The organism is Bifidobacterium sp. B4079, from assembly GCF_026537385.1.
Taxonomy (GTDB): Bacteria; Actinomycetota; Actinomycetes; order Actinomycetales; family Bifidobacteriaceae; genus Bombiscardovia; species Bombiscardovia asteroides_I.
Genome location: NZ_JAFNMH010000002.1, coordinates 400,756 through 458,426, shown reverse-complemented (window position 1 = coordinate 458,426; position 57,671 = coordinate 400,756). Strand labels below are relative to the sequence as shown.

At 59.8% G+C, this 57,671-nt stretch carries 49 protein-coding genes, 2 tRNA genes and 1 pseudogene (2 of these 52 only partly in view); 16 read left to right on the top strand and 36 right to left on the bottom strand.

What is annotated here, in order from left to right; all coding sequences use genetic code 11:
- Positions 1–1,236: the 5' portion of a PTS transporter subunit IIC gene (locus J3T95_RS06685; protein ID WP_267450860.1), read on the bottom strand. It extends 339 nt beyond the left edge of the window; only the first 1,236 of its 1,575 coding nucleotides appear in the window; its start codon is at positions 1,234–1,236; its stop codon lies beyond the left edge, outside the window.
- A 398-nt stretch (positions 1,237–1,634) separates the two neighbouring features.
- On the opposite strand from J3T95_RS06685, the gene J3T95_RS06680 reads away from it, so the two are divergent.
- Genes J3T95_RS06680 through J3T95_RS06670 form a run of 3 tightly spaced genes read left to right on the top strand, consistent with a single transcriptional unit; the run spans position 1,635 to position 5,917 of the window.
- Entirely contained in the window at positions 1,635–3,647 is a 2,013-nt protein-coding gene (locus J3T95_RS06680) for a DUF4037 domain-containing protein (RefSeq protein ID WP_416378746.1), read from the top strand.
- Positions 3,648–3,659: 12 nt separating this feature from the next.
- Complete coding sequence (locus J3T95_RS06675; protein WP_267450859.1) at positions 3,660–4,316, top strand: DUF4125 family protein; 657 nt, start codon at positions 3,660–3,662, stop codon at positions 4,314–4,316.
- Between the two features lie 44 nt (positions 4,317–4,360).
- Positions 4,361–5,917 (top strand): alpha/beta hydrolase family protein, encoded by a 1,557-nt coding sequence (locus tag J3T95_RS06670; protein ID WP_220236218.1) that lies wholly within the window; start codon positions 4,361–4,363, stop codon positions 5,915–5,917.
- On the opposite strand, the gene J3T95_RS06665 is transcribed toward J3T95_RS06670, so the two are convergent.
- Positions 5,867–6,301: a hypothetical protein gene (locus J3T95_RS06665; RefSeq protein WP_267430170.1), complete on the bottom strand. Its 435-nt coding sequence runs from the start codon at positions 6,299–6,301 to the stop codon at positions 5,867–5,869. The two genes, J3T95_RS06670 and J3T95_RS06665, sit on opposite strands and share 51 nt — an antisense overlap.
- Positions 6,294–8,198 (bottom strand): PspC domain-containing protein, encoded by a 1,905-nt coding sequence (locus tag J3T95_RS06660; RefSeq protein ID WP_267450858.1) that lies wholly within the window; start codon positions 8,196–8,198, stop codon positions 6,294–6,296. The genes J3T95_RS06665 and J3T95_RS06660 overlap by 8 nt, the downstream gene beginning before the upstream one ends.
- A gap of 113 nt (positions 8,199–8,311) precedes the next feature.
- On the opposite strand from J3T95_RS06660, the gene J3T95_RS06655 reads away from it, so the two are divergent.
- Both J3T95_RS06655 and J3T95_RS06650 read left to right on the top strand, forming a co-directional pair.
- Positions 8,312–9,625 carry an ATP-binding protein gene (locus J3T95_RS06655; RefSeq protein WP_267450857.1) on the top strand — a complete coding sequence of 438 codons (1,314 nt, stop codon included), beginning with the start codon at positions 8,312–8,314 and terminating at the stop codon, positions 9,623–9,625.
- Between the two features lie 98 nt (positions 9,626–9,723).
- A complete protein-coding gene (locus J3T95_RS06650; protein ID WP_220236221.1) occupies positions 9,724–10,425 on the top strand; it encodes a LuxR C-terminal-related transcriptional regulator in 702 nt (233 codons plus the stop codon).
- A gap of 8 nt (positions 10,426–10,433) precedes the next feature.
- On the opposite strand, the gene J3T95_RS06645 is transcribed toward J3T95_RS06650, so the two are convergent.
- Complete coding sequence (locus tag J3T95_RS06645; RefSeq protein WP_267450856.1) at positions 10,434–11,153, bottom strand: hypothetical protein; 720 nt, start codon at positions 11,151–11,153, stop codon at positions 10,434–10,436.
- 172 nt (positions 11,154–11,325) lie between these two features.
- On the opposite strand from J3T95_RS06645, the gene J3T95_RS06640 reads away from it, so the two are divergent.
- A complete protein-coding gene (locus J3T95_RS06640) occupies positions 11,326–11,937 on the top strand; it encodes a Type 1 glutamine amidotransferase-like domain-containing protein (protein WP_267450855.1) in 612 nt (203 codons plus the stop codon).
- 12 nt (positions 11,938–11,949) lie between these two features.
- Here J3T95_RS06640 and J3T95_RS06635 read toward each other — a convergent pair whose 3' ends face one another.
- From J3T95_RS06635 to J3T95_RS06600, 8 genes are all read right to left on the bottom strand, one after another.
- Complete coding sequence (locus tag J3T95_RS06635) at positions 11,950–13,482, bottom strand: ClC family H(+)/Cl(-) exchange transporter (RefSeq protein WP_416378753.1); 1,533 nt, start codon at positions 13,480–13,482, stop codon at positions 11,950–11,952.
- Positions 13,483–13,623: 141 nt separating this feature from the next.
- Complete coding sequence (locus J3T95_RS06630; protein ID WP_267450853.1) at positions 13,624–14,136, bottom strand: YbaK/EbsC family protein; 513 nt, start codon at positions 14,134–14,136, stop codon at positions 13,624–13,626.
- 79 nt (positions 14,137–14,215) lie between these two features.
- A complete protein-coding gene (locus J3T95_RS06625; RefSeq protein WP_267450852.1) occupies positions 14,216–14,638 on the bottom strand; it encodes a hypothetical protein in 423 nt (140 codons plus the stop codon).
- Between the two features lie 267 nt (positions 14,639–14,905).
- A tRNA-Ser gene (locus tag J3T95_RS06620) sits at positions 14,906–14,990 on the bottom strand.
- A gap of 92 nt (positions 14,991–15,082) precedes the next feature.
- Entirely contained in the window at positions 15,083–16,369 is a 1,287-nt protein-coding gene (serS, locus tag J3T95_RS06615; RefSeq protein ID WP_220236227.1) for a serine--tRNA ligase, read from the bottom strand.
- Positions 16,370–16,475: 106 nt separating this feature from the next.
- The gene (locus tag J3T95_RS06610; protein WP_267450851.1) at positions 16,476–17,798 is read right to left on the bottom strand and encodes an aromatic amino acid transport family protein; all 1,323 of its coding nucleotides are present in this window, start codon (positions 17,796–17,798) and stop codon (positions 16,476–16,478) included.
- Between the two features lie 37 nt (positions 17,799–17,835).
- On the bottom strand, positions 17,836–18,711 hold the full coding sequence (gene sdaAA, locus J3T95_RS06605; protein ID WP_220237452.1) for an L-serine ammonia-lyase, iron-sulfur-dependent, subunit alpha: 876 nt from the start codon (positions 18,709–18,711) through the stop codon (positions 17,836–17,838).
- Between the two features lie 11 nt (positions 18,712–18,722).
- Positions 18,723–19,400, bottom strand: a complete 678-nt coding sequence (locus J3T95_RS06600; RefSeq protein WP_267444106.1) for a serine dehydratase beta chain — start codon at positions 19,398–19,400, stop codon at positions 18,723–18,725.
- 259 nt (positions 19,401–19,659) lie between these two features.
- On the opposite strand from J3T95_RS06600, the gene J3T95_RS06595 reads away from it, so the two are divergent.
- The 4 genes from J3T95_RS06595 to rpiA all read left to right on the top strand — a co-directional run bounded on the left by J3T95_RS06595 (position 19,660) and on the right by rpiA (position 24,397).
- Positions 19,660–20,754, top strand: a complete 1,095-nt coding sequence (locus tag J3T95_RS06595) for a diacylglycerol/lipid kinase family protein (protein ID WP_267450850.1) — start codon at positions 19,660–19,662, stop codon at positions 20,752–20,754.
- Between the two features lie 62 nt (positions 20,755–20,816).
- On the top strand, positions 20,817–22,490 hold the full coding sequence (gene pgm / locus J3T95_RS06590; protein ID WP_267450849.1) for a phosphoglucomutase (alpha-D-glucose-1,6-bisphosphate-dependent): 1,674 nt from the start codon (positions 20,817–20,819) through the stop codon (positions 22,488–22,490).
- Positions 22,491–22,572: 82 nt separating this feature from the next.
- Entirely contained in the window at positions 22,573–23,592 is a 1,020-nt protein-coding gene (locus J3T95_RS06585) for a ribonuclease H family protein (RefSeq protein WP_267444104.1), read from the top strand.
- A 106-nt stretch (positions 23,593–23,698) separates the two neighbouring features.
- Entirely contained in the window at positions 23,699–24,397 is a 699-nt protein-coding gene (gene rpiA, locus J3T95_RS06580) for a ribose-5-phosphate isomerase RpiA (protein WP_267399416.1), read from the top strand.
- Between the two features lie 133 nt (positions 24,398–24,530).
- Here rpiA and J3T95_RS06575 read toward each other — a convergent pair whose 3' ends face one another.
- Positions 24,531–24,620, bottom strand: coding sequence for a 30S ribosomal protein bS22 (locus tag J3T95_RS06575; protein ID WP_004268639.1), 90 nt, complete (start codon positions 24,618–24,620; stop codon positions 24,531–24,533).
- Positions 24,621–24,687: 67 nt separating this feature from the next.
- A complete protein-coding gene (locus J3T95_RS06570) occupies positions 24,688–25,341 on the bottom strand; it encodes a hypothetical protein (protein WP_220236234.1) in 654 nt (217 codons plus the stop codon).
- Between the two features lie 90 nt (positions 25,342–25,431).
- Here J3T95_RS06570 and radA point away from each other — a divergent pair, with 90 nt between their 5' ends.
- The 4 genes from radA (at position 25,432) to J3T95_RS06550 (ending at position 29,472) form a co-directional block, all read left to right on the top strand.
- Positions 25,432–26,841 (top strand): DNA repair protein RadA, encoded by a 1,410-nt coding sequence (gene radA, locus J3T95_RS06565; RefSeq protein ID WP_267450848.1) that lies wholly within the window; start codon positions 25,432–25,434, stop codon positions 26,839–26,841.
- A gap of 120 nt (positions 26,842–26,961) precedes the next feature.
- Complete coding sequence (locus J3T95_RS06560; protein ID WP_416378745.1) at positions 26,962–27,825, top strand: ABC transporter substrate-binding protein; 864 nt, start codon at positions 26,962–26,964, stop codon at positions 27,823–27,825.
- A 25-nt stretch (positions 27,826–27,850) separates the two neighbouring features.
- The gene (locus tag J3T95_RS06555; protein WP_220236237.1) at positions 27,851–28,708 is read left to right on the top strand and encodes an amino acid ABC transporter permease; all 858 of its coding nucleotides are present in this window, start codon (positions 27,851–27,853) and stop codon (positions 28,706–28,708) included.
- The gene (locus J3T95_RS06550) at positions 28,705–29,472 is read left to right on the top strand and encodes an amino acid ABC transporter ATP-binding protein (protein ID WP_220236238.1); all 768 of its coding nucleotides are present in this window, start codon (positions 28,705–28,707) and stop codon (positions 29,470–29,472) included. Before J3T95_RS06555 ends, J3T95_RS06550 begins: the two co-directional genes overlap by 4 nt.
- A gap of 21 nt (positions 29,473–29,493) precedes the next feature.
- On the opposite strand, the gene ribF is transcribed toward J3T95_RS06550, so the two are convergent.
- The 5 genes from ribF to nusA form a co-directional block, all read right to left on the bottom strand.
- Positions 29,494–30,627, bottom strand: a complete 1,134-nt coding sequence (gene ribF, locus J3T95_RS06545) for a bifunctional riboflavin kinase/FMN adenylyltransferase (RefSeq protein WP_267450847.1) — start codon at positions 30,625–30,627, stop codon at positions 29,494–29,496.
- Positions 30,628–30,746: 119 nt separating this feature from the next.
- Positions 30,747–31,775 (bottom strand): tRNA pseudouridine(55) synthase TruB, encoded by a 1,029-nt coding sequence (truB, locus tag J3T95_RS06540; RefSeq protein WP_416378752.1) that lies wholly within the window; start codon positions 31,773–31,775, stop codon positions 30,747–30,749.
- 13 nt (positions 31,776–31,788) lie between these two features.
- Positions 31,789–32,292, bottom strand: a complete 504-nt coding sequence (rbfA, locus tag J3T95_RS06535) for a 30S ribosome-binding factor RbfA (RefSeq protein ID WP_220237454.1) — start codon at positions 32,290–32,292, stop codon at positions 31,789–31,791.
- Between the two features lie 129 nt (positions 32,293–32,421).
- On the bottom strand, positions 32,422–35,193 hold the full coding sequence (gene infB / locus J3T95_RS06530; RefSeq protein ID WP_267450845.1) for a translation initiation factor IF-2: 2,772 nt from the start codon (positions 35,191–35,193) through the stop codon (positions 32,422–32,424).
- 183 nt (positions 35,194–35,376) lie between these two features.
- Positions 35,377–36,435: a transcription termination factor NusA gene (gene nusA / locus J3T95_RS06525; protein WP_220236241.1), complete on the bottom strand. Its 1,059-nt coding sequence runs from the start codon at positions 36,433–36,435 to the stop codon at positions 35,377–35,379.
- Positions 36,436–36,575: 140 nt separating this feature from the next.
- Here nusA and J3T95_RS06520 point away from each other — a divergent pair, with 140 nt between their 5' ends.
- Positions 36,576–37,388 (top strand): hypothetical protein, encoded by an 813-nt coding sequence (locus J3T95_RS06520; RefSeq protein WP_267450844.1) that lies wholly within the window; start codon positions 36,576–36,578, stop codon positions 37,386–37,388.
- A 497-nt stretch (positions 37,389–37,885) separates the two neighbouring features.
- On the opposite strand, the gene yicI is transcribed toward J3T95_RS06520, so the two are convergent.
- The 14 genes and pseudogenes from yicI to J3T95_RS06450 all read right to left on the bottom strand — a co-directional run bounded on the left by yicI (position 37,886) and on the right by J3T95_RS06450 (position 49,973).
- Complete coding sequence (gene yicI, locus J3T95_RS06515) at positions 37,886–40,306, bottom strand: alpha-xylosidase (protein WP_267450843.1); 2,421 nt, start codon at positions 40,304–40,306, stop codon at positions 37,886–37,888.
- A 1-nt stretch (position 40,307) separates the two neighbouring features.
- Positions 40,308–41,165, bottom strand: coding sequence for a carbohydrate ABC transporter permease (locus J3T95_RS06510; RefSeq protein WP_267450842.1), 858 nt, complete (start codon positions 41,163–41,165; stop codon positions 40,308–40,310).
- 4 nt (positions 41,166–41,169) lie between these two features.
- Positions 41,170–42,078, bottom strand: coding sequence for a carbohydrate ABC transporter permease (locus J3T95_RS06505; protein WP_267450841.1), 909 nt, complete (start codon positions 42,076–42,078; stop codon positions 41,170–41,172).
- A gap of 173 nt (positions 42,079–42,251) precedes the next feature.
- Complete coding sequence (locus J3T95_RS06500; RefSeq protein WP_267450840.1) at positions 42,252–43,565, bottom strand: ABC transporter substrate-binding protein; 1,314 nt, start codon at positions 43,563–43,565, stop codon at positions 42,252–42,254.
- Between the two features lie 178 nt (positions 43,566–43,743).
- Positions 43,744–44,772: a LacI family DNA-binding transcriptional regulator gene (locus J3T95_RS06495; RefSeq protein ID WP_267450839.1), complete on the bottom strand. Its 1,029-nt coding sequence runs from the start codon at positions 44,770–44,772 to the stop codon at positions 43,744–43,746.
- 132 nt (positions 44,773–44,904) lie between these two features.
- Positions 44,905–44,990, bottom strand: a tRNA-Ser gene (locus J3T95_RS06490).
- A gap of 107 nt (positions 44,991–45,097) precedes the next feature.
- Positions 45,098–46,060, bottom strand: coding sequence for a tRNA pseudouridine synthase A (locus J3T95_RS06485; RefSeq protein WP_267450838.1), 963 nt, complete (start codon positions 46,058–46,060; stop codon positions 45,098–45,100).
- A 180-nt stretch (positions 46,061–46,240) separates the two neighbouring features.
- A pseudogene (rplQ, locus tag J3T95_RS06480) lies at positions 46,241–46,783 on the bottom strand (50S ribosomal protein L17); the annotation flags it as partial.
- Positions 46,784–46,908: 125 nt separating this feature from the next.
- Entirely contained in the window at positions 46,909–47,904 is a 996-nt protein-coding gene (locus J3T95_RS06475) for a DNA-directed RNA polymerase subunit alpha (protein ID WP_015022327.1), read from the bottom strand.
- Between the two features lie 75 nt (positions 47,905–47,979).
- A complete protein-coding gene (gene rpsK / locus J3T95_RS06470) occupies positions 47,980–48,378 on the bottom strand; it encodes a 30S ribosomal protein S11 (RefSeq protein WP_015022328.1) in 399 nt (132 codons plus the stop codon).
- 80 nt (positions 48,379–48,458) lie between these two features.
- Positions 48,459–48,836, bottom strand: coding sequence for a 30S ribosomal protein S13 (rpsM, locus tag J3T95_RS06465; protein WP_015022329.1), 378 nt, complete (start codon positions 48,834–48,836; stop codon positions 48,459–48,461).
- A 133-nt stretch (positions 48,837–48,969) separates the two neighbouring features.
- Positions 48,970–49,083: a 50S ribosomal protein L36 gene (rpmJ, locus tag J3T95_RS06460; protein WP_015022330.1), complete on the bottom strand. Its 114-nt coding sequence runs from the start codon at positions 49,081–49,083 to the stop codon at positions 48,970–48,972.
- Positions 49,084–49,108: 25 nt separating this feature from the next.
- Complete coding sequence (gene infA / locus J3T95_RS06455) at positions 49,109–49,327, bottom strand: translation initiation factor IF-1 (protein ID WP_015022331.1); 219 nt, start codon at positions 49,325–49,327, stop codon at positions 49,109–49,111.
- A 184-nt stretch (positions 49,328–49,511) separates the two neighbouring features.
- A complete protein-coding gene (locus tag J3T95_RS06450) occupies positions 49,512–49,973 on the bottom strand; it encodes an Hsp20/alpha crystallin family protein (RefSeq protein WP_220236249.1) in 462 nt (153 codons plus the stop codon).
- Between the two features lie 379 nt (positions 49,974–50,352).
- On the opposite strand from J3T95_RS06450, the gene gdhA reads away from it, so the two are divergent.
- Positions 50,353–51,699: an NADP-specific glutamate dehydrogenase gene (gene gdhA, locus J3T95_RS06445; RefSeq protein ID WP_267450837.1), complete on the top strand. Its 1,347-nt coding sequence runs from the start codon at positions 50,353–50,355 to the stop codon at positions 51,697–51,699.
- An 88-nt stretch (positions 51,700–51,787) separates the two neighbouring features.
- Here the strand turns inward: gdhA and J3T95_RS06440 are convergent, their stop codons facing one another.
- The 3 genes from J3T95_RS06440 to J3T95_RS06430 form a co-directional block, all read right to left on the bottom strand.
- Positions 51,788–54,466 carry a glycoside hydrolase family 2 TIM barrel-domain containing protein gene (locus tag J3T95_RS06440; protein WP_267450836.1) on the bottom strand — a complete coding sequence of 893 codons (2,679 nt, stop codon included), beginning with the start codon at positions 54,464–54,466 and terminating at the stop codon, positions 51,788–51,790.
- Positions 54,463–55,656, bottom strand: coding sequence for a DUF5107 domain-containing protein (locus tag J3T95_RS06435; RefSeq protein ID WP_267450835.1), 1,194 nt, complete (start codon positions 55,654–55,656; stop codon positions 54,463–54,465). The genes J3T95_RS06440 and J3T95_RS06435 overlap by 4 nt, the downstream gene beginning before the upstream one ends.
- Before the next feature lie 300 nt (positions 55,657–55,956).
- Positions 55,957–57,671, bottom strand: the 3' portion of a protein-coding gene (locus J3T95_RS06430) for an ABC transporter ATP-binding protein (protein ID WP_220236253.1). The gene runs 298 nt beyond the window's last position; only the last 1,715 of its 2,013 coding nucleotides appear in the window; the start codon falls outside the window, past its right edge — the gene reads right to left on this strand; it ends in the stop codon at positions 55,957–55,959.

Sequence of the window (57,671 nt, the reverse complement as noted above, 5' to 3'; positions counted from 1 at the left end):
CACGGCCGAGAACATCTCGTTCTTGCCCAGCCCGGCCGGGAAGACTCCCATAGCCTTCGAAGTCTGGGTCAGGAAGGGCGAGATCAAACTTGCTGCCCAAAGGAAGAGGGGAATCATGATGGTTCCTATCAGGGTCATTCTCACCACCTTGCCCCTGGCCCCTATGAGGAGCGACGGCGCCAGTACGGTGAGGATGATCCCTCCGAGAGGCAGCACTGAGTTGCCTGGGAGAATCATGGCGATCAAGAGCAGAATGGGTGCCAGAATGTTGGCCACAGCCCAGAGCTCGGCCCGGGAGGCCAGGATGGGCCAATCGATGGCGATATACAGCTTGCGTCCCTTCATGCGACGCTCCATGAAAGAGGTGACCCCCTGAGATAGAGGACCAATGGCGGGAGCAAACCAGTCGCCTACGACTCCGAAAAGCTCCAAGCAGACACCAGAGGAGAATGCCAGCGTGCAGATATGGGCGGCATCCTGGCGACCCAGAAGACCCACGAATACGCCCAAATATGCGCCTATGGCCCCCTTGCTTCCCAGGAATCCGATCTTCTTGTTCAGAGTATCGGCATCGAAGTCGAATCTATCAATGAAAGGCAGGACCTTGCTGATCAGGCGATCGAGGAGGACAACCACTGGAGTGACAAGCAGCGCTGGGTGTGCCGTAGTGGTGATGTTGCCCTGATCGTAGCCAAGCAGATCATCAATGGTGGGCTTCATGGCATCAGCATTGAACAACATCAAGGCATAGATGAACACCACGAAAACGGACATGAGGAAAAAGTTCCCGCCGGCGCTCCAGTTGATGAGAAGACCGAGTATGGATACATTCCAAATGTTGAACAGATCGACGTTCAGGGTGTTGGTGAGCTTCAAGGCCAGCATGACCAGATTGGTCACAATGCAGATAAGAGCGAAATAGAGCGTGTACAGGGAGCTCCAGGTAATGACGGCGATAGGCGCCCATCCCAAATCCGTTACCGACAGATGAAGGCCGGTATAACGCACAAAGGACTTGAGAGCTGGACTGAAGGTGTTGGTCAACAGTCCAATGACCGCACTCATGCCGGTCAGGGCCATGGCCATTCTCAACCCACCCTCAAACGCCTTGGACAGCTTGACACGGAAAGCCAGTGACAACAGGGTGATGATGACAAACATCATGGCCGCGCCGCCCAGGCCTATGAACCAATTGAAACCGTGGTCCAGCGCCTGCACAACTGAATCGAAATTCATGGTGCTGCGATACCTCCTTGTATGACAACGATAAGTAACCGGTTACTTAAAGTCTTATACCATTTGTCACGATCGCGCAAGCGATTGCTAAGCAAAAACATCAATCAAAACAGGCTTATAGGTTGTTTTTCGTTGTTATAACAACGTTTTCAGATAAAGAGAAAATTGCAGCACCATTTGGGCAAACAGTCGATTCCGCCTTTGACTTCCTGGCTTATTCCACTAGATCACGAAACCGATTACTCTTCGTTGGTAAATAACTGCTGTCACTGACTGTGAGCAAACCGACCCAAACCCGCAGGTCCACGCAGAAGTTCAAGCCGTAGAATATATAAGAATTGACGCATCGTATGATCGCGTGCATCATGATTCCATCATTGATGACGAGCGGAGGCCACATGGACGAGGTCAGTCGGCAGGACAGCAAGCAGAAAGAGCCCCAACCGTCCTACATGCAACCGGACGGCAGCTTCGACACCCAGGCCTTCCTGGACGGACTGGATGTCATCTTCAACGCCGGCAAGGCCCGCGATCAGGCCGGACCCTACCTGCAGCAGGCGCTGGTGGATGCGGAGAATGCGGGCGATGACACCGGACTGCTGACCGTGCTGAACGAAACCATGGGCTTCTACCGGTCCCAGGGTCGCCACCAGGAGAATATGTGGATAATCCAGCGCACCATCGAGCTGGCCACACGCATGCGCATCGAAGGGTCCGAGGCCTGGACGACCACCCTGATCAATGCAGCCACAGGTCTGCGGGCAGCCAAGAAGTACGACCAAGCTGAAGACCTCTACCGGCAGGCGCTTGCCTCCGCAGCCAAAACTCTTGGGCCCAGGGACCGACGGCTGGCCGCCCTGCACAACAACCTGTCCATGCTCTACAGCGAAACCAAGCGGCCCGACAAGGCCGAGCAGGAGCTGCGCCGGGCCATGGACATCCTGGAGAATTCCAGTACTGATCCTTCCCGGGATCTGGATCTGGCCTCCACCCACACCAATCTTGCCCTCCTGCTCATGCAGAGCAAGGACAATCCGCAGGCTCTGCAAGAGGCTTGGAACCAGGCCCGCACCGCCCTTAGCATCTATCGAACCGGCCACCTGGAGAACAGCGCACACTATGCCTCGGCCCTGGCAGGCTTCGCCCAGGTCTGCTACATGACCGGTCGTTTCAGCCAGTCGGCAGACACCTACCGCAAGGCCCTGGCCATCATTGAGGACCGGTACGGCAAGGGCAGCGATTACTACCAGGTCACAAAGGCCAATCTGGACCAGGCCCAGTACGCAGCCGAAGAGGCCGGGGACAAAGATCTATCCGATCAGACTGGCGAAGCAGCATCCAGCCAGCCGGAGACCAGGTACCAGAACGATGACAACGATCGGCATGACTCCCGCCCGGATATTCAAGGGCTGGATCTGGCCAAGGCCTACTGGGAGCAGGTGGGTCGCCCCATGCTGGAGGAACGCTACCCTCAATATCGCGGCAGGATTGCCGTGGGCTTGATGGGCCATGGCTCGGACTGCTATGGGTTTGACGATGCCATCTCCCGAGACCATGATTTCGGCCCGGGCTTCTGTCTGTGGCTGACCAGCGAGGATTACCAAGCCATTGGCGGCCAGCTGCAGAAGGACTATGAGACCCTGCCCACTGAGTTCATGGGGTTCGGTGCGCGGACCGACAGCGTCAGAGCAAAAGGAAGCAACCGGCGCGTAGGCGTCTTCGAGATCGGCGCCTTCTTCGAATCCCTGACCGGCTACCGGCAGGCGCCCCCGGAGGATCACTCCCACGAGTGGCTGCTCCTGGACGAGGCGACGCTGGCGGCGGCCACCAACGGCAGGATTTTCGCAGATCCTCTGGGACAGATGCTGGCCACCCGGCAGGGGTTCAAGGCGATGCCCGACGATGTGCGATTCTGCCTAATCTCCCGTCGGCTGGGCATGATCGCCCAGGCAGGCCAGTACAACCTGCCGCGGAGTCTGCAACGGGGCGACGGGGCTGCAGTCATGCTGTCAATCAACGAATTCGTGCAGGCCTGTGCCTCCCTGATCTTCCTGATCAACAATCCGTTGACAGTCGGGTATCTGCCCTACTACAAGTGGACCTTCGCGGCCCTGCGGCGACTGAGCGGACGAATGGCCACCAGACTGTCCGATCTGACCGAGCAACTGGAAGACATCCTGCGCCTGGCTTCGGCTGCCTGCTACGGGGGGCAAGGCTTTGGCGAAGGCGGCAAGGGATCCCGACCGGCCGCCGAACGCGTCACCAAACTTGTGGAGTCCATCTGCGCAAGAATCGTAGAAGAGTTGCAAGCCGAAGGCTTGACCAACAGCCCGGAAACCTTCCTGGAATGGCAGCGCCCCTATGTCGAAGCCCACATCTCTAGCGAGGATCCGATTCTGCACAGCATCTGAAAGGAGCCGAGGATGGCAAACGACGAGCAATGCCAGGATGAGAGATCTCTGCGCGAGCGGATCGTCCACCACGAATGGGAACAGTTCCAGCAGGTCAACAATGAGGGAGGTCCGGCCAACTGTCAGGGCAACTGGCCCATGTTCCACCAGATGCGCCTGAGCCAGTTTCTGACCTGGCCGCATCCCCTGCTGTCCAGCTATGCGGACGACCTGGACCAGGCCGACAAAGAGGGGCGCAACCTGTTGACCGAGAAGTACGGTCGGATGATGGAATCCACAGCCCCGGACCAGTACCACGACACCATCGCCCCCTACCTGCCCAGGCTGGGCCTGGATCGCCAGGAGCAGCAGGAGCGCATCATCAACAAGCAGGTGGCCTGGGCCAAAAGCTTCAGCGAGCGTTACCCCCGCCTAGGTCAGGAGATGCGGGTCCTGCGCACCAGCGAAGACACGCCGGAGACCACCTCCTTCGAAACATACCTGCGTGGCGAACTCGGCACCTACTCGGCCCGAACACTGGACCTCTACCAGTCCATGGTGGCCCAGATCGAGGCCCGGGGCGGCAATCTCACCGAGGAAACCATTTTGGCCACGGTGCAGATGAACGGCTTTGAGACCCTGGACGAGGCCGAACAGGCCCAGGACCGACTACCTGAACCACGATCATAAGGTCCATCTCTGCAACCAGTCGAGCAGTCGGGTAGAGTTGACGGGTGCAAAAGCTGAAAAGGGCGGGCTTAACTGCCGCCTCCTTTGTGGTCATCCTGCTGGTCGTGCTTCTTTTGGGCCAAGCCATGACGCCGGACTGGCAGGTGGAACCCTACCGCGACCATCTGCATGTCTCGACCCGCTCCACTGCCGTCGCCTCGAGTTTGGGCCCCACTACCCCTGAGGGCACCCACCCAGTCAGGGAACGGAAGATCAGGATCACTTTGGATGGAGGAGTTCGTGTCCAAGCCATCGTCAGAGAGCCAAGCGACCGAAAGGGCACCGGACCAGCCTGTCTGTTCATCCATGGTGCCGGAACAGGCAAATCCTCCGAGGTGTATGGCGACCTGGCTTCAGCCATGGCCTCAGCCGGCATCACCACCCTGGTGCCCGACAAGCGCTTGGACACCTATACCGCTTTCCACCGTGATTATCAGGCCATGGCCGCAGACTACGGGCGTTCCCTTAGCCATCTGCGCTCTTGGCCAGGCGTAGATCCGACCAAAGTGGGCCTGTACGCCGAGTCCGAGGGCACTTGGATATCGACCATCATGACCGCCAAGGATCCCAGCATCGCCTTTTCCATCCTGACCTCGCCTCCCGTCTACCCGGGGCGGCGGCAGATGGCCATGGCGGCCACCAGCTACTTGGACCTGATTGACGCACCCAAGGGGATCCGCAACGTGATACCTAGGCTCATGGGCATGGACCTGTCCCTTCTGGGCCTGGAATACGCCGACTTCCCCTCCCTGCCCTATCTGGATAAGCTGCATATGCCGGTCATGATCAACTTCGGCACTATGGATGTCTCCATGCCGGTCGAGCAGGGGGCGCGCGAGATCATCCGCAGAACCCATGCAAGCGGCAACGACAACGTAACCCTGCGCTACTACCCCACCAACCATCAGATCCGCACCGGCAGCAGGCTGGCCAAGGCCGGGTTGCCCCTGGAACCTCGATATACCCATAATCTGGAAGACTGGATCAATGCTGTAGCACAGGGCACCCAGGCCGACCAGTGGTCCACTCCCATGATTGCCGGCAGCCAACCCCGCCAGCTCAATCGGGTACCTGATCGCACCGACGCCGGGCTCCTTTCCTCATTGACTGCCCTGTTGATGTTGATGGCCAGCGGCCCCTGTCTGCTGGCTGCCGCCCTGGTGTCTGCTCTAATCGGAGCTTTGAACTCACATCTGCGAGCGCGGCAGAATGACCGAGAACGGCCCGGTTTCAGCAAAGGCCTGACGGGACGGCTCTGGTCACTGGCCCTGCTCGCCGCAGGACTGATGACGGCCCTGCTGGCCTATGCCCTTACTACGGTCCGTCAGGCACTCGGCCTGGTCCATCTGTCCTCAGTAATGACATCCTGCTGGCCCTTCTTGTCGGTCCTCTGCCTGGTGCTCACCATGCTCTTGGCGAGCACCATGACTTCTATCGTCAGCCGATCCGACAAAGAGCCAGCTGTGGCCGGGGCTGGCCACTGGCTGACACTGGCTCTGACCCTGCTGGGGTCACTGGCCATCCTTGGCAGCTTGATCTTCTGGAACGTCCTGGCGGTTTGAATCCTGGCGGGTACGCTTTGATGATGCCAACCAGCACAATATGGCCACGCCAATCAGAACCACGCCCAGTCCGATCAGAATGAAAGGCAGAATCCGCTGCCAGGGTATGGTCATAGTCAGGTACGGACCGTAACGCAGAAAGACTAATCCCAAGGCCAGCATAGCCAGAGCCAGAAGTCCGACCAGGACACCCAAAATGATAGTGGGAACGCTGGGGCCGCTCGGACGGACCGGTTCCGGCGGCTGCATCCGGACTTGGTATATCGGCGGGGGCGTCTGCGTGTCATGCGCCTGTCCCGACTGGGAAGCGGTCGGCATGGCCGCGGTGTTCCGACCCTGAGGATCCAGCGGCTGGCTTTCTCCTAATTGTTGCTTGTCAGTCATCTTCCTGATCCTCCTCCTGCCACCAGGCGTGGTAGCCGTAATCCCAATATTCGCTGATTGGTCCGTTGTCGGCCTGCGCCCGCTCCGGCTGGGTGACGCTCCCGCGGGCTTGTACAGTTACCCGGCCACCCGTCAATAGACTGGCGTCGACGATCAACTCAGGCTGGTCAGGCATATGCTGCTGATCCTCCTGGGTGGCTCGCAGGTCTTCCTCCCAATCGCGTCGTTCAGCTGATGGCAACGAATCGCCCCACCACATCCAGCTTCCCCGATCAGTCTGGGTTATCCAGTCGCCCACGCCTGACCCAAAGACCCTGTAGAGGTCGGAATGCTCCCGGTAGAACAGGCTGCATCCTTTAGGAATGAGTAGACGGACATCAGCATAGACCACCGCCAGTCGGACTGTGCCGGTCGGGCAGCCTGAGACCGTACTCGCCGCATCAGCCATCACCTGGACCCGGTGGGTGCCGTGTTCGTGCTCGTAGCCAGTAAGGTCGATGACGGCGCTTCCCTGATCGTGCGGGTCGCCGACCAGCTTGATGCCACGGTGGTAACGCCTCATGTCGCTGCTACTTGCTCCCAGCGTGCGCCCATGATTGCCTCCGTTGACTCGAATAGCGGCATAGTCGGCCATGACCCTGCGGTTCTGTCTCTGCTCAATGCCTGCCACGGCCGAACCGATGCCCAGACTGATGACGACCAGGCATGCCACCAGAGCAATTGGTGTCAGCCCTCCCGCCCTGCGACCCATCAAGCCCAGGATCAGGATGACCACTCCCAGGATCAGCGTGACGCCTCCAGCCCATATCAGGGCATAGATCAAGGCCGCATTCACCCCGCGATAGGGATTCGTGGCCATCAACCAGACTGCCGCTCCAGAGACCAGGATCAGCCCCGACAACAGACTGACCAGCACAGGTCCGGCAGGGCGGCGCCGCACCCTGGGCGGAACTGACGGACCATTACCGACCATTCCTGGCCCAGCCGAGAATGATCCAGCTGCGCCATAGCCCGGCCAGGCGCCGAATCCGTCCGGCTGAATCATGTCCCCGGCGCGTTCTGCAGAACCGTCTGTCTCCATACAGCCTCCGGAAGGTGCACCGGCAATGGGATTCTCCCCACCCTGCGCATTATTCGAATCGCTGCCAGTGTTTGCCGAATCCTCTGTTCCGAAAAAAGGTCCAGAAGAGGTCACATCCCCTTGTTGTCCCCAAGTTCCATACGAATCGGAATGCTCTGGCTGGTCCTTGTATCCTTCCGAACCCGGATTGCTCGCTGACTGTGTATTGCTTTGTGTGCCTGTGTAATCCTGGTATCCCTCATACCCCGAAAAGCTCGGATACTCAGGCTGACTCGAATGCCATCGCGGATCCGCACCGCGCTGGCGTTGCGAATACTGCGGTCCCATCATCCAAGGATCACCCGAAACCGGTCTGTCTGCATTCGGCCCACTCCCGTAATCTCTTTGATGCTGCAGAGCCTTATTGCGGCTCCACCGGATAAGAAGAAACAGGATCAGCGCGCCCAAAGCCAAGGAAAAAAGTCCGACTCCAGGAATCAGAATGGCCAGCAGCCAATAAATGATGATACCCACCATGGAAGCGTGCCAAATCCCGTGAATCAACTCTTGGGCGATGATGACCCCACGCCGGTCCGGCAAGACGAACCAGGCAAAACCGTAAAAGGCGGCACCGGCGCCGAAGAGAAAGACCGCCAGAATCATCAGCGCTCTGACCAGGGTCACGCTCCAGCCCAGCCGACGGGCCAAGGCTACGCAGACACCGCCGATCCATCCTTGGTCGCGGATCAGATAGGACTCTCTACAGGCGCGGAAGAACCTGTCGGACTTCCACTGCCAACCATTATCGGGGCCATTGCCGTTCATCTCGCTACTCATATCTTCATTACAGCACCCAGCGAGCGCAAATCTTATGGGGGAACACCCTGATTGGACCCTGATTCCTTCCGCTTATTGCCCTATCGGTACCCTCGGGAAACAATAATGGAGGCATGAACGCACCCATGCAGGAAGAACAAACGTTGAGGGAACCACCTCCTCTGCACCCTGCACGCATGCCCCTGATGAGGCCGCATAAGGGCAGGATTCTATGCGGAGTCTGCAAGGGCATCAGCCTGCACCTGGGTATTCCCGTCTTCTGGGTCCGCCTGCTCATGGTGCTCCTGGCTCCCAAAATGATCACCTGCGTGGTTTACTGCTTTCTTTGGCTGACGCTGCCCCAGGGCGATCCCACCCAGGCAATCCAGTCGAATGACCCGCGGTCGGCCCCGCTGGCGCCCAGCATCCTGACTGAACAGTCAGGTCAAAAGGAGAATCGCAGCATCACCCCCGGGCGGATAACCAGATTGTTGGCAGGCCTGGGCATCATCCTCCTCCTGTCTGCGGTCATTCTGCTCAAGAGCGGCATGCGTCCCGCCTTGGTCGTCCCCTGCTTGCTTTTCTGTGCCGGACTGGTCCTGGCCTGGCTGAGGCCGGAAAACCAAGGAGCCGGCTACCACTTGTCGGCCCTGATCGGCAGCCTGGCTCTGATCCTGTCGGCAGCAGTGATCTTCCTGCTATCCACACAGGAATTGTCTTGGGCTCTGACTCTGATAGTCCTGGCCGGCCTGCTTCTTGTGGGCGTGACCGCAGTGGTCGTGCCCTGGATCGGCTCAATCCTCAGTCAGCTGGGCGACGAACGCGCCATGAAGGAGCGCGAGGAGGAGCGGGCCGATATGGCAGCCCACCTGCACGATGGCGTTCTGCAGACCCTGGCCCTGATTCAGCTGCATGCCGACGACCCGCATACCGTCTTCACCCTGGCTCGATCCCAGGAGCGCGATCTGCGCAACTGGCTCTATCAGGAACGCACTCCCTCGGATCGGTCAGTCAGCACAGGGCTGAGCCAGATAGCCGCGCAGGTGGAGGACGAATCCGGCAAGCCGATCGAGGTGGTCACCGTGGGCGATGCCATGCCCTGCGCCCAGACCGATGCCCTGCTTAACGCGGCCCGGCAGGCCCTGGTCAATGCCGTCACCCACGGTGGTGAACCCATCTCCGTGTATTGCGAGGCGCGCAGGAATCAGGTCGAAGTCTACGTGCGCGACCACGGTTCGGGCTTTGATATGGATGCGATTCCAGCTGATCGCCTGGGAATCCGAGAGTCCATCATCGGCCGGATTCGTCGGCGGGGCGGCAGGGTCGAGATCGTCTCCCGTCCTGGTTGGGGCACCGAGGTCAGGATGCACATGCCGCTGTCCGAAGCCAGCCAGCACCAGGAGGGCAAGGTTGGTCGAGCTGAAAAAGGGACTGATGCCGAGCAATGATAGGATGCATGGTGAACCATTCATTCACAGACGCATGCCGGTCCGATCCCACCCGTACTTGAGGACCCGCGTCGGGAAAGGCGGGCTGAACCACGCCCATGACCACGACTGCAGCAGAGCCCCATCAAGCCGAGGATGGGTCCGCAAACATTCGCGTAGCCGTCGTTGACGACCATGAGATGTTCCGTACCGGCGTCATCACCACCCTGCAGCCGCATTTTCACATCGTGGGTCAGGCGGCAGACGTGGAATCCTCCATCCTTATGGTCAGGCAGACCCGCCCCGATGTGGTTCTGCTGGATGTGCATGTGCCCGGTGGCCAGGGCGGCGGAGGCGCCGAAATCTTAAGCCGCTCCCACCCCCTCTCCCCGCAGTCGGTCTTTCTGGCACTTTCCGTATCCGACTCACCCAGGGACGTCGGCTCGGTCATCCGCGCCGGAGCCCGTGGTTACGTGACCAAGACAATCTCCGCCAAGGATCTGGTTTCTTCAATCCGCCAGGTGCACGAAGGATACGCCGTCTTCTCGCCCAAGCTGGCTGGATTCGTGCTCTCCGCCTTCCAGGAGGACGAGGCCGCAGATACCGGCCTGGCAGAAGACGACGAACTGGACCGGCTCTCCGCGCGCGAGCAGGAGGTCATGCGTCTTATCGCCCGGGGCTACACCTACCGCGAGGTGGCTTCAGAGCTTTTCATCTCCATCAAGACGGTTGAGACCCACGTCTCCAACGTCCTGCGCAAACTCCAGCTATCCAACCGAACCGAACTGACCCGCTGGGCTGCAGACCGCCGTATCGTCTGAAAGTCCGCTCAACAGGCCACGCCGTGCTGGCGAAGAAGCTGACGCAGACTGCTGATGTCACGGGCAACAATCCCTTCCATGCCCAGCCGGTCAGCCACAGCAACATGCACAGGGTCTGCATCAACGAAGATCGTATGCCCCGGGCTGATGGCGAAACGGCGCAGAGCTAGACGATAGAGGAGCGAATCGGAGAGGTCCAGATGCTCCTGGGATGAGATCAGGACACCTTTCAAGGCAGAGAGCGGTGAAAGCAGCTCGGATACCGACTCGATCAGCTGACCAGTGGATGCCGCCAGGCCCCAAAGGGCCAGGCCAGCTCGCCGCAGATCCTCCAGCAGCTCCGACGCTCCGGGAAGCAGGCCCTTCACTGCCAGGGCGTAGTTTTCCAGACAGACGCGAACCACCCAGGCGACTGCAGGCCCGTGAGTGGTTTCATAGTCGGCCAGTGCTTGCTGCGGGTCTACGCCCAGATTGATCTGTCTGCTGACACAGGCGAAGCCCCAAGGGTCCTTCGGGTCCAGCACCATATCGATCACACTGTCAGGGTACTGCCCGACCAGGGCCCGACGCGGATCCCAATCCACTAAGGTCCCGGGCAATGCGAAGAGGATGCTCCCACCTGGGGCCGCTGGATCGAAGCGGTCATCGCTGGATGTATCCTCACCTGGCAGGTCGTCCGATACGCCTTGACCAGATCCCTGCTGGAATTCCTGATGCTGCCTTGCCATGTCCCCAGAGTAGACATCTGGACCTACAGGGCCTAGGGCAGATTCCAGTCGACATGTTGTCAATCACTCAGCGGAGGTCGTTGCATGGATATATTGGGTTCAGCAACAATCGGATTTCATGCTTTGCCACCTGTCCAAGGCGGAAGTCCCGCCTGCTACGAAAGGAGCCGTCATGCGTCGGCTGCTGCTCACATCCTCGTTCCCCGCTACCGCTGACAGGTTGCCCACCTTCCTCGAGAGCTCCCCCAAGAACCATACGGTGGCCTTCATCCCAACGGCCAACCTTCCACAGCGTTCGGATGGTTATGTCCAGGAAGCTCGCAAGGCATTCACCGATATGGGATGCCGGATCGACGATCTGGAAGTCTCGACCGCCGATCCTGAGGCCATACGCCGGAGCCTGGAGGAGGATGATCTCATCTACCTGTCGGGCGGCAACACCTTCTTTCTGCTGCAGGAGCTGCGTCGCTCGGGAGCTGCTGACCTGATCAGGCAACAGGTGGATCAGGGCAAGCCCTACATCGGCGAATCGGCCGGCGCGGTCGTGGCCGGTCCCGATATCGGCTATCTGGATGCCATGGATCCACGCTCGGCCGCCCCGGATCTGGACTCCACGGCCGGCTTGGGGCTGGTGGACTTCCGCCTCCTCCCCCACCTGGATTCCGAGCCTTTCGCCGACGTGACCGGTCGCATTCTGAATCGCTACTGCGACGATCAACCTATGGTGGCCATCAGCAACACCCAGGCCGTGGCAATCCGCAGGCGATGCCTGACCATTCTTTAGGGAGAAGACCGCTCAGCGACAGAGGCCTTCCATGACCTGGCGGGCCTGATCCAGTCGATCGCCCGGACAGAGCAGGATGACGTCATCCCCAGCAAGCAGCCGCAGATCACCTGCAGGAATCAGCCTATGCTCGCCCCTGCGCAGACCGACGACGGCGCATCCGTTCGGCCAGGGGACCTGCCCCAGCAGACGACCAGCCGCCGGACTGCCATGCTCTATGGGAAACTCCACAGTGATCCTGTCAGGGACCTGGGCATCGGGAGCATGCCCTCGGCGGTAACGCTCCAACAGAGCCTCGTAAATAGGCTGGACACCCAGCAGATCAGACACCATCAGGGCTGTGAAGGCGCACAGAGCCACGGGGAGCATATGGACCAGAGAGCCGGACATCTCCACTGTCAGCAGGATGGAGGTTATTGGAGCTTTGACCGAGGCCGTCAGAGTGCCTGCCATGGCGCAGACCGCACAGACCGGAATGATCCGGACAGGCATTCCCAAGGCTGCCGCGCCCATCCCGCATAGGGATCCAGCCAGCGTACCGACTGCCAGGATGGGCATGAAGATGCCGCCAGGGGCGCCGCTGCCGAAGGAAGTGGCTGTAAAGAGCATCTTGACCAGCAGCAGAACCAGCAGGTTGATGGCCACCGACCAGGCCACCTCACGAACGCCTTCCGCCTTGCCTATCAAGTCCTCGCCACCACCCAGAACAGCAGGCAGCAGCAATCCGACCGGAAGGGCAAGGAAGAGGGAGATCACCGGTCCCAGCTTTGAGGGCAGATGGCTGTATAGGCTCTGCACAACCAACAGCAGGCGGTTCATGGCAACCCCCACCAGGCCGGCCATCAGCCCCAGGGGAATCATCAGCAGATACTGGGCGATGGTCAGCTGGGGCAACGCGGTGAAGTCCAGGACAGGACGCAGGCCGAAACGGTTCTTGGCGATAAAATCGGCGCTCAGGCAGGCCATGGCCGCCGACAGAAGGATCATGGGAGAGAAGGACCGGTGGATCTCCTCCAGAGCGAAGACCATCCCCGACAGCGGCGCATTGAATGCTGCAGACAGACCGGCAGCCGCGCCGGAGGTCACCAGGCAGGTCTCCTCCACACGATCTCGGCGCAATCCTCGGGAAACCAGCTGGGAACCAGCCGCCCCGATCTGCACCGAGGGGCCCTCGCGTCCCAACGACAGGCCGAACATGCCGCAGGCCAGACCACCCAGGAATCGTACGCCCAGCAGAGGCAGGGCGGGCATGCGCATGCCGTGGATGACCACCCCCTCCACCTGCGGAATGCCGGAGCCGGAGGCCATGGGAACCCGACCGACCATCCAGGCCAGGGCAAGACCTACCGCCAGGACGGCCAGCAGCCATGGAGGAATCATCAGAGGCTGGCCACGCATTTGCGCGTAGGCCCATCGAGCGAACCTGGTGCCATAGCCGATGCCCTGCCGGTAGAGCACCACCAGCACTCCCACCAACAGTCCGCAACAGGCCGCCCTGAACGCCACAAGCCACCGGCCTGCCCGACCTGGTCTGGTCACCCGCATCGGTCGGTGACGACAATCCTGATCCTCATTATCTGCCGACTTCCTTCTCCAAGGCAGATTCCGCCTCATCGGCCTGCTCCCTTCCTTCCCGCGTGCACGACAGCTTCCAGCTTCCTCCGGGGCGGAGACCCGAGGATGATTTCAGTCGACGACATCATTCATGGGGAGTATGAACACCCGAGAGACCAGCTTGCGGGCAAGGTCCGGCAGGCAGGAGCCAGGCAGGCAGATAGACACATCATCAGAGCCCAGCGGCAGCGCGGTCTGTTCATCAGTCGCCGTCAGATCACGGTCCAGGACGACGGTGTCCACCTGGCCTTGATGACCCACAAGATCCAGCAGCGAGACACGGCCCGGCATTGTATCCAGACATTTGCGCAAGGTGGCAGCCGAGGCCATGTGCAGCCTCCGGCATCCGACAAGTTCCCGCACCTGACGCAGATCAGGACGCCTTATGCCCTTGGCCACCATGAGCATCAGCAGCCCTCCGGCATCCTCCAGCAACAGGAACTTGGACAGGTTATCGGCAGACAGTCCCAGTATGTCGGCAATGCCCAGAGCCAAGCCCTGGTCAATGGTGTCCAAAGGGGGATGCTGAGCAAGGCGCCAACTCGCCCCTGAATCATCCAGAAGGGTTCGCACGTCCGCTGGCACAAGCTTTTCATTCAGATGAGCAACGCCGGGTTCGGGGGCTGACCATGATCCGCGGCCTCCCGTTTTCGCAAACGCCGTGTCATTCATCGATCACCTCCGAATCAGGCTTCAGCTCCTTTTCCTTCCGTCCGATGCGCTTCCGGTTGATGCGGTAATAGGCGTTGAACAGACCGCCGGCGGTCAGCGCAACAACCAGAAGGATCAGTAACCAAATGTTCTTTTCTATGTCAACGGTTTCAAGCAGTTCATAAGCAGATGAGATCATCTTCAGCCAGCCTGCAACTGACACGTAGTACCAGGCGGTCGCCTGATCAAGGAAGCTCAGGGCGCGTCGACGCTCGGACCTGGTTCTGGTAGCCTGGCGAAGAATTTCATACCCGCGTTGACGCTCCTGCTTGATCTTGACACTGGGGACCAGCCACCACCAGGGCGAGATTTTGCTCCAATTCTTGCTGATCTGGTCGAAGCCATCCAAAAGCTCCTGATATTCCCGCAGCTCCATCAGTCCTTGGAAAAGTGGGAAGCTGAAAAGCAACCAATCTCCGAGCAGCGAAACGATGGCGATGAATAGATGCACAGCCTGGCCTTTCCTCGCAAAGACGACGCACAACAGTCGGTTCCCATGACTGATCACGGGCCCTTTTATCATTGTAGACGCCAAAGTTCAGTCCGGACCGTCACCATGCCCATGCTTCTGCCCTGATGCCATGACAAATCGCAGCCATGGATGCGAGAATGCCCCGAGATCACTCTCAGGGCACTGATCAGGCGGACAGGGCGGGATTCGAACCCGCGGTGACTTGCGCCACAACGGTTTTCAAGACCGTCTCTTTCGACCGCTCAGACACCTGTCCATTAGGCGTGCCGATTAGGCACGCCATTTATCATACGGCATCAGACTCCATCAGACCACCGCCGGAATGTCGGCGAATCCTGACACAACGACTCAGCCCTCCCAGGCCCTGGGCTCAATGACCTCCTTGCCGCCCACATAGGAGCGCATGGCCTCAGGCACGACGATGGAGCCGTCGGCGTTCTGGTGGTTCTCCAGGATGGCGACCAGCCAGCGGGTGGTGGCCAGGGTCCCATTGAGCGTGCTGACAGGACGAGTGGAACCGTCCTCCAGCCGCTCACGCTCATTGAGGCGACGGGCCTGGAACTCGGTGCAGTTGGAGGTTGATGTCAGCTCACGATACCGACCCTGGGTGGGCACCCAGGCCTCGCAATCGAACTTGCGGGCTGCCGAGGATCCAAGGTCTCCTGCGGCAGTGTCGATGATCCTGTAGGGCACGTCCACCTTGGCCAGCATCTCCTGCTCCATGGCCAGCAGCTGCTTGTGCTGGTCGCGGGAGTCCTCCTGCTTGCAGTAAACGAACATCTCCACCTTGTCGAACTGGTGGACGCGGATGATGCCCATGGTGTCCTTGCCGGCGGAACCAGCCTCGCGCCGGTAGCAGCTGGACCAGCCGCAGTAGCGCAGCGGGCCCTTGCTCAGATCCAGGATCTCATCCTCATGCATGCCTGCCAGGGAGACTTCAGAGGTGCCTACCAGATACTGGTCGTCAGGCTCGCGCAGACGGTAGATCTCGTCAGCATGGGAATCGAGGAATCCGGTGCCGGCCATGATTTCGGGACGGACCAGAGTGGGTGTGATCGTAGGAATGAAGTTATGCTCCATGGCCTGATCCACGGCCATGGTCAGCATGGCTATCTCCAGCCGTGCCACATCGCCACGCAGGAAGTAGAAGCGGGAACCTGAGATCTTGACGCCCCTGCGCATGTCGATTCCAGCGACGCCCTCGCCCAGCTCCAGATGGTTCTTGGGCTGGAAGCCCTCCTTGGCGAAGTCACGTGGAGTGCCGACCTTCTTGACAACCACGTAGTCATCTTCGCCGCCCTCGGGAGCTTCGGGTTCTACCAGGTTGCTGAACTTCCACATGAGGTCGGTGTACTTGGCGTTGGCCTCATCAGAGGCTGACTTGCTGGCGTTCACCTTGTCCGACAGGCTCTTGGTCTGTGCCAACAGCTCGGCCTTGTCATCTGGGGAGGCCGACGCCACGCGCTTGCCAAGCGACTTCTGCTCGGCTCTGGAGCTCTCATAATCCTGGAGTGCGACTCTGCGCTCTTCGTCCGCCTTGAGCACCTCGTCGACGAGTTCGACGGATTCGCCACGCTTGCGCTGTGATTCACGGACCACATCCGGATGTTCCTGAATGAATCTAATATCTAACATATCTGAATTGTATTCCTTTCAAAGGACACGGGATCCGTCCGGACCCTTCCGGATCCTGCAACGCATCGAGAAAGCGGACGGATCCCGCAGCGCCTCACAACCTCACTCAGACGAACAAGTGAACAATATTGTAGAAGATTGCACTGACTGCGATCAAACCAATGACCACAATGAAGACGTTGCTGGCCTTGCCTGAATATTTCTTGAGCGAAGGCACTGTATGGATGGCATACATGGGCATGAGGAAGAGAACGAAGGCGATAATAGGGCCGATCATGGTTTCGATCATGTTCATGACTGAGAAGTTGGCCCAGGCCACCAGCCAAGCCACCAGAAGGATGAAGCCCTCCACCATGAACTGCATGGTCTTTTCAGGCACTCGACGGTCAGCCTTCTTGGCTACCTTCCTGATGATGCCGCTCAATCCCTCGCTGGTGCCCAGATAATGGCCCAGGAAGGATTTCGCGATGGCGACGAAGGCTATGAAGGGCGCTACATAGTTGATGATGGGATTGTTGAAGTGGTTGGCGATATAAGTCAGGATCGACACATTCTGAGCCTTTGCCTGGGCAAGGTCCGCCGGCGACAGCGAAAGCACGCAGCTGAAGACGAAGAACATGACCACGCTGACCATGAGCAGTTCAGCACGCTTGAGAATGCTGGTCACCTTGCCGTCGACATACTTGTCGCCGTATTCCTCTCGCTCGGCGACCGAGAAGGAGGAGATGATAGGCGAATGATTGAATGCGAAGACCATGACGGGAATGAGCAGCCAGAGGCTTTCCAGCAGGCCGGAAATGCTGAAACCACCTGCGCTGTTGCGAGGGAAGCTGGAGAAGATGGCGGTGTTCCAGTGAGGAATCAAATAGAGGGAGAAGAGCACCAGCACGGCAACGAAGGGATAGACAAGGATGCTCATCACCTTGGTGGTGACTGCGGTGCCCAGGCGGACAATGGCCATGAGCACGACGACAAGCACCAGGGATAGAAGCCACCGCGGAGGAGCCGACATGTGCATCTGGTTGACGATGAAGCTTTCAGCCGTGTTGGTGATGGAAATGCCGTAGACCAGCAGGATCGGGAAAATCGACAGGAAATAAATGATCGTGAAGATCAAGCCAAAACCGTAGCCGTAGTGCTCCTCCACCACGTCAGTGATGTCATCGCCCGGCTTATCGGCTGAGAGCACGAACCTGCTCATGGCTCTATGGGCGAAGAAAGTAGTCGGGAAGGCGATGATCAGCATGAAGATCAGCCCCATGATGCCGCCGCTGCCCGCATCGATAGGCAAGAAGAGCACTCCGGCTCCGATGGCGGTGCCGAACAGGCTCAGCATCCATACCGTATCGCCCTTATGCCATTTGGCAGCATATTCCTTGGTCCCCTTTGCCGCTTCAACGCGGGCAGTCGGGTTTTCCGCATTCGTCATACCGGAACCTTTCTTCTTTCTTCTTCAAACCTCTTCGTTACTTGTCGAACACGGTCCTGCGGAACCGCTTGCCGGTAGGGGTGCCCGCCAAACCGCCAATGCCCGTTTCCCGCAATGAGGAGGGCATGCTCTCGCCGATGGACTTCATTGCTCCAATAACCTCATCAGCTGGAATCCTGCTCACGCCGCCGGAGAGCGCAATATCGGCAGCTACAAGAGCGTTGGCAGTACCTATGGCGTTGCGCTTGACACAGGGGATCTCCACCAAACCAGCGACAGGATCACAGACCAGGCCCAGCAGGTTGCTCAATGCGATGGCGAAGGCCTGGGCACATGTGGAGGAATCCCCCCCGGCCCCCTCTACCGCCGCTGCGGCCGCCATGCCGGAAGCGCTGCCCACCTCGGCCTGGCAGCCGCCTGTGGCCCCGGCGATCATGGCCTGGTTGGCTGTGACAAGCCCAAAGGCGCCGGCAGTGAACAGACAACGAATCAGTTTATCATCATCTAATCCCAACCGGTTCTTGAGAACGGTGATCACACCAGGCAACGTGCCCGAAGAACCAGCGGTAGGGGTCGCGCAGATGATCCCCATGGCAGCATTGACCTCGTTTGTCGCCATTGCAGCCACGACGGCTTCCAGCATGGCATCGCCGCTCAGGCTGGTCCGCGTCTTCCTGTAATGCTCCAGCAGGGCTGCCTCGCCACCGGTCAAGCCGGTCTTGGAGAACACGCCCTTGCCTTGGGAGCCCCTGTCCACGGCTGATTTCATCGTTTGCAGATTCTTGGACATCTTCGCCCAAACTTCCTCGCGGGTCTCATGATATCGACGCATCTCCTCGTCAATCGCTATATCCGATATCGACAGGCCGCGATCTTGGGCCATACCCACCAATTCGGCGATCGAGCTGAACATTTCAATGCCTCCTAGTCGATGTAGATCATCCGGGACGAGTGACCGGCGATCTCTTGCTGCATCTGTGCCGACAATGGGTTGTCCAGATCGAAGTCATAGAGCGTCATGCCAGGCCGATCCCCGGACTCGTACCGGGTCTGTTTCGTCACGCCTGCTTCTTGAAGCCGGTCCTGCATCTGCTCCAACCAACCGCCACCGTCATTTTCGGACTGATCGCGTTCCACCAAAAGAATGGGCAGAAGCCCGGAGGGGGTGATAGCGCATCCGTCCAATCTGATGCGACGCACCTCAATGGTCCCGCCCCCGATGGAACAGGCCGCATAAGTCACCCGGCCGCCGTCACCAAGCAGATCAACAACTGCAGTATTGGGGTGGCCTATGGGACTGGGCCCTTCTTCCTCGTGAAAAGCCAGCGTCATACCCTGTTTTTGGGCGATCTCGACAGCTTCGGGAACACGGGTGTCGTCAGGCGCAAAACCGAGCAAACCGCCAACTATGGCGTAGTCAGTGCCGTGCCCCTTGTGGGTTTGCGCGAAGGAATCATAATAGTGGATATCGGCTCGACGCGGCGCCCCTCCTATAAGGATATGGCCGACCCGTCCGATAGCCACCGCTCCAGCCGTATGCGAACTTGAAGGACCTATCATAATGGGGCCGATGATGTCAAATACGCTTTTGTATTTACCCATGCCTACTTCCTCTTCCCGTTCCGCCAGGCGTTGAAGTTTCATGCTTTGCGATTACCGCTGCTGCACCATACTGACGGGTCCGAGCGGACTACATTCATCCTACATTTGCAATTTTCATATCACAAATCAAAAAATTTATCATAAGTCTCGGAAGTGTTACATCAGCGGATGTTGCCCCCCCCCCCCCCATACGTAGAGGGTTCGTTCACGTCGGACACGCCCAAGGGCTTCGGGTCGGCACCGCGCGCACAATGGAGTCATGCCAATTCCAGCGATCGTCATCCTCGGCATCCTGGCGGTGGCGGCCATTGTCGTCACGGCGGTGGTGCTGGTTTTTCGCGTCCAAAGGCGGCATAGGTTCGCCATGCAGATCCTGGCCCGGGACGACGACCAGCTCAGCTACGCTTTCGTCATCAACCCCTCCAAGCCACAGGCGGCTGCCGCCCGCGAGCGCATCCAGCAATACTGCCGCGACAAGGGCATCCGCGAATTCAGCTTCATCGAAACCCGGCTGGATCGGGACGGGAGGGCCTGCGCCCGCATGGCACTGGACCGCGGGGCCAATGTAGTCGTTGCCGTGGGCGGGGACGGAACCGTACGCACCGTGGCCAGCGCCATGGCATCCAGCGATCATGTCATGGGCATCATCCCCATCGGGACCGGCAACCTCTTCGCTCGGAACATGGGCATTCCCGTAGGCGATCTGGATGCCGCCCTGGCCGTGGCTACCTCGCACGGATCCACCCAGGTCGACGTAGGGCGCATGGCTCTGCTGGACCAGGAGGATCAGGAGCGACGACGGGGCCATGCCTTCCTGATCATCGCCGGCATCGGATTTGATGCCTTGATGATCGACGACACCGACCCCAATCTGAAGAAGACGGTCAGCTGGCTGGCATACTTCATCAGCGGCGCTAAGCATCTGTTCGCACCCAAGTACACGGCCGACATCGCCATCACACGGCCCGACCAGGTCACGCAGACCAATACCTCGGTTACCTTCCGCACCTTCATGGCTGGCAACTGCGGGGAGATTCCCGGATTCTCCCTCATGCCCGCCGCCTCCTATGAGGACGGCATCCTGGACTTCGAGATCATCGACACCTCAGCTGGCCTGATCGGCTGGGCCAACCTCTTTGGAGATGTCATGCATCAGACCATCACCCGCAAAGCCAGCCAGAGCCCCCTATCCACCAACTCCACCATCGTCCAGCTGCAAGGATCCAAGGCCGAGATCCGCCTGGAGAAGCCCGCTTTGGCCCAAGTGGACGGCGACATTCTGGGCGAGACACGCCATATTGCGCTCAGCGTGGAGCACCGGGCCCTGAACGTGCGGGTGCCCCGGTCCGACTGAGACTGGGAGAGCCTGTTACCCCTCTGTCCGCTTTCTCATGCCGGGGTGGCATGATGGGAGCCATGACAGCACAGAACGCAGGCAGGCCTGCCAGCCCAGAAGATCTGATCAACGTCGACGATCTGATTGGCAGGTACTACGATCTCATCCCCGACCCTTCCATCCCCTCCCAGCGCGTGTCCTTCGGCACCTCCGGGCATCGTGGCTCCGCCCTGACAACCTCCTTCAACGAGGCCCACATCGTGGCCATCAGCCAGGCCATAGCCGAACAGCGAGCCAAGGACGGGGCCACCGGACCGCTCTACCTGGGCCGCGACACCCACGCCCTCTCCCTGCCCGCCTGGAAGACGGCCATCGAGGTCCTGACAGCAAACAGGGTACGGGTGCGCATTGACGCCAATGATGACTACACGCCCACACCCACCGTCTCCCAGGCCATCCTGACGCACAACCGGGCGGCCGACGGCACCCAACGCTTCTCCGGCAAGGATTTGGCTGACGGCATCGTGGTCACCCCCTCTCATAACCCACCCGCTGACGGTGGATTCAAGTATGACCCGCCCACAGGCGGTCCGGCTCCGGCCGAAACCACCAACGCCATAGCGCAACGCGCCAATGAGCTTCTGGGCGACTACAAGCGGGTCAAGCGGATTCCCTTTGAGGATGCCATTAAATCCGACCTCGTGGAGCGCTTCGACTACCGGGAACACTACGTGGCTGACCTGGGCAATGTCATCGACTTTGATCTGCTCAGATCTTCCGGGGTGCGTCTGGGCATCGATCCGCTGGGCGGCGCCTCGGTCAACTACTGGCCGCTGATCAATGAAAAGTACGGCCTGAACATCGGCATCGTCAACCCAGAGGTTGATCCGACCTGGCGGTTCATGACCATTGACCACGATGGGAAAATCCGCATGGATCCCAGCTCACCCTATGCCATGAAGGGTCTGGTTGATCGCCTCAACGCCGGGGCCTGGGACTCCTACGACCTGGTGGGCGGCACCGATCCGGATGCCGATCGGCATGGCATCGTCTGTCCAGGAACCGGTGTTATGAACCCCAACCACTACATCGCCGTCTGCGCGGAATACCTCTTCTCGGGCAACCGACCCGGATGGCCCCAAGGCGCCGGCATCGGCAAGACCCTGGTCTCCTCCTCCCTGATCGACCGCGTGGCTGCCTCCATCGGCGCCAGGCTGATCGAGGTGCCTGTAGGCTTCAAGTGGTTTGTCAACCCTCTCTTCAAGGGCGAGGTGGCCTTCGGCGGCGAGGAGAGCTCCGGGATGAGCTTCCTGCGCCGGGACGGCCGTGTCTGGACAACGGACAAGGACGGGCTGATCCCTGACCTCCTGGCTGCCGAAATCACAGCCAAGACCGGAAAGAATCCGGCCCAGCTCCACCAGGAGCAGGTGGAACGCTTCGGCCAAAGCTGGTACAAGCGAGTGGACACCCCTGCCACGTTGGAGCAGAAGCAGAAGTTTGCTCAGTTGAACGGCGACGATGTGACGGCTTCCACCCTGGCGGGCGAGCCCATCACTGCCAAGCTGACCGAGGCCCCGGGCAATGGGGCCAAAATCGGAGGCATCAAGGTAACCACCGAGAACAACTGGTTCGCCGCCCGCCCCTCCGGCACCGAGAACATCTACAAGGTCTACGCCGAATCCTTCGTTTCCCCTAAGACCCTGGATCAGGTTCTGGACGATGCCGACCAGGTGGTCACCAAAGCTCTGGGCTGAGCTTCAGACAAGACCCCTGCCCTCCTCCGCGACAGTCATCGCTGGGGCGGGGGTTCTCTATTTTCCTGTTTAAACTGAAACTATGACCAATGACAAGAATCTGGTCGTCTCCACCGACGGCAGTGCACTGAGCAATCCCAATGGCCCCATGGGTTGGGCTTGGGCCGATCACCAGGGCGGCGACGCAGATGCAGGCGGCGCCAGCAACGGCACCAATCAGATTGGCGAACTGTGCGCCGTGCTGCAGGCCCTGCGCGCCCACCCAGGCGAGCGCCCGCTGGTCATCGAAACCGACTCCCAATACGCCATCAACTGCTCCACCACCTGGGTGCCCGGGTGGAGGAAGAAAGGGTGGAAGAACTCCCAGGGCAAGCCGGTCAAGAACCGCCCGCTTATTGAAGCCATCGACCAGGCGATCCAGGCACGGGCGGGATCGGTCAGGTTTGTCTGGGTCAAGGGCCACGCCGGCAACACATTCAACGAAAAAGTGGACACCCTGGCCCGCGGCTACGCCACAGCTGCAGGCAAGGGCGACCGGGAAGGCTGTCTTCCTATCGAAGGCTGGCGTTCGCTGCTGGCCTCCCCCTATGCCAAAGGCACGCAGGTACCGCCCGCAGTCAAGGAGGAGCTGGACGCAGGACCCCGTGTTCTGGACGAGCTGGGCCGCAAGAAGGTTCGTCTGGACCAGGAAGAGCAGAAAGATCTAGCCGAAACCGCCGTCGAGTCCCAGGCTGTGGATCCCGAGCAGGCCGAATCTGTAGAAGCAACAGCTGATGCAGACGATGATGCGAAGCCCGAGGCCATCAATGGCATGCCCGACCCCGACTTAACCGATGGTCAGGAAGACGAACTCGGGCCGGCTTTCAAGGGCACCTCGGACGCCGATGCAGTTGACCAGGAGACCAAGGACTCCGGGGCCCGGGGACTGAGAGCCAGCGGTCGCATCCGCATCACGCCGCCTCCTTCCGGCAGCAGCATGTTCACGGGACAGGACCTGCATATCGTCGGCAGCATCGATATAGATGCGGACATTGACCCTGACGGCTTCGTGACCATCCAGGAGGCGCCTTTCCGCCTGCATGCCATCGAAGTGGAGGATTAAGCGGCTTCTGGACCGTCAGGGGCCATCGTCTAAACTGGAGTGAACCTGAACCAACAAGACCCGCAGACATCAGCTGTTAAGCGCATGCGGGCATGAAGGAGCGTGTATGGACAAGACCGAGCAGGACAGACTGAAGAAGGCCGCCGGCATCGAAGCAGCCAAGCTGGTCGAGAACGGCATGACCGCCGGGCTGGGCACCGGATCCACGGTTCGGTTCTTCGTGGATGAACTGGGACGGCGCGTCAAGGAAGAGGGTTTGGAGTTCACCGGCGTGACCACCTCCCGGCGGACCAAGGAACAGGCTGAAGGCTATGGAATCCGCATCGTCGACATCGACCAGGTGGATCACATCGATGTCACCATCGACGGGGCCGACGAGGTCGACAGGGACTTCAACGGCATCAAGGGCGGCGGCGCAGCCCTGCTCTGGGAGAAAATCGTGGCCGTCAACTCTCGAAGGATCGTCTGGATCGTGGACGAGTCCAAGGTGGTCGACACCATCGGCCGCTTCCCCCTGCCCGTGGAGGTCATCCCCTTCGGCGAGCGCCACGTCCTGGATCGCTTTAAGGAACGCGGCTATAACCCTGTCCTGCGGATGGACGGCCAAGGGCAGCCGGTTCTGACAGACGAGCACAACCACATCATTGATCTGCATCTGGAGCGGATTGATCACCCACAGGATCTGGCCCAAGACCTGATCACCACCGTGGGAGTCGTTGAACACGGCCTCTTCCTCAACATGGTCGACACGGTCATCGTGGGCGATCCCAACGGGCCCCGGGTCATGACCAACGCCAACAAGTGAGCATCAGCTATCATCCCGCATCCTGGCTGGAAGTATCCGGCTGGGCACGATGACCGGCGATGATATGCATGAAGCCCCCTGCGTCCATTCGATGCGGGGGGCTTCGTCGGCCCTGAGGGCCAAAGTCATAAAGCTACTTGCGCTGGTGACGAGTCTTGCGCAGCAGTTTGCGGTGCTTCTTCTTGCTCATCCGCTTGCGGCGCTTCTTGATGACAGAACCCATCCGAGCCTCCGATCCTTAGTTACCTGGAAGTGTCCAACTTGCTTATCCTACACCGCTTACGGGACGACTAGAGCGGGAAGGCCTTGTAGAAAGCCTCCAGTGCAGCCCGCTGGCCCTGAGCGCGGAAGACCACCGTATCATTCTGCCAGATGACCAATGCCTTGTGCTCGTCGCTGCCATCCGCCTTCTCCAGGTAGGATCCGGTGACCGTGCCGCCGCTGCGAACATTGCCCGAGGCCAGCTCCTTGCCGGACATGCCCGTGGACTGGCTGTCATAGAGCGCCTTGGCATCTTCGCTCCTGGACCACTGAGCCAGGTGGAGGCTCACATCCCCGCCCGACCTGCCGGTGGAGTAGACCAGGTTGTACTCCTCGATAGGCGTACGGGTGCTCCATTCGCTGTCAGAATCCGCTTTGACGCGGGCGAACTCGCCCACCGTATCAGGCATGGCCTTGAGCAACTCGGAAGCCGAATCAGGAAGGGGCGCCGCCGTGGCCTTGGGGCTGCTGGCTTGCGGGGGTTGAGAGGAAGCGGAAGCCGAGTCCTGGGCGACGGACTCTTGGCTGCGCACCGCCCAGTGAGGCCAGACGAAGGCCGATAGAAGCACTAGGACGACCACCGCTGCAAGGGCGATGACCAGACCGATCCGTCGACGGCGCTGCCTGGCATGCGCGGAGGAGTCAGAGGAAGAGGACACGGATGCAGAAGGATTGTCAGCCATGTCTCCATTCTCTCATGGGCAGGGTGTCGGCACTGCGAAGATGCCGTAAAAGCCCAGCTCATCGTCAATGAATCCCGATAGCGTGCAAGTATGGCCAAGACGACGACGCAATATGTGTGCACGGAGTGCGGATGGACCGGCGGCAAATGGTTCGGACGCTGCCCGGAATGCGGCCAGTGGGGAACGATCGAGGAATTCCATGAAGCCCGTCTCGTAGGTGCGGGCGGGGGTCTGTCCACCTCCGGCGGCAGCCATACGGCACCTGCGCCCCCGAAGAACGGCCTGGCCCGGCCCATCACCCGGGTAGGCACGGACCAGGTAAAGCGCATTCCCACAGGATTCGAGGAATTCGACCGGGTCCTGGGCGGAGGCATCGTGCCCGGGTCAGTCATCCTCTTGGCCGGCGAGCCGGGCATAGGCAAGTCCACCCTCCTGCTGGAGACCGCCGGCCGCGTGGCCGACCGGGGAGGCGGAAAAGGCAAGGTGCTCTATCTGTCAGGCGAGGAGTCCCAGGCCCAGGTGCGGATGCGGGCCAGTCGGGTGGGAGCGCTCAAGGACCCACTATTGCTGGCTTCGACGACCGACCTTGCCACGGTGCTTGGGCTGATCGAGCGCGAGAAGCCGACACTGGCCATTGTGGACTCCGCCCAGACCATCGTCTCCAGCCAGGTTGACGGCATCTCCGGGGGCTCCACCCAGGTACGCGAGGTGGCCATCAGCCTGATCGGCATGGCCAAATCGCACGACATCCCCATCCTCCTGGTTGGCCACGTGACCAAGGACGGCTCCATCGCCGGGCCGCGGACCCTGGAGCATCTGGTCGATGTGGTCTGCCAGTTCGAGGGCGATTCCCAGACCGCGTTACGCCTGTTGAGAGCCGTCAAGAACCGTTTCGGCCCCACCGACGAGGTTGGCTGCTTCGACATGGGCGAGCAGGGCATTGAGGAGGTCAGCGATCCCACTGGGCTCTTCCTGTCCACGACCGGGCAAGAGGTTGAGGGCACCTGTGTGACCTTCACCTTGGACGGCCACCGCAGCCTGCCCATCGAGATCCAGGCCTTGGTTACTTCGTCTGTCCTGCCCACGCCCAGGCGCAACACCAACGGGATCGACGCCAACCGTCTGGCCATGCTAGCTGCGGTGCTCTACCGCCACGGTCGCGTCAACCTGCTGACACGGGACCTGTATGTGTCCACCATCGCCGGCGGGCTGGCCAAGGAACCCGGATGTGATCTGGCCATCGTGGCCGCCCTGGCCAGTGCAGCCAAGTCCCGACCCATCCAGCGCACGACCTGTGCCATGGGTGAGATATCGCTGACCGGGCAGGTCAGGCCAGTGCCTCAACTCAATCACCGGCTGCAGGAGGCCACTCGACTGGGATTCACCCGGGCACTGGTCCCGCCCGACCGGCATTCAGGAGCCCGAAAGCCCATCCAGGGACTGGAAGTGGTCGAGGTTAACTATCTGGCCGAGGCACTGGACGCTCTGGGGCTGGTCTGAGCCTGGTGGCCGCAGGGCCCTATCGCACCCTATGGCGCTCACCTGCCGACTCGTTAACCTGCCAGACTAGGATGGAGTCGCTGGAAGACCGACACCCATCATCACGAGGAGTAGATCAGCATGACCATCTTCACCAGGAAAACCTTACGCAGGCTGACGGCGGCCGTACTCACGACAGTCACGCTCATGGTCGGCGCGGCCTGCGGCTCCTCGTCGAGCAGCAGTGGGCAGTCAGCGGCTAAGCAGGACATCACCCAGCAAACCATCAAACCTGGCACCCTGACCATTGCCACTGGAGACCCGGCCTACGCCCCCTACGTGCAGGACAACAAGCCCGAATCCGGCAAGGGCTACGAGGCAGCCGTTGCCTATGCAGTAGCAGAGAAAATGGGATTCGACAAGGCGCACGTCACCTGGACCAGGACCACCTTCGATGCCGCCATCGCCCCGGGAAGCAAGGACTACGACCTGAACATCCAGCAGTTCTCCATCACCCCGGAACGTCGACAGGCTGTGGACTTCACTCCCAGCTACTACAACTCCACCCAGTCGCTGGTGGTCAGAAACGACTCCTCATACGCTTCCGCCACCTCCCTCGCCCAAATCAAGGACGCCAAGATAGGAGCCATGGTCGGCTCCACCTCCTATGAGATGGCCCACAAGCTTGTCAAGCCTGACATCGATACCTTCAACGACGATGTGGCCTCGTCCCAGGCCTTGGACACCAACCAGATCGACGCGCTTGTCGTGGACACCCCCTCAGCTGTGACCATGGTCGATTCCGGGCAGGTCAAGAACGCCAAGATCCTCGGGCAGATCAAGGGTTCGCAGGACCCGGAGGGCATGGGCATAGTCCTGCCCAAAGGCTCCACACTGACCCCGGTTGCTTCCAAGGCTGTCACCACCCTGAAGAAGGATGGAACCTTGGACAAGCTGCAGAACCAGTGGCTGCATGTCTACACCTCCCTGCCTACCCTGGGCTGAGAGAAGAAAGGAAACCTAGTCGTTCATGGCCACCTCGGCACAAGACGCGGTCAGCGATATTCAACGGGAACGGGAACGCTACGGTCGTCGGCAGAATCTGCGCTCAGTGGCGGTCAGCATCGCCAGCACGCTTGTACTGGCCCTGCTGATTGCTCTGGGGCTGCACGCCTCACCTGGCTGGCCCCGGGTCAAGCAGTCGTTTTTCTCCGGCGCTTACTTCGCCCAAGCCTTCCCCAAGGTCCTTCGGGGACTCTGGCTCAATCTGGAGGTCCTCTTCTTCGCGGTCATCGGCGTGGCCTTGCTGGGCACCCTGCTGGCCATGATCCGCACCAGCCGGAACCCGCTGCTCTTCCCCCTACGGGTGCTGGCCCAGGTCTACACCACGATCATGAGGGGGATCCCCATGATCGTGGTCCTCTACCTGATCGGCTTCGGCATCCCTGGTCTGGCCATCTTCAACCGGATCCCGGCAGCCCTGCTGGGCACCGTGGCGATCATCCTCTCCTATTCGGCCTACATCGCCGAGGTCCTGAGGGCCGGCTTCCAGGACGTCGGCCCCTCCCAGAGGGCCTCGGCGCGTTCACTGGGCTTGACCTCGGGACAGACCATGCGTCTGGTAGTCATCCCCCAGGCCCTGCGCAAGGTGGCTCCGGCACTGATGAACGACTTCATCTCCATGCAGAAGGACGTGGGGCTGATTTCAGTTCTAGGAGCGGTCGACGCGGTCAGGGCGGCCCAGATCATCGTGGCCACCTCCTACAACTTCACCCCCTACGTGGTGGCCTCGGTGCTCTTCATCGCCACCTCGGTCCCCTTCATTCTTCTCAACGACTGGTATTCCAACCGGCTGCGCAAGCGCGAACAGAGCGGAGGCATGGTATGAGCGAACAGGCAGGCGCCGATCAGGACCAGCCAGTGCTCCGTTTGGAGGATGTACGTAAGACCTACCCTGGGGGCAACAAGGTTCTGCGCGGCATCTCCATGACCATCATGCCTCATGAGACCGTGGCCCTGCTGGGCCCCTCGGGGTCAGGCAAGTCCACTCTGATGAAGTGCATCAACCTGCTGGAGACCGTCAACGACGGCAGGATCTGGCTGGGCGGCACCGACATCACCGATCCCAGGATCGACCAAGATGCCTGCCGTGCCAGAATCGGCGTGGTCTTCCAGCAATTCAACCTCTTCCCCCACATGAACGTCCTGAAAAATGTGACTCTGGGAGCCGTCAAGGTCCACGGCATGCCCAAGGACCAGGCCAGGGAGCGGGCCCTAGAACTGCTGGACCGGATCGGCATGAGGAAGAAGGCCGGAGCATACCCCGACCAGCTCTCCGGCGGCCAGCAGCAGCGGGTGGCCATCGTCCGGGCCCTGATGACCGACCCGGAACTGCTCCTGCTGGATGAGATCACCTCAGCCTTGGACCCCATGCTGGTGGGCGAGGTCCTGGCCATGGTCTCGGAGCTGACCGCCGGTGGCACCACCATACTCATGGCCACCCACGAAATGAGTTTCGCCCATCACGCAGCCAACCGAGTGGTTCTGCTGCTGGACGGTGTCATCGCTGAGAACGGAACGCCGCAAGAGGTGATGGACGAGTCGGAGAATCCGCGCACCAGGGAGTTCTTCAGCCACTTCCGAGGGCTGTGAGTTCCCGAGTACCTTCAGCTTTCAATTGGCGGAAAACACCTTTCCTGAAGCCTTGGTCAGCTCCAGGGTGCGATCGGCGTCCAAGACCAGCTGTCGTTTGAGCGGCTCCTCGCCCGCATACCGTCTCTGACCGCGCAGACGGCTGAGGAACTCCACTCGTACCCGGTGACCGTACAGGTCCACCCAATCCGGCCGGACGGCATTGGCCTCCAGGATTCTCGGCATCTGCTCGCCTGGGGCCAGGAAGGTCTCCTTGGTGCCGATGGAGATGGCGGCGGGCATCCGCCAAGGCGAGCCCTGAGCCAGCCGACCCTCCCGGCACTCCGAGGTCGCCATGGGATCCGTAGGCAGACCCAGGTCGACCAACCAGCCTGCATAGACTCCATCTGCGGGCATCATCCCCTGGCTGTCGGGAGCAAGGTTGGCAGTCGGGAAGCCCAAGCGGCGACCACGCTGCTCCCCATGGACCACCGTGCCTTGGACCATGTGCGGCCGGCCCAGAATATCCAGGGCCGCATCCACATCGCCGTCAAGGATCAACTGCCGAAGGTGGGAGCTGCTCCAGGCTCTTGCCCGATGTCGCTCCAGGCTGTCAGCGTTAGACAGGGTGCAGTCGCCTGGACCCTGGTCGTCCACGACTTCCAAATCGAACAGTCCTGTGTCCGCCAGGTCGCCAATGGCCTTGATATCGCCGATTCGCCCTGCGCCCATCTGCGCATCGCGGCCCAGGACCAACGTGCGCATGGCCAGCTGTTCGGTAAGCTGCTTGAGGAAGAACCGATAGGATTTGGCAGCGAAGGCCAGCGTGTACCGCACCACCACAGCCTGTTCCAGCCCCAGCTGGGCCATCAGCCGCAAGCGCTCATCTAGCGGCATGATCTGGTCAGGGTCATGGTGAACCAGGCTTAAAGATGGTTCAGTCATGTCATGGCTGTCAGCATAGCTGTGGACCAGTTTGGGACTGGGGTCGAAGACCAGAGCCATAGGCCAATCCTGGCCCTTGGCAGCGAACTCTACCACCCGGCGCAGGAGGGCCTGATGACCCCGATGCATGCCATCGAAGACACCGATAGTGACCACGCTGGGCCGGGTCCCCAAGGTTCCCGGCCACCTGACGATTCCCGACTCATCCGGGCTGACCTGGCTGACCTTCATCCGCTTCCCATCACTTAGTCATGGCGGCCCCCGAACCCGGGCACCGATAATTCCTTAAGCACTGTATTCCCGCCGTCGCACCCTGACAAGACCCTTGGGCTAAATCCGAGCCTGCACACTCAGGCCTCGGGGTGGAAGACCGCATCCGGCTTGGCCCCGCCTCGTGAACTGGGCGCTAGGATGGCAGCCAAGCGTTGCCTGCCCTCAGGTCCGGCCAGGGCGGCCGTGGGCCCGGCGACAGGCAGATCCAAAAATCCTCCGTTAGCCACCCTGGCTGCCTGATTGGCATCCAGGTTCAGGACAGGCATGCTCATGCGTGCCGCCTGCGCCAGACTTAGAGAGCCATCCAACATCCCCTGCCGGTCGCGGTCCGGAACCATACGACTGTGAACAACCGTCTGACCTTGTCGGTTCCGGTAGGTGTGAGGGACCACCTGACCGCCCAAAACCCTGGACGCCAGGTCGGGATCCTCCAAGTCGAACGGGCCCACACGAACCCTTCTTAGGGCGATCAGGTAGCCGCCCAGATCCAGCCGCTCGCCCAGGTCACGAGCCAGGGCCCTGATGTAGGTGCCACTGGAGCAGGTCACCTCCACATCCGCATCGACCACCCTGGCGCCCTGGTCGGGCAGATCTACACGGCGAAAACCAAGCAGACGGAAGGATACGATCCGAATGCGGCGGGGCTCCAGCCTGACCTCCTGGCCTGCGCGAGCCAGGTCATAGGCCCGTCTGCCCTTGACCTTGATGGCGGAGAAGGCATCTGGCACCTGGTCGATCCAGCCGGTGAAGCAATGGTCAATCAAATCCTGCAGACCCTGGGCTGTCAGTTCGTCGACCTTCTGCGCAGCTCCAGGACGCGCCGGCAGCAAATCCCCGTCCGCATCGTCCGTGTTGGTGCCCAGTCCCAGGCGCATGGTGGCACGGTAGGTTTTGTCATGGCCGACGATGACCGTCAGCAGCCGCGTAGCCTGGCCGAACCCTACGACCAGGAGGCCAGTAGCCATAGGATCCAAGGTCCCGGCATGGCCCACGCGACGCATGCCAAGGCCAGAGCGGACGGCTGCCACCACATCATGGCTGGTTACACCGCTCGGCTTGTCAACAAGGATGATGCCCGAGGTCGGTTCATCATGGCCAGAATCCATCACGTCCGACGACTCAGCGGTCGGCTTCATCCGCATCCCCTGCCGCAGGTTCGTCAGGGACGGAGCCTGACTCATCGGTCTTTTCTTCATCGTCATGCCTATATGGATCGGGGTCGCCGGCATAGCTGGCATTGACTCGCGCCTTGGCCATGGCCTCGTCCCGATGACGGGCCGCGGTCAGCACATCCTCAATCTCGGTAGCCTCGGCAGGCACCTCATCGTAGATGAAGCGCAAGGTAGGCGTCAGCCGCAGACCGGCCCGAGCACCGACAAGGGTGCGCAGCCTGCCGGAGGCCTGCCTCAGGGCCTGCTGGGCACGCTTGCGTTCCCCGGCCTCGTGCCCGGACCGGCCCAGCTGAGTCCAGTAGATCTTGGCTATCTGCAGATCGTTGGTGACCCGAACCTCAGTGACGGTGACCCCTGCCAGGCGCTTGTCGTGCATCTGGGACTCCAGCGCAGAGGCCACAACCCGTTGTATCAGGGCTGCTATGCGTACAGCGCGGGGATTTCCAGCCATCATGATTCCTTTCTCGAACCGTCCATGACCAATCTTTGCATTCATGGACATCCGCCCCGGCCGGGGAGTACCCGGACCGGGGCGGATCGCCATGGACCCTCCGACATGTGGTCGGATGGTCAACAGGTCCTACTTACGTTCCACTTCCTGCATCTCGTAAGTCTCGATGATGTCGCCCACCTCGATGTCGTTGAAGGAGCCCAGGTTGATACCAGCCTCGTAGCCTTCGGACACCTCGTTGACGTCGTCTTTGAACCGACGCAGGGAGGAGATCTCCAGGTCGTTGATGGTGACCACCCCGTTGCGGGCAATGCGAGCCTTGGTGCCCCGCTTGACGGTGCCGTCCTGGACCATGACGCCCGCGATGTTGCCGAACTTGGAGGAGCGGAAGATCTTGCGGATCTCGGAGTGGGAGGTGGTGACCTCCTCGTACTCCGGCTTGAGCATGCCCTTGAGCGCAGCCTCGATGTCTTCGATGGCATTGTAGATGACCGAGTAGTACTTGATCTCCACACCCTCGCGGTCGGCCAGGTCCTGGACCTGCCTGTTGGGCCGGACGTTGAAGCCGATGATGACGGCCTTGTCGACCGTAGCCAGGTTGACATCGTTCTGGGTGATAGCGCCCACGCCCCGGTGGATGACCTGGATCCCGACCTCGTCGGAGACCTCGATCTTCATCAGGGAGTCTTCCAGGGCCTCGACCGAGCCGGAGGAGTCGCCCTTGATGACAATGTTGAGCATGTCCACCTCGGACTTGGCGAACTGCTCCTTCAGGCTCTCCAGAGAGACCACCTTGCGGCGCTTGGCAAGCTGGGCGGCACGGGCCGAAGCCTCACGCTTCTCGGCAATCTGACGAGCAGTGCGGTCGTCGGGAGCGACCAGGAAGAGGTCGCCGGCGGTAGGCACCGAGGTAAGACCCAGCACCTGGACGGGCGTGGAAGGACCGGCAGCATCCATCTGCCGGCCGTTCTCGTCCAGCATGGCGCGCACACGGCCATAGGCCGATCCAGCCACAATGGCATCGCCCACATGCAAGGTCCCCTGCTGGACCAGCACAGTGGCCACAGCTCCACGTCCCTTGTCCAGACGGGCCTCGACCGTGGCGCCGCGAGCGTCCATGTCAGGGTTGGCCCGAAGGTCAAGGTCTGCATCGGCAGTCAGCAGGACGGCCTCCAGGAGCTTGTCCACATTGGTGCCCAGCTTGGCAGAGATGTCGACGAACATGGTGTCGCCACCGTACTCTTCGGATACCAGCCCGAACTCAGTCAGCTGGCCACGCACCTTCTGGGGGTTGGCTCCCTCGACATCAATCTTGTTGACAGCCACCACGATGGGTACATGGGCGGCCTGTGCATGGTTGATGGCCTCCACGGTCTGCGGCATAACGCCGTCGTCCGCAGCCACCACCAGGATAGCCACATCGGTCAGCTCAGCACCACGGGCACGCATGGCCGTAAAGGCCTCGTGGCCAGGGGTGTCCAGGAAGGTGATCTTGCGATCCTCCCCGTCCAGGGTGACTGTGGCCTGGTAGGCCCCGATGCGCTGGGTGATGCCCCCAGCCTCCTTGGTGGTCGTGTTGGTCTTGCGAATGGTGTCCAGCAGCCGGGTCTTGCCGTGGTCGACATGGCCCATGACCGTGACCACCGGGGGCCTGGGCTGCAGGTTCTTGTCATCCTGGTCCTCACGTTCTTCGTCCAGGTTGATGTCGAACTGCTGAAGGAGCTCCTTGTCCTCCTCCTCGGCGGAGACGATGCGGATCTTCCACCCGATCTCGTCGCCCAGAATCTGGAATGTGGCCTCATCCAGGGACTGGGTGGCCGTAGCCATCTCGCCCAGGTGGAAGAGCACCGTGACCAAGGCAGCAGGGTTGACATTGATCTTGTCGGCCAGGTCAGCCAAGGTCGCGCCCTGACGAAGTTTGACGGTACGTCCATTGCCCGCGGGGATGCGCACACCGCCGATGACGGGTGCCTTCATCTCCTGGAATTCATGCCTCTTGGCCATCCGATTCTTGCGGGCCTTGGAGGACTTGCCTCCCTGGCGACCGAATGCTCCAGCAGCGCCGCCGCGACCGCGACCACCACGGCCTGAACCGCCGCGGAAGCCGCCTGAGGGCGCCGACGAAGCGCCGCCGAAACGACCGCCGCCGCCCTGATGTGTCTGCTGACCTGGACGGCTATGGCCCCACTGCCCTGGACGGGCACCCTGTCCGGATCGGCCACCACGACCGTTGCGGAATCCACCCCGGCCCCTGCGGGAGTCGTTGACGGTTGGCCTGGCCATAGGATGCGGCCTGGGAATGTCCGAAGGCATAGGGGCCTTCATCCCCTGCTTGCGGCTGAAAGGATTGTTGCCTGGACGAGGCGTGGATGCCCCCGGCCTTGCGCCATGCCGCATCGCCGCAGCGTTGGAACCGCCGGAACGTCCGTTGTTGCGCGAGCCCTGGGGGCCGGGCCTGCCCATGGCTGAAGGCTTGGGCCCACGGGACTGGTTGCGTCGCTCATGCTCGTTGCGGCTGCCCTGGGAGGCACCGGGCTTGGGGAAGCGGCCACCAGGACGCTGCTGACCCCGTGGCGCCTCGCCGTCGTCCGAGGGCCGGTGGTTCTGTCCGGGCTTGGGCCCAGGTGTGGACTGCTGGGTGCCGCCGGACTGCGAACGGCCATGCAGACCCTGGCCGCCTCCATGATCAGGGCTGCCGGGGCGGGCATTTCGTGCAGCGGCCTGACCAGCGTCGCCCTGTCCCTTCTGAGGGAAAGCGTTCTTGAGTCGACGAACCACAGGGGCCTCGACAGTAGAGGATGCGGACTTGACGAACTCGCCCATGTCCTTCAATTTCGCCAGAACAGTCTTGCTGTCTACGCCAAATTCCTTGGCCAGCTCATACACGCGTGCTTTGGGCACTTACTTTCTCCTTACCGGACCGCGCGTATGACCGGCGCGATCACTCTTTGATGACGGCGAACATATCCTGTCTCATCGTGCGACCATGATCGTGTTACCTCGTCTCTGTGCCGGGGCCGACAACATGAACCACCGGACTCGGAATACTGGGTCCAGCATACTCGCGTCGTCGGATGTTTGCTCTCAGGCGTCTTCTCCAGCAGCCGAAGCCGTTTGCGCCTGCAGCTCACGCAATTTTTGCTGGTGGGCCTCCTCGGACTCGATGCCAATCTTCCAGCCGGTCAGCTTGGCGGCCAGACGGGCATTCTGGCCCTCTTTGCCAATGGCCAGGGAGAGCTGGGCGTCCTTGATGAAGGCAATGGCCGTGCGGTTGGACTCGCTGACGATCTGCACCTGGCGGACCACAGCCGGAGACAAGGCCGCAGCCACAAACTCGGCAGGATCCTTGGACCAGTCCACAATGTCGATCTTCTCAGGTCCAAGATTCTCCATGACGGCACGGACGCGAGCGCCCGCCGGGCCGATCAGCGCGCCCTTGGGATTGACCCCCTTGGTGTTGGCACGGACCGCGATCTTGGTTCTGGCCCCGGCTTCACGAGCAATGGCCATGATGGAGACCGCACCGGAGACCAGCTCAGGCACCTCCCGCTCAAAGAGGCGGCGAACCAGCTCCGGGTGGGAACGCGACACGATGATTTCCGGCCCCTTGAGCCCACGGGAGACATTGACCACGTAGACGCGAATCCGCTGGCCGTGCCGGTAATGCTCTCCAGGCACCTGCTCGCGGCGGGGCAGAATGGCCTCGACATTATCTACAGCCACATGCACATTGCCAGGATCGCTGGCATCCTGCTGCACGACTCCGGTGATCAGATGGCCCTTCTGACCCGAGAAAGCCCCGAAGACCCGCTCGTCATCGGCCTGGCGGAAGAGCTGGCGGATGACCTGGCGGGCTGTGGAGGCCGCCAGCCGATCGAAGTCCTTCGGTGTGTCGTCGTATTCCTCGCCCAGATCATATCCTGGTTCGGACTCTTCGGGGGTGGCCTCACGAGGAATTTCATCCTGTGCCCAGATGGTAAAAGTACCCGCACGTTCGTCCAGCTCCACCCGTGCATGTTTGGCTGCGTGAGGCGACTTCTGGTAGGCCAGAAGAAGAGCCTCGCTCAGTGCTTGATCCAAGGTCTCGGCATCAATCCCTTGTTCGTGTGCCAGCTGATGAATTTCAGCCAGGTCCAGTTCCATGTCAAGACCTCCTATGAAGTTATTCAGGCCGCGCTTCTTTTAGTCTGCAATGCCTACTATTCTAGCCTTTCATGCAGACACAGCCGGTTCCTGAATACCAAGGGTGGGCGAGTCGTAGGCCAGCGATCCTGGCACGACGGATGAGAGCCGGCATCACAGTGCTTCTGCTGGCTGTCACAATCTCAGGATGCACACCCTCAGCCGTGCACGTCAGTCAGCACGATCCCAATAATCTCCGTCCTACTGCCTGCGAACAGGCATGGACGCAAGCCAAGCAGCCAGAACGACTTCAAAAGAACAAGGCCGACAACCGAGCCCAGGCCTGGATCAAAGCGGCCCGCGAGTGCCCTGCCAGGCTGGATGAAGCCACAGTGCACGCAGCCCAGGCTTTGACGGCATCCCAAGGCGGGCAGGCCAATCGTCAAACGGCTATGCTCAGACTGGTCCAGGCTGCACAACGGTTGGATCCGCTGTCCAAGGCGCTACCCGTCGAATTGGCCGATCAGGCCATCACAGGCGAAGACCGTTCCGGATTCGAACTTTCGGTCCTCGCGGCCCGTAAGACGGATGCCGCATGGATGCTCACCCTAGCCGATGCGCACACTGCGGCCGCGCAGATTCTGGTCGGCCACACCAAGCACGATCCTCGACAGGGGGTGTACCCCACCACTGATCTGCTGGCTCACCCTGACGAGTCCATCGACCCCGCCAACGGAATACAGACGCCTACCCCTGCCCTGATCGAGATGGATACGGCCCGGACCCTTCTGGCCGTGGGGAGGAAACTGAACGGCTCCTCAGGCACCATACGGACTGATGCCAGCCAGAACGCGAAAAGCCGCCAGCAGGCCGCATCGGCCCTGGTCGATATGATCGTAGCCCACTTGTTCATGGCCATGAACCTCGGCTACCCGGCTACTTCGTCAGCCCTGCTGCAGGCACCAAAACACTGACTTCTAGGACAGGCCGGCCCACCCATGGGTTGCGCTGATCGCACTCGCAAGCTTTCTCATCTGCATATACGAGCAACCCGGCAAGTCATGCCCAAACCTGTCCAATGGCGAAGACGACCATCCAACAGAACTAATTCACCATCGCTTACTGCAGATTTCACAAAACTGTGCGGGTGACGTCAAAGGCTCGGGTGGTGATATTATAGAACGTGTTCTATAGGAGCATTCCTTAGGAACGCGGGGGGTATAAACCCGTGCAATGTAGGAGGCGACTGGTGTTGACCACCATATCGCCTTCTGCATTGGACGGTCTTTTATTTGCTCAGCATCAAAGCTCGTGGCCATGCCAGACTGCCTGCGGTATTACGTCGCGTGGCCAGTCGCATTGCATGTCCGGCAACCGCTACAACTTTGCCGGAAATGCATCGCTAATTATGCCAGGCACCCGACTCAGCCGGCAAACCGGCATCGAGCTGAAAAGATGCGGCCGTCCTTGTTCAATCTGCTGACAGAACCAGACGCCCGTTCCAGGAAGGCTTCCACTCGCCCACCCCCAGGCAGCCAGTGAATTCCCGCCCGTCCGAGGAAGTAATAGTTACTGCACTTCCCGAGCGTTCCGCCTGAAAAACAAGGCTGCTTCCATCTTCCTCGCTTACCGTCGCAGTGGCTCTTCCGTCGTGAGCAAGGAAAACTGAGACCTGGGAATCGGTTCCATATGCATATTCGGTCGATTCCTGTCCCTGGCGAGTGACCAAAACAGTGCCATCACGCACCCAGAGCGGAACCGTGTCGAAGCCATGCTTTTCTTGCATCCACTGGCCGGACTGTCGGCAGTCCACCTGGCGACCGGTGAACCAATCCGTCCATACCCCCTGGGGCAGGTAGTATTCCACATCACCCGTGTACGAGAAGACCGGCGCCACCAAAAGCGATGGCCCCAGCATATACTGTCGGTCGCAATCCAGCGCCGTCTTGTCGTCAGGGAACTCCATGAACATGGAACGCATGACCGGGACGCCGTGCTCGTGTGCACCAAGTCCGACCTGGTACAGGTACGGCATCATGGATATCTTCAACCTGGTGAACTTTCTCAGCACGTTCACTGCGGTCTGCTCAGGGGGATTGACTACTCCCCTGCGCTCATCCTCCTCATCGAAGAGCCAAGGGACTCTGTAGACGGTAGAGCCGTGCAGCCTGGAGTGAGAGGAGAGCAGGCCGAAAGCTATCCACCGTTTATAAACAGCAGGGTCAGGTCTCGCTCCTTCAAAACCGCCGATATCGTGGCTCCAGAAACCAAAACCGGAACTTGCCAGCGACAGGCCAGCCCGCAAAGTCTGTGCCATGCCATTGAAGGTGGACTCACAGTCACCACCCCAATGAACGGGTTGCTGTTGGCCTCCCACCGTGGCAGATCGGGCATACAGGCAGGCCTGCCCCTTTCCGTACACCTCTTCGATGGCCTGGAAGACGGTCTGATTATATAGTTGCGTATACCAGTTATGCATGCTGGCAGGATCCGAACCATCAGACCAAACCACATCAGCAGGAATGCGTTCACCGAAATCAGTCTTGATGGCATCTACGCCTTGCTTGAGCAGATGCTTGACTTTCTCTTTGAACCACTTGCAGGCGTCTGGATTGGTGAAATCCACCAACCCCATGCCAGCTTGCCAAAGATCGGTCTGCCATATGTCCCCGTTGGGCTTGCGAACCAAGTAGCCCTTGTCTGCGGCCTGATCAAAGAGGGCGCTTTCCTGCCCGATGTATGGATTGATCCAGACACAAACATGCAGCCCCTTCTCGCGATGGAGACGTCCCAGTGTCCCCTCTATATCAGGGAAGAAGCGTCGATCCCATTGGAGGTCGGTCCAGTGGAATTCCCTCATCCAATAGCAGTCGTAGTGAAATACGCTCAGGGGAATATGCCGCTGAGCCATGCCGTCAATCATGGATGTGACGGTCTTCTCGTCATATTTTGTGGTGAAGGATGTGGTCAGCCAGAGTCCATATGACCAGGCAGGGACCATGGCCGGACAACCCACCAAGGCCGTGTATCGTTCCAGGATTCGTTCGGGATTCGGCCCAGCAATCAGATAGAAGTCCAGAGCCTCGCCGGGCACGCTAAACTGCACGGTCTCCGTGTTCTCCGTGGCCACTTCGAAGGAGACATGTCCGCGGTTGTTGACCAGAACACCATAACCTTTGCTGGTCATGTAGAAGGGAATGTCCTTGTAGCCTTGTTCGCTGGCTGTGCCCCCATCTTCATTCCAGATGTCTATACTCTGCCCGTTCTTCAGATATGGGCCAAACCTTTCGCCAAAGCCGTAGACTCTTTCCCCGACCGACAGTCCAAGCTGAATGGCAGTGAAAACCGGAGATTCATCATAGGCCCTGGCCGTGGGCGCTACGCCGAACTCCCCCGCCGGTTGCGTACTTACGGCAGCGTCGGGAGCCAAAGCGAACCTTGCCAGAGACTTGCCCCTGGCATGGGTGAGCTCCTTGCCCTCACATGCAAAAGCCATATCGAAGACAGGTCCCTTGGTCATGGTCAGACTCAGATTGCTCGAAGCCAGAGTCACCGAAGCCCCATCTTCTCCGACCTCCCCGTCGCCAGCGCCTTGGGCACTAGCCTTCACGAATCCGGAACTCGAATCCTGTTCGTGAACAGGGAAGCCCGGACAGGTCCTGGTCCCCTTCCAATGGGTTGCCTGCACCCGGATAATTCCTTCAGCAGGCGAAGTGGCATGGATTCTGAAGGTCGGCAGATTCAAAGTGTCGGCCCGGCCGGCCACAACCCTGGTCGCAGCCAGGACATCGATGCTCCTCCCATCTGGCCTCACCGATAATTCATAGGGAGAACGTGCGTAGAGAGCCTCGACGCCTGGCCGAGTCAGCCAATATCCATCGGTGAACTTCATGCTATTTCACAGCTCCTGTAGTAATGCCCTTGGAAAGGGTTCTTTGGAAGATCAGATAGAAGATCAGCGTCGGTACGATGCTGATCAGCGAGGCCGCAGCGGTGGTGGTCACATCCATCAGCCTGTCTCCAGTCAACGACGCGATGGCGATGGGCACCGTCTGCTTGGAATTATCGATTAGGAAGGCCATGGGAATCATGTACTCATTCCAGGTCCAGATGAAGAAGAAGACCAGCATGACATTCAGCGTGGGTTTGGAGATGGGGAAGACGATGTCTTTGAGAATTCTCCACCGACTGGCCCCATCTATGGCAGCAGCTTCCAGAATGGCCTTGGGGAAGGTTCCGTAGACGCTGGACAGAAGATAGGTGCCGAACGCGCTCTGGATGACCGTAAATATGATTACGATCGACCATTGCGAGTTGTACAGGCCCATGGCCTTGAACATGATATAGAGCGGATAGAGCAGGGCTTCCTGCGGCATCATATTGGCCAACATAATCAGCAGGACGATCCAGCGCCTGCCCTTGACGCGGCCGATGCCCAGGGCGAAGGAGTTCAGTACCGACAGTCCAACAGCCAGGAATGCCACCAGCGTGCAAATCCACATGCTGTTCCAAACTTTCTGTGGGAATCGGACTCTGGTCCAGAATTTCACTAGTCCGACAGCGCTGAATTCGTGCGGCCAGGAAAGAGGACCTGAGGCATTGTAGTCCGCCGTGGTTTTGAAGGCGTTCAGCAGAAGAACAAAAAACGGAAAGAGCATGATCAGTCCGCCGACAATCAGGAAGGCCAGGATTACCCAATCTCCTGTCGTCCGATTTTTCCGTGCTTTGGGAATCTTGCTTACAGCTGTCATGGTGCTACTCCTCGTCCTCTTGCTCGACCCGTTGCTGGACGTTGGTGAAAACGACAGAGATCACGATGATGACGATGGTCAGAGCCGTGGATATGGCCGCGCCATAGCCGACCTGTTGAGATTGGAAGAACTGTGTGTACGAATAGTAAGAAGGTACGATAGTGCTGTCGCCAGGCCCTCCCTTGGTCAGCATGTACACCGGAGCAAAGACCTTCAAGGCCGCAATGGTGCAAGTCAGAGCCACCACAAAGATTTCCGGCTTGATGGCTGGCAGGGTGATGACTCTGAACCGCTGCCACCAATTTGCCCCGTCCAAACTCGCCGCCTCGTAAAGCTCAGGATCGACACGCTGCAGTCCGGACATGAATATGACCAGGGGATAACCCAGCTGAATCCAAATCATGATGATCATCAGGAATACCAAGGCGGTGTCGGGCGAGCCCAGCCAGTTGTGCTGAAAACGTCCCAGCCCTAGTCCTTTGAGTATGGCATTCAGCGCGCCATTCTCGGGGCGGAATATCCAACCCATGACCAGAGCCGCCACCGAGATGGGCAGGAGCTGAGGGAAGTAGTAAACTGCGCGCATGGTTGACGCTGTCTTGGCTCCGAACCGTTTTTGGACCACATCGAAGACCAGGGAGGCCAAGACCAGACCGATCAGGATGGGGATGACGACCATGGCCACGATCATCCATATGGAGTTGCGGAAGGAGGCCCAGAACGTGGCATCCTTGACCAGCCGCGACCAGTTGTCAATGCCGGTCCACCGTGGAGGCCGTATCCCGCGGTAGTTGGTGAAGCTCAGATAGATGTTCCAGATTGCCGGCACGATGATGATCCATAAAAGAACCAGTAACCCCGGTATCAGATACCACCAGAATCGATTGGAGGGATTGCCTGGTATCCTGGACATCCCTCGTTCCTGATCGGTCTTGGCAGCGATCGGTGCAGGATTTGCACTTCGAGACCCCATTGTTCGTTTCTCCTCAGCCTGAAAATATGTCTATCAGGGTCCGCTGCAGATAGCAGCGGAGCGGAGGCCGACGGCTGCCTGATCAAGTGCGCAACCGTCGGCCTATGGTTTGACTACTTCCTGAGACCCGATGTCTCGACGCCTTTGTCATACTTGCCCTGAAGCTCAGTAAGCACAGCCTTGGTGTCCTTGGTCCCGTTGACCAATTCCTGCAGGCCTGCATTGAGCTCGTCATAGAAGGTCGAGGTCGGCCAATCCGGATAGTAGCCCAGACGATCATCCTTGATGACCTGGTTGAAACCGGCGATCAGCTCCTTGCTCTTAGGGTCGCTTATCTGGGCAGGATCAGCCGCAATGGGCAATCCGCCGGAGTTTCCCATCAGGTTCTGATTTTCTTTGCTCAACGTCATGTCAATGAACTTCGCAGCAGCGTCCTTTTTCTTGGAACGCTCGGGAATCACCCAGATGTTGCCGGACCCGCCAGGGATCTTCTTGGTTTCAGGGAAGAGACCGACCTCCCAATTGACGTTGGGAATGTCGCTTTGGAAACGGCCGAACCACCAAGAGCCCGAGAACAGCATGGGGTAGGTCCCCTTCATGAAGTTCTGTCCGGCATCCTCAGCTTTCAGGCCCGTCGAGTCTTTGCTGATGTATCCCTTGTCCACCCAGTCCTTAATGGTTTCAGTGGCATAGGTCATGGCAGGGCCTTGCCAGTCCACCTTGCCGTCGTAGCGCTGATAGGCGTTGATTAACCGCTGATCGGCTTTTTGAAGGACCAATTGCCACCAGAGATGTTGGAGCGGGTATTCAGCCACACCCTCGGACAGGGCCGTGACACCGTTGTCCTTGAACTTTTGCATGGCCTGTTCCAATTCAGGCATAGTCTTTGGTATGGCTATGCCGTACTTGTCGAACATGTCCTTGTTGTAGTACATCATCACCTCTTCGCCATAGGTGGTGATGCCATACCAGTCGCCGGATCCCATGACGCCCTTTTCGTCGTATCGGCCCGGGACAGCCAAAGATCCAGTGATCTTCTTGTTCCAGTGGTATTTCTTGACATAGTCGTTAAGGTTGGATAGCAAACCCTGGCTTGAGAGCAAACCTGCAGTAGCATTGCCCTTGTTGTATTCCATTACATCCGGGGCGTCATCAGAGTTGAGGATCTGGCTGGCGTTTTGCCTGATTTGCTCGAAGGTCTTCTTCTCGAAGTTGACCTTGATACCGGTCTTCTTCTGAAAATCAGCAATGGCCTGCTTCCAGGCCTTGCCCTGGGCGCCGTTATCCTCCTCGTAGTACCAGATCTTGATGGAATCGGGATGCTCCTCTTGGGCGCTGTCGCTGCCGCCGCATCCGGATAAGGCCATGATGCCCGCCAGACTTGCCACAGCCGTAACAGCTGCCATGATTTTCCGGGGAAACTTCATCACTCCTCTTTTCCTAGCTTCATCGCTTGACTGTCTCTTTACTGGACAACCATTCTTAATTTAATGATTTGACTATACTTGGCATAGTATTTCGACGTTTTTCGATAACCTATGGCGCTAGATGACAGCTGGTATCAGCCTTGTGCGACAGTGCACGAAGAATCACAGCTTGCAGTTCTCAGCTATGCAGCCGGACCGGGCCAACAGATCCCCTGCGCTTATAGTCGGAATGAATCAGCTCCACTGTCCCCGGCTTTTCCCCCACGCCTTCCAAACACTCCATCAGCATGTCCACCCCGCGAGAGCATGTTTCATGTGGCCTCATGGGAATCTCATCAAGAGGACGTTCAAGAACAGAGGCATTGCCAAAAGTGCTTAACGCCAGCATGGAAATATCCTTTGGAATCGAAAGGCCCTGTTTTGAAAGAGCAACGATGATGTTGTTCATGTGACTGATGCTGGTCTGGGCCATGATTGCCGTAATCTCGGGATCCAGCTGAAAAGCCCGGCCAATCAATTGACCGACATGCCTGGCATCGTCACCGATGGAGCATAGAAAAGTCATCTTCATACCCAGCACCCGGGCCCTGTCTATGGCAGCCTTTTTGGTCCGAACCAGAAAGTTGGATCCTTTCTCATAGGACTGACTGTTGGCCCCCACCATGAGCAGATGTCGATGGCCCATCCGATAAAGCTCATCGACAGCGCGTCGGCCCATGGCATGAAAATCAACGTCAACGGAAATCAGATTGGCTGGATTCCTGGCATAGCCGATAGAGACATAGGGCACTAGGGAGGTATGAGCCTGGGCTACACGCGGATCCTCCATGGTCACATCCAACAGAAGAACGCCATCGATCATTCCGCTGTATGACATTCGCAGGAGTTCGTCCGTGTCATCTTTATCCATTAAAAGCACCACGTTGTAGTGGTAGTGTCTAGCCCTGGCGACCACGGCAAAGAAAAAGGTAGCATAGTTCGAATAGTCGGTATAAGGATGCATGGGCGAGCTCAACACGATCAGATGTGTTCTGCGCTCCCTTCGGAGCATAGCGGCTCCTGATCCTGGATGATAATCCAATTGCTGGGCTGCCTTGAGAACCCTGATCTTTGTCGCATCGCTTACAGGTCGCTTGCCCGAGAATACATAGGAAACAGTACTTATGGAAATTCCCGCCAAAGCGGCAACATCCTTGATACCGGCCAAAGGACCTCCTTTAGCAGGAAGGCATAAGATGCCCTATCTTAAGATTCGGTCTTGCACTCCAGGGCTCAAGCGCATGCCCTCACCAGAAAGTATATGAAAAAGGTCCCGGCCGTCGGGCCGGGACCAATGGGGCGGTTGAGGCGAGATTCGAACTCGCGGAGGGAGTTGCCCTCACACGCTTTCGAGGCGTGCTCCTTAGACCGCTCGGACACTCAACCATGGTCGTTGCCCGACACTGCCGAACAACAACTTTTCTATTATGCCACAGAGTCCCTACCTGGCAAACGGCGTGGCGCAGTCAACCGGCACAAAAACAACCCTGACGTCAAAGTGTACGGCGGGCTCGGATGGCCTGCGCCCGTTCAGCAAGCCGGGCATCAGGCGGGTAGGCCACATGTTCCAGGGTCAGACCTCGAGCATCTATGGGACCGGTGGAACCTTCGCGCAGGGGGTAGGCCACCTTGTCGGCAAACCATTGCACGGACCGGCGTCCCCGACCCACCTGAATGCAGGCCGCGACCAGTGAGCGGACCATGTTATGGGCAAATGCATCGGCAACAATCCGAAAGACGGTAATCCCAGACTCCATGAAGGACGGAATATATCCTACGGCACTCTGCCCCGGAGCAACTTCTAACAGATTCACGGCCGGGACCAGTTCCCAATGCGCGGCCAGGACCTTGCGTATAGTCGTGCCGCCGGGGTTTGGCCGGGCGAAGGAGCCGAAGTCATGCAGGCCGATGCACTTCGCTGCAGCCTCATTCATAGCCTGCAGATCCAGGCTTCCCTCCAGGTTCAGCACATAGCCCCGCATGCGCGGATCCTCTGGCTGACCCCCCTGGCTGACCCGATAGACATAGGTGCGTTCCAGGGCGGAGAAGCGGGCATCGAAGCCTGTGGGAGCGGCTCTGAGTCCAAGTAGAGCAATGTCAGCCGGCAACAGGTGCCGAAGACGGCGTTCCAAGGCCGAAGCACCATCGACCCCCATATGCCCCTTACAGGATTCAAGCACAGCGTCGGGAACGTCCAGGTGTGCCACCTGGTGAGATGCGTGGACCCCAGTGTCGGTCCTACCAGCCACAACCAGCCTTGGTTCCCAGACGTCTTGGCTATGGGAAACCTCACCATTCGATCTGCGGGCTCCAGTGATCAGAGACAGGGCATGCTCGATGCAGCCCTGGACCGTGCGCAGCCCAGGCTGCCGGGCCCAGCCATGGAAGCCGCCGCCGTCGTAGGCCAGGTCCATGCGCAGTCTGACAAGGGACATCTCCCCTTCCCGATCTTCCATCACGACCTCCCCGGCACCAATGACAAACGAGGCCAGAGAGCCACGCTCCCCGACCCCGTCATCAGATGCAAAGACCGATTACTCGGCGGCCTTCTCGGCATCCTCAGCCACGTCGGCATCTTCCTCAGCCTGAGCTTCCGCCTGATCTGCCTTGTTAGCGGTCTGCTCCAGATCCTCGGCGGCCTGGTCAGCCTGAGCCACGTCCTGATCGGACTCGTTGGCCTCGACGGCCTGGTCGACCGCATCCTTGGCAGCGCCTTCGGCGACGGCGGCATCAGTGGCTGCTGCCACCTCGGCATTGTCGTCCTTGGCAGCCACCTTGGCTGCGGACTCAGCCTCCTTGACAACGGCCTTCTTGGCCGACAGGGGCTCGGTGACCAGCTCGATCACAGCCTGCGGGGAGTTGTCTCCTCGGCGGGGCGCGATCTTAGTAATGCGGGTGTAACCACCCTCACGCTGCTGCATCTGCTCGGCAATCTGCGTGAACAGGCTATGGACCACAGACTTATCGCGAATGACGCGCATGACGCGGCGACGGGCGGGCAGATCCCCGCGCTTGGCGAAGGTGATCAGCCGCTCAGCCAGCGGACGCAGACGCTTGGCCTTGGGCAGGGTGGTCGTGATACGGCCGTTGGCGAAGAGGCTGGTGGCCATGTTCGCCAGCATAAGCCGCTCGTGCGCCGGACTAGAGGCCAGACGTGGGCCCTTGCTAGGTTTTGGCATTGGATTATCTCCTTACGGCCCGGGAGGACAGGTGGGCATACGCCCGAACATCCGACTTCCCGGAATTGCTGTCAGCAGGCGACGGAACCCTTCCCCTCGCCTGCTCATACGAAGGCTGCGATCCTTCACTCGTCGTCAGGCGAGAAGAAGGTGCCTCCCTCGAGATTATTAGTGTCGAAGCCCAGCGGGGAGGCCTTCAACGACAGCCCCATGCCCTCAAGCTTCTCCTTGACCTCGTCGATGGACTTCATGCCGAAGTTGCGGATGTCCAGCAGATCCTGCTCAGTATGCGAGACCAGCTCACCGATGGTGTGGATTCCTTCGCGCTTGAGGCAGTTGTAGGAACGCTGCGTCAGGTTCAGATCCTCAATCGGCACGGACATCTGCGGATCGGCCTCTTCCACCACAGGCTCGGGTCCGACCTCCACGCCCTCAGCCTGGGTGTTGAGTTCACGGCAGAGGCCGAAGAGCTCGACCAGGGTCGACCCAGCGGATGCCACCGCGTCACGCGGCGAAATGGCAGGCTTGGTCTCCACATCCAGGATCAGCTTGTCGAAATCCGTGCGCTGTTCGACACGGGTGGCCTCGACCTTGTAGCTGACCTTGAGCACAGGAGAGTATATGGAATCGACCGGGATGCGGCCAATCTCATCGTTGTCCTGCTTGTTGAGCTGGGCCTGGACGTATCCACGCCCGCGCTCCACCGTGAACTCGATCTCCAGCTCGCCATCCTCAGCCAGGGTCGCGATATGCAGATCAGGATTGGCCACGGTGACGCCGGCCGGCGGGGTGATGTCCCCGGCGGTGGCCTCGCCCTTGCCGCTCTTGCGCAAATACATGACCACGGGCTCGTCGTACTCGCTGGTCAGCACGATTCCTTTGATGTTGAGCAGGATCTCAGTGACGTCCTCCTCCACACCTGGCAACGTGGTGAACTCGTGCAGGGCACCCGAGATGCGGACCGAGGTCACAGCCGCACCGGGTATGGAGCTCAGCAGGGTACGACGCAGGGAGTTGCCCAAGGTGTACCCAAATCCCGGCTCCAACGGCTCGATAGTGAAACGGGAGCGCTGGGCATTGACGACTTCTTCAGTAAGAGTCGGACGCTGTGCAATAAGCACTGTTGCTATCCTTTCAGCTCCGACCGGTGGTGCACTCACCAGTCTTCGCGGGTGGATTCATGGGTTTTCTAGTGCTCAGACGCGACGGCGCTTGGGAGGACGAACGCCATTGTGTGCCTGTGGGGTCACATCGGAGATGGAACCGACCTCCAGGCCTGCGGACTGCAGGGAACGGATGGCGGTCTCACGGCCCGAGCCCGGGCCCTTGACGAAGACATCCACCTTTTTGACCCCGTGCTCCATAGCCTTGCGGGCTGCGGATTCGGCGGCCATGCCTGCTGCGTAAGGAGTAGACTTGCGGGAGCCCTTGAAGCCTACATCGCCGCCAGAAGCCCAGGCTACTACAGCACCGGAAGGATCGGTGATGGAGATGATGGTGTTGTTGAATGTTGACTTGATATGCGCCTGCCCGACCGGAACCGACTTGCGATCCCGACGACGAGGCTTGCGCGCGGCCTGCTTTGCTGCTGCCATTGATCCTCGTTTCCTTGTCACGAATAACTGATTGCTAGTGCGAACCATCGGGGACCCTCATCCCTGCTTCGCATACGGCCTTACTTGGTCGCCTTCTTCTTTCCGGCGACGGTGCGCTTGGGTCCCTTGCGGGTGCGGGCGTTGGTCTTGGTCCGCTGACCGCGCACAGGCAGGCCCCGGCGGTGGCGCTGGCCCTGATAGCAATTGATCTGGATCTTACGGCGAATATCAGCGTCGATCTCACGACGCAGATCACCCTCGATCTTGTAGTTTCCCTCGAGGTAATCACGCAGCGTAATGAGCTGCTCGTCCGTGAGATCCTTGACGCGGGTGTCCGGATTCACTCCGGTCGCGGCAAGTGTTTCCTTGGCGCGAGTACGCCCCACACCGAAGATGTAGGTGAGGGCTATCTCTATGCGCTTCTCGTTGGGGATGTCGACTCCGGCAAGACGTGCCATTGCGATTCCTTTTTTGCTCTACGCAGGTCGTGCACCGAGTCTTCCGGTCTCCCGGCCCGGGCCTGCGCACCCGGGGTTCAGCCTATCGGCTGTGACTCAGCGCCTTTGGTGTTCGTTGCCGCTGGGAATCCGCTCAGCCCTGGCGCTGCTTGTGGCGTGGGTTTTTGCAGATCACCATGACGCGGCCGTGACGACGAATCACGCGGCAGTTCTCGCAGATTCTCTTCACACTAGGGCTGACCTTCATGGTTTTCCTTTGCTTGTGTACCTTGTTACTTGTACCGGTACGTAATCCGTCCGCGGTTCAGATCATAGGGGCTCATTTCGAGCACCACCCGATCCTGGGGCAGAATGCGGATGTAGTTCTTGCGCATCTTGCCGGAAATGGTGGCCAGCACCAGGTGCTTGTTCTCGAGCTCGACGCGGAACATCGCATTCGGCAGGGCCTCAACCACACGCCCTTCCACCTCGATCACACCATCTTTTGCCATAAGCCTTCTATCCGATCCTCGGCTGGTTACACAGCGCGCCGAAAGACACGCCAAATGATAAGTATAGCATTGATGGACCCAAAACTGGGCAATAGCGTGTTGACACGACAAAAGGGCCGTCTGAACGGCTGTCGCTCAATCAGTATAGCAGTCGTTCAGGCGGTCCGATAAGGACCGGAATTCCTCAGTCCTCAATAGCGATGTTCTGCGTGTTGTCAGCCGGCTCGATGCTAGTCTTGGGCAGGGTCACCTCCAGAGTGCCGTTGGCATAGTGGGCATGGATGTCCTCCTGGCGAACCTTGTCGCCCACGTAGAAGCTACGGGAGCAGGACCCGGTGTAGCGCTCACGCCGAATCCACCGTCCCTGGTCGTCCTTGTCGCCCTGATCACCGTTCTTCTGGGCAGAGACAATCAGGTAGCCATCTTCCAGCCGCAGGCCGATGTCCTTCTTGTCGAAGCCGGGCATGTCGATGGAAAGCTGGTACTGTCCATCCTTCTCACGCACATCCGTGCTCATCAAGGGGCTGTTCAGTGCGTTCTTTGCGCCCTGTCCCTGCCGACGCCCGTCGCGCCAGTTGTTGAAGAAGGGATCGTCGAAGAAATCGCCGAAAATCGAATTGTTCATCAATGCGGGAAACATAGCCATAATCGCATCTCCTGATTCTCTAAGTCAATAGTTTTTGCGGACCGGAACCCCAGGCGGACATCCTAACTTGTCCTCCCGGGCTCCCTGCCCTTCACTTTGTCCAAACTGCGGACCCTTGGTTCCATGCCCAATGTTCACCCAAAGAATAAAAGTTGAGTCTTAGTAACTCAACTTTGACAAAAGCTTTGTTTTGTCTTTGCTCTCTCACTCTTCGGCTTTGAATGACCACATATCAGACATTAGTGGCCAAAATTCTTGTGACACGACTTTGAAACATTTAACATAAAATGAGATTCCGCCAGCCCCCGTAGGCTCTTGAGGGCGGACCCAATCGTACGCGGACCGGACGGACCGGCCATTCCTAGTCAAAGGAGCTCAGATGCTCACCAACGAATACATCAAGCGCGTATACCAGCAGGTCGAGAAGCGTGACGGCGACCAGCCGGAATTCCTGCAGGCTGTGCGTGAAGTTTTCTCCAGCCTGGAGCCCGTGGTGGAGCGGCATCCCGAGTATGAGGCCAACGGCGTGCTGGAGCGCTTGGTTGAGCCCGAGCGTGCAATCAAGTTCCGTGTGGCATGGACCGATGACCAAGGCCATGTCCAAGTCAACCGCGGCTACCGGATCCAATTCAATTCGGCGATCGGCCCCTACAAGGGCGGCCTGCGCTTCCACCCGACCGTGACCGAGTCGGTCATCAAATTCCTGGGCTTCGAGCAGATTCTGAAGAATTCGCTGACTGGACTGCCCATGGGCGGCGCCAAGGGAGGATCCGACTTCGACCCCAAGGGCCGCTCGGATGCCGAGGTCATGCGCTTCTGCCAGGCCTTCATGACTGAGCTGCAGCGCCACATCGGACAATTCACCGACGTGCCCGCCGGCGACATCAACGTAGGGTCCCGCGAAATCGGTTACCTGTTCGGCCAGTACAAGAGAGTGCGCGATGAGTACTCGGGTGTTCTGACCGGCAAGGACATGACCTTCGGCGGCTCCCTGGCCAGGACCGAGGCCACAGGCTACGGCCTGTGCTACTACACCCAGGAAGCCCTGCAGACGCTGCGCAAGGATTCCTTCCAGGGCAAGACCGTCGTTATCTCCGGTTCGGGCAACGTGGCCATCTTCGCCACCGAAAAGGCCCAACAACTGGGCGCCAAGGTGGTAACGGCATCCGACTCCAACGGATACGTCTACGATCCCAACGGGATTGACCTCGACGTCGTCAAGGACATCAAGCTGGGTCACCGCGGCCGAATTCGCGAGTATGCGGACCGAGTTGATTCCGCTGAGTACCACGAGGGCTGCAAGGGTGTCTGGACTGTACACTGCGACATAGCCCTGCCCTGCGCCACGCAGAACGAAATCGACGAGGAATCCGCAAAGACCCTGATCGCCAACGGATGCACCGTGATCTGCGAGGGCGCCAACATGCCCTCCACCCCCGAGGCCATCCAGGTCTACCAGGATAACAAGGCGCTCTACGGGCCCGCCAAGGCCGCCAATGCCGGCGGCGTGGCAGTCTCCGGTCTGGAGATGAGCCAGAACTCGCTTCGCCTGCAGTGGACCTTCGATGAGGTGGACCAGCGCCTGAAGGACATTATGACTGGAATCTTCCAGAAGTCTTACCAGGCATCCAAGGAATACGGGCATGAGGGCGACCTGATGCTGGGCGCCAACGTGGCCGGCTTCGCCAAGGTGGCCGATGCCATGGTGGCCCAGGGCATCCTATGAGCTAGGACTTAGCCCATCTGAACAGAGGGGGTCCGATTTGCAGAAATTGCGGGTCGGACCCCCTATTGTGCTCAGTGGACTGATAAACTCATGCGACCAGCTGGTCGATGACCTCGGGATCGATCCTCTGGCGCGGGTCGAAGTCCTTGGAGCCCAGATACCGGTATATGCTCGCCTGCAGGGCCCGAGCCTCCGGATATTCGTTCAGATTCTGCAGGCCCATGGAGGAGAGCAGAAGCCGCCCCCTCCCGCAACGGCATTCCAGCAGCTGCGTCATGGGTCGCAGATAGGCGTAGCTGTCCATCTCAGTGACAATGGACTGATAGCGTTCGGGCAGGATGATGGCCCGCTGGGAGGCCATGGGCCACCACTGCCAGTCAGTGTGCGAGTCAGTCGGGAAATCGGAGAAAACAGGGTGGTCAGCCTGAATGTACTGCCCCATGGTGCCGCTCTGGTCCTTGAATGTACCCACTGACCAGAAGTCCGTGGAGAAGTGGGCCTGAACGGATCTGGGCAGGGACTGGGCTGTGGAGTCGGGACTCAGATAGACCGTGCCACCCTGGTCCAGGACCCGACGTGCCTGCTGGTCGAACCTTCTGGTCTGGTACAGACCGTCGGGCTGGTCAGACTGGCTGTCCTGGTAGACCCAGACCGGATAGACGTTGGTCACACCGTCGATCTCCAGACTCAGACGGCAGCGCTGGTTACCATGAATGCCGTCCAGAGGCAGTTCGAAGGTTCCTAAATCAGTTAGCTTGCCCATCAGGCAGGTGACCTGACAAAAGACATGTTCCAGATCAACCCCCTGGCCCTGCAACCGCAGATGCAGATCACCCCGCAGCGTGCGTCGGCCGTAGTTGGCCACCTTGACCGTCCCTGAGAGCTTCTCCCGACTGGTATAGGCATAGCGGTCCATGACGGCCAGCGGCAACTGGTCGGTGAAGAAGGACCGAAAACGCTCAGGGCGGGCGAAGGGAAAGCGCTTGGGTTGCAGATGGGCGTCCATCATGCCCACCAGAGCCGTACCCTGTCCAGGAAAGTCCTGAAGACCCAGCAGCGAAAGCCCCGACATGGAGGGGGTCCGCAGAACGGACTCCACCTCCTCCCGGTAGCAGATCCGTGACAACTCGCCTGTAGCGGCCACCCAATCCAGCCAGGTGCGCTGGTCCAGGCCCGATTCACGGACCCTGTCACCGATCATTGCGTAATTGTCAGGACGGGTGACTCCGGTGAACTCTTCAATCTCACGGAAGTCGGGCAGCACCTCATACTGCCCTACCTCGAATCCATAGACCGGCACCGTGCACTCTTTGCGGACTGCCTGCATGGAGTCCTCGAAATTGTGGGCAGTGCCCGGATGAACCGCGTTGGTGGACCCACGCATGTTGACGAAGCAGCAGCGCAGGTCATGGCCCTTGTAGGACTCGGAGGTATAGACCTCGTTGCAGTCGTCGCTGCCCAGCTGACCATAGTGCGGGTTGGAGGAATTGGCATAGAGCCGGGTGCCGTCAATGCTCCGGGCATCCTTGATAAGCTGAGCCATGCGCTGGTGGCCGGTCTCATCCGCAGACAGCTCGTTGCCCAGGGTAAGCATGACGAAGGAGGGGTGGTTGGCCAGGAAGAGCAGTGTCTGCTCCAGTTCGGTGCGATAGTAGCGATAACTGGTATCCTCCTGAAAGGCATGATAGTGGTCCCAGTGGGAGAGCTCGGGCTGCATCATCATCCCCATCCGGTCCGCCGCGATAAAGGCTGCCTCGGGCGGGCAGTGCGAGTGGAAGCGGACCACATTCACTCCGTATGACCGATAGGTCTCCAGAATACGAATCCAGGAGCCCACGTCCATGGGCGGGAAGCCGGTCTGCGGAAACTCGGCGCAATTGGCCTCGCCACGCAGGAAGAAGGCTCTGCCATTCAAAGCCAGTCTCCCCTGCCCATCGGCTGCGAAGTCACGGATGCCGAAGTCCGTGCTGACCCGCGATATCACCCTGGATCCGTCCGGCGGCAGGAGCTCGATTGTCATGCTATGCAGACACCCCTGGTATTCGTCCCAGCGATCCGCCTGGGCGTCAAGCTGCAGATCGGACCAGGTCAGTGTTCGCCGTCCAGGTTCCAGGTTTGCGGCGACCTCCAGAGGCTGGGCCAGCGCATCGGAAGAAAGCCTCAAGCGACCATGGAATCCTTGGCGCGAGTCCACATCGGCCTCTACTGTCAGCACATCGCCATGGGGATAGGCACGAACGCCATCTACAAAGGTGTCCTCCTCCACACGCAGGCCGATATTGCCCAGAAGCCCGTTCCAGTTGGTCTGGGTGTGGTCGGTGGCGGTCGAGGAATCCAGGATGGCGTCGCGGGGCATGCCTTGGTAGGCGTTGTCGGAATCCACCTGCAGCAGGTCATCGCCCGTCAGCAGCCCAGTCAGCTCGAAGACCTGCGGAGTATTCAAGGTCTGAGGGCGAGATGGCTCAGCCAGGCGTTCACCGACCCTGACCTCCAGGCGGCGAGCGCGCTCCACCTCGAAGAAGACCCTCCGCTCCGGCTGCGGGGTCCATCGAATCTGTCGGGACAGCTTGACTGTCCCCTCGAAGGTGTGCCGCCTGGTCAGCCGAGAGCCAATGGGGTCGGGCTTGCCGCTGCCATAGTCAGCAGACAGCTCCTGATCATCATGTCCGAGTCCGTTGGTGTCAAGCGTGCCTGGCAACAGAACGGTTCCCTGCAACTCAGGCGGGGACTGAACCTGCCAGGCTCCAACCAATGCAATCTTGGTCATGCCTTCCTCCCGATGAGAATTGCCCTGTGGTCCAATTCATCAGTAAACAGCCCGGTCTGAATATGGCCGGCATCCAGTTCCAGCACCTGCTTCAGGTACTCCCGAACCTGGTTGATCCGCCCTGTGCCGATGCGTGCCAGGGCCATCAGATAGAGGCAACGGACCCGATTCATGCGGGCATAGCCCGCATCGAAAGTCAAGAGGTCGGGCAGGAAGACTGCAAAGCAACCCGTTCCCACATGGTCGTCCAAGTGCTGCTCGCCTGCGGCGAAGTCGCCGCATCGAAGCAGAAGTCGGCCGCAGGCGTTGCTGATGCACGCATCGCCCGGGTCACGCTTGAGCCTCTCCAGGTAGTAGGGGTCAGGCCGGTAAGTGGCATAGCGGTAATGTTCCAGACGCAGACCGGTCAGCAGCAGTTCCTCGTTGGCGGCGAAACGCTCCGACCGATCGGCGCCCTGCCACTGGTAAGGGATGGATCCATCGTCTGCAACGAGCTGGACACGTGCGTTTTCTTGAACCCGAGTAGCGTAGACGGTGACTCGCCCTTGCCCGGCCTTCAACCCCTGGGCCTCGATCCCTTCATGCTCGCCAGCAGCTCCGAAGATCTGCTCGGGCCCAACTTCCAGGCTTAGGGCCGTATCCGCGCTGACGTTCCTGACCAGCCCCACCTGTTTGCAGGGCTTGAGCCAGGTGAAGCCAGGCTGGTTTTCGGTGAAGACCCCGGTCATCAGCTCCACGTAGAGGCCGACGGCATCATGGCAGACCACCGCCTTGCCACCGTCCGGTAGGCCCTTGAACGTGCAGTCCACCGAAAGGAAAGTGCTGGGTCGGTGGTGTTGCGGCCAGTCGAACTCAATGCCGCTGGAAATCCAAAGGCCGGTCAGGCCTACCAGGGCAGGCTTGATGACCCGGTTGCGGTAGACGAAGTCATAGTCGCCGGTCTTGTCCCTGGCATACTGACCGCCCGGCTCAGGCGGGACGGTCACCTCAAGATATTGGCTCTTCAGGATGACCGACTTGTAGTCTTGATCCTTGCATTCATCCGAGATGGTCTCGATGACCACGTAGGGATAGACGCGTCCCGAAGAGCCCTGGTAGACTCGATTTTCAATAAATTGCGGATTTTTATCCGGTTTTCCTACCCCATTGGTCGAAATCGTAAGCTCTGTGACTTTCACTGTGACACCCATGGTCATCAGCCCCTTGTCGGCTCAGCAAAACTGTATATATCTGCTCTCAGTCTATAGTCGGAATCAGCCCTCAGAACTGCACAAATTGTTTAAAGATATTAACAAATTGCTACTAGGTCATAATGACTTCCCAGTACTTGTCGAGCTCGGGGCGACTTCTGAAAATGGGTGGGGGGGGGGGGATGCATACACATGAAAGGGAGTCGGCCCATCAAGGACCGACCCCCTATGCTGGCGTTCGCCTAATGCCGGTTCATGCCTTTCGGCATCTTCCCCCGGCTTCGGCAATCCCGGAGAGCCCTACTCCAATTCCAGGGCCCCAGTGTAAAGCTGGTAGTACTCGCCGTGCCTGGCTATCAGCTCATCGTGATTGCCGCGCTCGATGATTCGCCCGTGGTCCAAGACCATAATTACATCGGAGTTGCGAACCGTGGAGAGCCTATGGGCGATGACGAAGACTGTCCGGCCGCGCATCAGCGCGTCCATGCCCTGCTGAACCACCTCCTCGGTCCTGGTATCGATTGAGGAAGTGGCTTCGTCCAGGATCATGGCCGGAGGATCCTCCACCGCCGCCCTGGCAATGGAAATCAGCTGGCGCTGACCCTGAGACAGTCCGCTTCCGTCTCCCTCAAGAACGGTCTGATAACCCTGGGGAAGCATACGGATGAAGCTGTCGGCGTTGGTCATCCTGGCAGCTTCGATGCACTCCTCGTCCGTGGCATCCAGGCGCCCATAGCGTATGTTGTCCAAGACGGTGCCCGTAAAGAGGTTGACATCCTGAAGGACGATGCCCAGGGAGCGACGGAGGTCAGGCTTGCGGATGTTCCTCACATCGATCCCGTCATAGAGGATCTGGCCCTGCTGGATTTCGTAGAAACGGTTGATCAGATTGGTGATCGTGGTCTTGCCAGCACCGGTGGCGCCAACCAGCGCCACCTTCTGCCCGGGCTTGGCGAACCAGGTGATGTCATGCAGGACAGGCTTGCTCGGGTCGTACCCGAAGCTGACATCAGTGAATCGCACATCCCCCTGGAGAAGGGTGTATCGCCCATCAGGGGACGTGATGGCCTGATCCTTGGCCTTCAGGGCCACGTCCCGGGCATCGCCTGGAAGCTTCATGGCGGCCTCCAGCGAGCGCCGGCCGTCGTCATCGGCCTCACGCTTCCAGGCCCAGTGCCCTGTTTCATGGTCGACGGGGGTCATGGTCCGGCCGTCCGAGCCCAGTTCGACGCTGACCAATCTGACCGTGCCTTGGTCGGACTCGACAGGCTGGTCCATCAGGTCGAAGATCCTGGAAGCGCCTGCCAGGGCCATCATGACCATGTTGAACTGCATGGAGACCTGGCCGATGGGGTTGATGAAGGAGCGGGAAAGGGTCAGGAGGGAGACGATGGTTCCCAGGGTCAGCGGCCCTGCCCCGGTCAGTCCTGCATTGCCCATCCCTGCGATACCGGCCAGCCCGCCGACGATGGCCAGGATGACATAGAGCAAGTAGCCCATGTTGCCCACGACCGGCATGGTGACGTTGCCATAGGTGTTGGCCTGGGCCGAGGCCTGGAAGAGCTCCTCGTTCCTCTCCTCGAAAACCTCAGCGGTGGCATCCTCGTGGTTGAAGACCTTGATGACCTTCTGCCCGTTGACGGCCTCTTCAACGAAGGCGTTCACCCGGCCCAGATAGCGCTGCTGGTGAACGAAGTACCGACCGCTTCGAGTGACCAGAACCCTGACCACCACAATCAGGACCGCCGCGAAAACCAGGGTCAGGACGGTGAAAGGGATGGAGAGCCAAAGCATGGAGATCAGGGCCGCCAGGGCGGACAGGACCGAGGAGACCATCTGCGGAAAGGACTGGGAGATGGCCTGACGGAGGGTATCTGTGTCGTTGGTGTAGCGGCTCATGGTGTCGCCGTGCTCATGGGTGTCGAAGAAGCCGATGGGCAGCTCCTGCTGGTGGGCGAACATCTGGTCGCGAATGGTCTTCAGGGTGCCCTGCTCCACCTTGACGATCAGCCAGT

Coding starts and splice junctions, on each gene's coding strand:
- J3T95_RS06680 (WP_416378746.1), top strand. CDS start 1,635: ATGGACGAGGTCAGTCGGCAGGACAGCAAGCAGAAAGAGCCCCAACCG.
- J3T95_RS06675 (WP_267450859.1), top strand. CDS start 3,660: ATGGCAAACGACGAGCAATGCCAGGATGAGAGATCTCTGCGCGAGCGG.
- J3T95_RS06665 (WP_267430170.1), bottom strand. CDS start 6,301: ATGACTGACAAGCAACAATTAGGAGAAAGCCAGCCGCTGGATCCTCAG.
- J3T95_RS06660 (WP_267450858.1), bottom strand. CDS start 8,198: ATGAGTAGCGAGATGAACGGCAATGGCCCCGATAATGGTTGGCAGTGG.
- J3T95_RS06655 (WP_267450857.1), top strand. CDS start 8,312: ATGAACGCACCCATGCAGGAAGAACAAACGTTGAGGGAACCACCTCCT.
- J3T95_RS06650 (WP_220236221.1), top strand. CDS start 9,724: ATGACCACGACTGCAGCAGAGCCCCATCAAGCCGAGGATGGGTCCGCA.
- J3T95_RS06645 (WP_267450856.1), bottom strand. CDS start 11,153: ATGGCAAGGCAGCATCAGGAATTCCAGCAGGGATCTGGTCAAGGCGTA.
- J3T95_RS06640 (WP_267450855.1), top strand. CDS start 11,326: ATGCGTCGGCTGCTGCTCACATCCTCGTTCCCCGCTACCGCTGACAGG.
- J3T95_RS06635 (WP_416378753.1), bottom strand. CDS start 13,482: ATGCGGGTGACCAGACCAGGTCGGGCAGGCCGGTGGCTTGTGGCGTTC.
- J3T95_RS06625 (WP_267450852.1), bottom strand. CDS start 14,638: ATGGAGCTGCGGGAATATCAGGAGCTTTTGGATGGCTTCGACCAGATC.
- serS (WP_220236227.1), bottom strand. CDS start 16,369: ATGTTAGATATTAGATTCATTCAGGAACATCCGGATGTGGTCCGTGAA.
- J3T95_RS06610 (WP_267450851.1), bottom strand. CDS start 17,798: ATGACGAATGCGGAAAACCCGACTGCCCGCGTTGAAGCGGCAAAGGGG.
- sdaAA (WP_220237452.1), bottom strand. CDS start 18,711: ATGTTCAGCTCGATCGCCGAATTGGTGGGTATGGCCCAAGATCGCGGC.
- J3T95_RS06600 (WP_267444106.1), bottom strand. CDS start 19,400: ATGGGTAAATACAAAAGCGTATTTGACATCATCGGCCCCATTATGATA.
- J3T95_RS06595 (WP_267450850.1), top strand. CDS start 19,660: ATGCCAATTCCAGCGATCGTCATCCTCGGCATCCTGGCGGTGGCGGCC.
- pgm (WP_267450849.1), top strand. CDS start 20,817: ATGACAGCACAGAACGCAGGCAGGCCTGCCAGCCCAGAAGATCTGATC.
- J3T95_RS06585 (WP_267444104.1), top strand. CDS start 22,573: ATGACCAATGACAAGAATCTGGTCGTCTCCACCGACGGCAGTGCACTG.
- rpiA (WP_267399416.1), top strand. CDS start 23,699: ATGGACAAGACCGAGCAGGACAGACTGAAGAAGGCCGCCGGCATCGAA.
- J3T95_RS06575 (WP_004268639.1), bottom strand. CDS start 24,620: ATGGGTTCTGTCATCAAGAAGCGCCGCAAGCGGATGAGCAAGAAGAAG.
- J3T95_RS06570 (WP_220236234.1), bottom strand. CDS start 25,341: ATGGCTGACAATCCTTCTGCATCCGTGTCCTCTTCCTCTGACTCCTCC.
- radA (WP_267450848.1), top strand. CDS start 25,432: ATGGCCAAGACGACGACGCAATATGTGTGCACGGAGTGCGGATGGACC.
- J3T95_RS06560 (WP_416378745.1), top strand. CDS start 26,962: ATGACCATCTTCACCAGGAAAACCTTACGCAGGCTGACGGCGGCCGTA.
- J3T95_RS06555 (WP_220236237.1), top strand. CDS start 27,851: ATGGCCACCTCGGCACAAGACGCGGTCAGCGATATTCAACGGGAACGG.
- J3T95_RS06550 (WP_220236238.1), top strand. CDS start 28,705: ATGAGCGAACAGGCAGGCGCCGATCAGGACCAGCCAGTGCTCCGTTTG.
- ribF (WP_267450847.1), bottom strand. CDS start 30,627: ATGAAGGTCAGCCAGGTCAGCCCGGATGAGTCGGGAATCGTCAGGTGG.
- truB (WP_416378752.1), bottom strand. CDS start 31,775: ATGGATTCTGGCCATGATGAACCGACCTCGGGCATCATCCTTGTTGAC.
- rbfA (WP_220237454.1), bottom strand. CDS start 32,292: ATGGCTGGAAATCCCCGCGCTGTACGCATAGCAGCCCTGATACAACGG.
- nusA (WP_220236241.1), bottom strand. CDS start 36,435: ATGGAACTGGACCTGGCTGAAATTCATCAGCTGGCACACGAACAAGGG.
- J3T95_RS06520 (WP_267450844.1), top strand. CDS start 36,576: ATGAGAGCCGGCATCACAGTGCTTCTGCTGGCTGTCACAATCTCAGGA.
- yicI (WP_267450843.1), bottom strand. CDS start 40,306: ATGAAGTTCACCGATGGATATTGGCTGACTCGGCCAGGCGTCGAGGCT.
- J3T95_RS06510 (WP_267450842.1), bottom strand. CDS start 41,165: ATGACAGCTGTAAGCAAGATTCCCAAAGCACGGAAAAATCGGACGACA.
- J3T95_RS06505 (WP_267450841.1), bottom strand. CDS start 42,078: ATGTCCAGGATACCAGGCAATCCCTCCAATCGATTCTGGTGGTATCTG.
- J3T95_RS06500 (WP_267450840.1), bottom strand. CDS start 43,565: ATGAAGTTTCCCCGGAAAATCATGGCAGCTGTTACGGCTGTGGCAAGT.
- J3T95_RS06485 (WP_267450838.1), bottom strand. CDS start 46,060: ATGGAAGATCGGGAAGGGGAGATGTCCCTTGTCAGACTGCGCATGGAC.
- rpsK (WP_015022328.1), bottom strand. CDS start 48,378: ATGGCAGCAGCAAAGCAGGCCGCGCGCAAGCCTCGTCGTCGGGATCGC.
- rpsM (WP_015022329.1), bottom strand. CDS start 48,836: ATGGCACGTCTTGCCGGAGTCGACATCCCCAACGAGAAGCGCATAGAG.
- rpmJ (WP_015022330.1), bottom strand. CDS start 49,083: ATGAAGGTCAGCCCTAGTGTGAAGAGAATCTGCGAGAACTGCCGCGTG.
- infA (WP_015022331.1), bottom strand. CDS start 49,327: ATGGCAAAAGATGGTGTGATCGAGGTGGAAGGGCGTGTGGTTGAGGCC.
- J3T95_RS06450 (WP_220236249.1), bottom strand. CDS start 49,973: ATGGCTATGTTTCCCGCATTGATGAACAATTCGATTTTCGGCGATTTC.
- gdhA (WP_267450837.1), top strand. CDS start 50,353: ATGCTCACCAACGAATACATCAAGCGCGTATACCAGCAGGTCGAGAAG.
- J3T95_RS06440 (WP_267450836.1), bottom strand. CDS start 54,466: ATGACCAAGATTGCATTGGTTGGAGCCTGGCAGGTTCAGTCCCCGCCT.
- J3T95_RS06435 (WP_267450835.1), bottom strand. CDS start 55,656: ATGGGTGTCACAGTGAAAGTCACAGAGCTTACGATTTCGACCAATGGG.